This is a genomic window from Streptococcus sp. SCPM-O-B-15294 (M123) (assembly GCF_058200455.1).
The window spans coordinates 1-57671 of sequence record NZ_JBYQGU010000011.1; the positions used below are offsets into that span (position 1 = coordinate 1).

A 57671-nucleotide genomic window follows, 5' to 3' on the forward strand; every position below is an offset into this window, starting at 1 on the left:
TTTCTTTAATAATAAGCGGGTGTAGTTTAGTGGTAAAACTACAGCCTTCCAAGCTGTTGTCGCGAGTTCGATTCTCGTCACCCGCTTTGAACGTTTGTTCATTACCAAGTTTTTAACTTGGGCGCGTAGCTCAGGTGGTTAGAGCGCACGCCTGATAAGCGTGAGGTCGGTGGTTCGAGTCCACTCGTGCCCATTAGGAGAATTACTCAAGAGGCTGAAGAGGACGGTTTGCTAAATCGTTAGGTCGGGTAACCGGCGCGGGGGTTCGAATCCCCCATTCTCCGTATAGAATCAAGTTAGCTTTCTAGCTAACTTTTTTGTTACTTTGATACATCAATAGAAATAAAAATGTAACAAAGGCGTAACATAAAATCTTTCATTTTCTGTTATACTAGTTAGTGTCTTATATGAAGGAGTCTTTTATTTTATGAAGAAAAAATTATTAACGACCATTTTACTTAGTACAGTTGCTTTATCACAAGTAGGTACAGTTATTTCTGTAGGAGCTGATTCTACTGATGATAAAATTGCTGCACAAGATAGTAAGATTGCTGATTTGAGTTCAAAAGAACAAAGCGCACAAGCAGAAGTTGATCAAATTCAATCTCAAGTTTCTGAAATCAAAAAACAACAAGAAACGCTTAAAGCTGAAAATGATCGTTTGAACGAAGAGTCTGCTAAACTTTCAGCAGAGATTGAAGAGCTTTCTAAAAATATTGTTGCTCGTCAAGAATCATTGGCAAACCAAGCACGTAGTGCTCAAACAACAGGAACTGCTACTAGTTACATTAACGCTATTGTAAGTTCTGGTTCTTTGACTGAAGCTATTTCTCGTGTTTCTGCAATGAATGAAATTGCTAGCGCCAACAACAAGATGCTCGAAGAGCAAAAACGCGATAAAGAAGCAATTGATGCTAAACAAAAAGAAAACAATGAAGCAATCAACACTGTTATTGCCAACCAACAAAAATTAGATGAAGACGCGCAAGCGTTGACAACTAAAGAAGCTGAGTTAAAGGTTGCACAATTGAATTTGGCAGCTGAAAAATCAACTGCAGAAAATGAAAAGAATGCTTTGCTTGCAGAGAAAGCAGCAGCAGAGAAAGCGGCAGCTGAAGCAGCCGCAGCTGAAGCAGCTTACCGTGCACAACAAGAAGAGCAACGTAAGGCTGTAGAAGCATCTGCTAATACTAACTTGCAAGCACAAGTGCAAGCTGCTACTCAAACACCTGCAGCTGAAGCAGCACATCCTCAAGCAACTGTTGCAACTCCTGCTGCAGCACCAGTGGTTCAAACTCAAACTGTTGCTACACCTGCTGCAACTAGTCGTCCAACATACAGCACGTCTGCAAGTTCATATCCAGTAGGTGAATGTACTTGGGGTGTTAAAGTATTGGCACCTTGGGCTGGCGATTACTGGGGTAATGGAGCACAGTGGGCTGCAAGTGCCGCAGCAGCTGGATTCCGTACTGGTAGCCAACCACAAGTTGGAGCTATTGCATGTTGGAATGACGGTGGATATGGACACGTAGCAGTGGTTACAGCTGTTCAATCTACTACAAGTATCCAAGTATCTGAATCTAACTACTTAGGTATCCGTAGCATTGGGAACTACCGTGGATGGTTTAACCCAGTGAATGCACAAGGATCTGTTACTTATATCTATCCAAACTAAGAATTCAAAACACTCACTTTTCGTGGGTGTTTTTTACTATAGTTACTATTTTAATTTTTGGTGGATTATGGATTGAAAAATCATGTAAAAAGGGTTACAATGGGTAAAGAGAAGATTTGTACATTTGTACATTGTGGTTAAATTTATGTGGAGGAAATCATGTCGTTTTCGGATTTAATGCTGTTTGCTTTATCTTCTAACCAAGATTTGGCTGAACGTGTCTCTAAGGAGATGGGATTGCCACTTGGTAAGTCGACCGTACGTCAATTTTCAGATGGGGAAATCCAGGTCAATATTGAGGAGTCTATTCGTGGTAAAGAGGTGTATATTCTTCAATCTACGAGCTCTCCTGTAAATGATAATTTAATGGAAATTTTGATCATGGTAGACGCCTTAAAACGTGCTAGTGCTCAAACCATTAATGTAGTAATGCCCTATTATGGTTATGCTCGTCAAGACCGTAAAGCTCGTGCTCGTGAGCCAATTACATCCAAATTGGTTGCCAATATGTTAGAGATTGCTGGTGTGGATCGTCTCTTAACTATTGATTTGCATGCAGCTCAGATTCAAGGGTTCTTTGATATTCCAGTGGATCATTTGATGGGGGCTCCATTGATTGCAGACTACTTTGAACGTCGTGGCATGGTTGGTTCTGACTATGTGGTAGTAAGTCCGGACCACGGTGGTGTGACTCGTGCTCGTAAGCTAGCTGAATTTTTGAAAACACCGATTGCCATCATTGATAAACGTCGGAGTGTCGATAAAATGAACACCAGTGAAGTCATGAACATCATTGGGAACGTCGAAGGGAAAACTTGTATCCTGATCGATGATATGATCGATACTGCGGGAACAATTTGCCATGCTGCAGATGCACTTGCTGAAGCAGGAGCTGTAGAAGTCTATGCAAGTTGTACGCACCCTGTATTATCAGGTCCAGCTATGGACAATATTCAAAAATCAGCGATTAAGAAGTTGGTGGTGTTGGATACCATCTTCCTACCTGAAGACCGCTTAATCGATAAAATTGAACAAATCTCCATCGCAAAACTTTTGGCAGAAGCGATTATCCGCATCCATGAAAAACGTCCTTTGTCTCCTCTATTTGAAATTGGAAATGCGAAAAAATCTTAAAAAGTAGGAGGTTGGGAAATCCAACCTCTTTTCTTTTGATAAAAATTTGGATTGCTATGGGCAATACATGCTATCATTATTGAAGCAAATAGAGGTTGTTAGTAGAAAATAATGGTTTTAAATTCTAGAAATAGTTGTAAGAAGGGGGTGACGCCATGAAGACGATAAAGAATGAATCCAGTTCACGATTAAAGGGATTATTTTTGTTTATTCTCTTGTTGGTCGTTTTTGGATTGGCTGTTCTTTTTTTGATGCAGAATTTCTCTGAACGGAAGAACTCAAATCTTACTAGTTCAGTAAATAATCCGTCCGCAAGACAGGTCCAGTCAAAGCAAGAAACTCCATATGTTCCTAGTCAAGAAGAGAAAGATTACTTAAATAAGCGGTTTACGTCATTATTGAAGGTGAATCCAGAAACTGTAGCCTATATCTATGCTCCAGGTACGGAATTGGATGAGCCAGTCGTCCAAACAAGGGATAACGCCACTTATTTGGATAAGACTTTTGAAGGAGGTTTTGAACCTTTCTTAGGGACAGTCTTTATGGATATGGATAATCAGAAAGACTTCAGTGATCGGTTGACTTGGCTGTTTGGTCATGCTCGTGGTAGTTTACTTGGAGATCATCGTATGTTTAATGATGTTAATTACTACGACCGGCAGGAGTATTTTGATCAGCATCCTTATGTGGTCATCGAAACTCCTCAACGAAAGTATGTCTACCAAGCTTTTTGTCTTGTCATTGTTCCTGAAGAAACTCCTTTTTATCGCATTCATTTTAAAGATGATCGAGACTTCACTGATCAACTGGATCAAGTGTATCAGAATGCGAAAACAAAAAATCCAACAATGAAAGCGAAAGCTTCGGACCGCTATTTGGTCTTATCTACTTGTCGGGAAGAAGATAATAGCATCCGATCCAATCTCTATCTCCGTCAGATACCGGATTCAGAAATGACTGAGTTTTTAGCCAAACATGGAGATCAGTTGTCTTATGTTGCAACACGGGGACAAGAATAAAAAGGATTTTGTAAACATGATTCAATGAGAGGATTTAGCATTTGCTAAGTCCTTTTTTGATGAGAAAGGTCATTATTGTATCATTTTAGTGGGGACTAGCCCCTTTTTTGCGATGGTTTTCTATTTATAGTATAATGGTGATAGAACTTTTTTGGAGGTGGCTATGGATTTAACAAAACGGTTTAATCAAAATTTGAATCGAATCGAGATTTCTTTGATTCGTCAGTTTGACCAAGCCATTTCTTCTATTCCAGGTGTCTTACGCTTGACCTTGGGTGAGCCAGATTTTACGACACCGGATCATGTAAAGGAAGCGGCAAAAGCAGCTATTGATGCCAACCAGAGTCATTATACGGGAATGAGTGGTTTGCTAGCTCTACGTGAAGCTGCTAGTCAGTTTGTCGCTGAAAAATATAACCTACAGTATCGACCAGATGATGAAATTTTAGTTACGATTGGGGCAACGGAGGCCCTTTCTGCAACCTTGACGGCTATATTGGAACCGGGAGATGTGGTGCTCTTACCAGCACCTGCTTATCCTGGTTACGAACCTATTATTAAACTGATGGGGGCTAGTGTCGTCGAAATCGATACGACAGACAATCGCTTTATCCTCAGCCCAGAGGCTTTAGAAAAGGCCATAGAAGAGCAAGGAGATCGCGTCAAGGCGGTTATTCTCAACTACCCAGCTAATCCGACAGGTGTCACCTACTCTAAGGAGCAGATGCAGGATTTGGCTAGTGTCTTGAAGAAATATGAAGTCTTTGTCGTTTGTGACGAAGTTTATTCAGAGCTAACCTATACAGGTCAGCCTCACGTTTCCTTGGGATCCTATCTACGGGACCAAGCCATTATTATCAATGGTTTATCAAAGTCTCATGCTATGACAGGATGGAGACTCGGTTTTATCTTTGCGCCGGCTTCCTTGACAGCTCAATTAATTAAGAGTCATCAGTACTTGGTGACTGCAGCGGGGACCATGAATCAGTATGCAGCCATTGAAGCCTTAACAGTTGGTAAAGACGACGCAGAGCCGATGAAACGGGAATACATAGAGCGTCGAGATTATATCATCAAAGAAATGTCTGCCATGGGCTTTGATATTATCCGCCCGGATGGTGCCTTCTATATTTTTGCTAAGATCCCACAAGGATATAACCAAGACTCCTTCGATTTTTTGAAGCTTCTAGCCCAAGAAAAGGCTGTTGCCTTTATCCCAGGAATGGCTTTTGGACCATACGGCGAAGGATATGTGCGCTTGTCTTATGCAGCAAGTATGGAAGTAATCCAGGAAGCGATGAGTCGGTTGAAGGAGTTTATGAAAGAACATGCTGGAGAGCATTGAGAGTCGTGGCATCGTCCTCTACCATCGGGATTACCGAGAGGACGATAAGCTGGTTAAAATCTTTACAGAGCAAGCTGGCAAGCTCATGTTTTTCGTGAAACATGCCAATCGTTCTCGGTTGAATTCTATGATCCAACCTTTGACTTTAGCGGATATGTATCTGAAAATCAATGATGACGGACTCAGCTATATCGAAGATATTCATGAGGTTCAAAGTTTCCAAGGGATTAACCAAGATCTTTTTCGTCTTTCCTACGCAACCTATATACTGGCCTTGGCAGATGCTAGTATACAGGATCGTCAACCTGATCCAGCTTTATTTGCTTTTTTAGAGCAGACCTTGCAATTGATGGATCGGGGCTTGGATTATGAAATCTTGACCAATATTTTTGAAATGCAGATTTTATCCCGATTTGGTGTCGCCTTAAACGTCCATGAGTGTTGCGTCTGTCATCGAGTGGGGTTGCCTTTTGATTTTTCATTCCGCTTGGGTGGTGTCCTTTGCCCAGATCATTATGATCGTGACGAAAGACGAGCCCACTGGGATCCAAATGCCCTCTATTTGTTGGATCGTTTTCAAGCTGTGAAATTTAGTGAGTTAGAGACGATTTCCATCCATGATGCGATGAAGAAAGAGTTGAGAAAGTGCCTAGACCAACTCTATGATGAATATGTAGGCATTCATTTAAAAGCTAAGAAATTTATTGATTCCCTAGGAAGCTGGGGAGAGATCTTAAAAGATCAGTCTGGAGGTAAGAAATGAAAAAAATTGCAGTTGATGCAATGGGTGGAGATCATGCTCCACAGGCCCTGGTAGAAGGGGTCAATCAAGCCATACAAGAATTTAAGGATATCGAAGTCATTTTGTATGGGGATGAGGCTAAAATTAAGCAATACCTGACAGCAACTGAACGGGTATCCATCGTCCATACGGATGAGAAAATCAACTCAGATGATGAGCCGACTCGTGCGATTCGTCGGAAAAAGCAAGCCAGCATGGTCTTAGCAGCGCATGCAGTTAAGAATGGAGAAGCGGATGCGATGCTTTCAGCAGGAAATACAGGAGCTCTTCTTGCCTCTGGTTACTTCATCGTCGGTCGGATCAAGGTCATCGATCGTCCAGGTTTGATGTCGACTCTTCCTACCCTTGATGGGAAGGGCTATGATATGTTGGATTTGGGGGCAAATGCCGAAAATACGCCAACACACTTGCACCAATATGCGATTATGGGAGCCTATTATGCAGAGAATGTCCGTGGCATTAAGCGGCCTCGTATCGGTCTCTTAAATAACGGAACAGAGGAAAGTAAGGGGGATCCCCTACGCAAGGAGACCTATCAATTATTAGCAGCAGATCCTTCTCTTAATTTTGTAGGAAATGTGGAAGCGCGTGACTTGATGGATGGAGTTGCTGACGTCATTGTCACAGATGGATTTACAGGAAATGCTGTCCTTAAGACTATGGAAGGAACTGCTCTGGGCCTCTTTAAACAGTTGAAAACGGTCCTTAGTGGTGGCGGGTTGAAAGCCAAGATTGGAGCCTTCCTCTTGAAGAATGATCTACGAGGTTTGAAAAAGACCTTGGATTATTCAGATGTTGGAGGTGCGGTCTTGTTTGGCTTGAAAGCCCCTGTCGTGAAAACCCATGGTTCTAGTGATGCCAAGGCAGTCTATAGCACGATCCGCCAGATCCGGACCATGTTAGAAACAGATGTTATTCGTAAATCTGTGGTTGAATTATCAGAATTGGAGGAAGAGAAATGAGTCGTCATCAAGAAATTTTTAAACTAGTTGAAGGGTTGATTCAAGATCATAAGGGATCTGACTATGAGGTTACTTTGGATTTGGACTTACGAAAGGACTTGGAAGTAGATTCCGTTGATCTCATGGAATACATTATTTATTTGGAAGAAGCCTACCAAATTGATATCCCAGATAAAGACATTGATGCCATGGCAACTGTTGGAGATATGGTAGACTACGTTTTGAAGAAAACAAGCAAATAAAGTTCGGTTTTTACGAACGAATAAGCATCTAAAAATAAGAGGTTGAATCTTTTTGATTCAATCTCTTATTATTTTTGTGTTACAAGCGAACAAGATACGGATTTAACTTGAAAAAACAACATCTCTGTGATACACTGAAAGGGATAAAAGATGAAAGGCGAATAATAAAATGTCCAGTAAACTTATTTATACGGGAAAAGCTAAAGATATCTATACTACAGAAGACGAAAATGTGATTAAGTCCGTTTATAAGGATCAGGCAACCATGCTGAATGGAGCTCGCAAAGAGACCATCGAGGGAAAAGGTGTGCTGAATAATCAGATTTCGTCTCTTATTTTTGAAAAATTGAATGCTGCGGGTGTGGCTACTCACTTTATCGAACGTATCTCCGATACAGAACAACTCAACAAGAAAGTTACAATCATTCCTTTGGAGGTTGTGCTTCGTAACGTGACTGCGGGTTCTTTCTCAAAACGTTTCGGTGTTGAAGAAGGTTTGGACTTGAAAACTCCAATCGTTGAATTTTACTACAAAAACGATGATTTGGATGATCCATTTATCAATGATGAGCATGTGAAGTTTTTGGATATTGCCAACGATGAGCAAATTGCTTATATCAAGGAAGAAACGCGTCGTATCAATGAATTGCTGAAAGATTGGTTTGAGCAAATTGGTCTGCGTTTGATTGACTTCAAATTGGAATTTGGTTTTGATAAGGATGGCAAGATTATCTTGGCAGACGAATTTTCACCAGACAACTGCCGTCTTTGGGATGCAGAAGGGCACCATATGGACAAGGATGTTTTCCGTAGGGATCTCGGTAGCTTGACAGATGTTTATAAGGTTGTCTTGGAGAAATTGCAGGGCTTGAAGTAGCCTGTTTGAAACGGAAAACCGTCGTCTTCAAGAACATGTTTGAATAGAAATAAAGGAAATAAAATGGATAAACGTATTTTCGTTGAGAAAAAAGCTGATTTTCGTGTGAAATCTGACTCTTTAGTAAAGGAACTACAGCATAATATTCAGTTAAAAACCTTGAAGGACCTTCGTATTGTACAGGTTTACGATGTCTTTAATTTGGCAGAGGATTTGTTTGCGCGTGCGGAAAAACACATCTTCTCTGAGCAAGTGACAGATACTGTTTTGGATGAAGCTACGATCAAGGCAGATCTTGAGAAGGTTGCTTTCTTTGCTATCGAAAGCTTGCCTGGTCAATTTGATCAACGTGCAGCATCTTCACAAGAAGCTTTGCTGTTGCTGGGTAGCTCAAGTGATGTAACGGTTAATACTGCTCAATTGTACTTGGTTAACAAGGATATTGATGCGAATGAATTGGAAGCTGTTAAAAACTACCTCTTGAACCCAGTGGACTCTCGTTTCAAAGATATCACTCTTGACATTGCCAAACAAGATTTCTCTGAGTCCGACAAGACCATTCCAAACTTGGATTTCTTTGAAACTTATACAGCGGAAGATTTTGCTCGGTATAAGGCAGAGCAAGGATTGGCCATGGAAGTGGATGACCTTCTCTTCATCCAAGATTACTTCAAGTCCATTGGACGTGTGCCAACTGAGACTGAGCTTAAGGTTTTGGATACTTACTGGTCTGACCACTGCCGTCACACAACTTTCGAGACTGAGTTGAAGAATATCGACTTCTCAGCTTCTAAATTCCAAAAACAATTGCAAGCGACTTACGACAAGTATATTGCCATGCGTGATGAGTTGGGACGTACAGAAAAACCTCAAACCTTGATGGATATGGCGACTATTTTTGGTCGTTATGAGCGTACTAATGGTCGTTTGGATGACATGGAAGTGTCTGATGAAATCAATGCCTGCTCTGTTGAAATTGAAGTAGATGTCGATGGTGTCAAAGAACCATGGCTTCTCATGTTCAAAAATGAAACTCATAACCACCCAACTGAAATTGAACCATTTGGTGGAGCGGCTACTTGTATCGGTGGTGCCATTCGTGACCCATTGTCAGGGCGTTCATACGTATACCAAGCTATGCGTATCTCAGGTGCTGGTGATATTACAACACCAATTGCTGAAACTCGCGCTGGTAAATTGCCACAACAAGTGATTTCTAAAACAGCAGCTCACGGTTATTCTTCATACGGGAACCAAATTGGTCTTGCAACAACCTATGTTCGTGAATACTTCCACCCAGGTTTCGTTGCTAAGCGTATGGAGCTAGGTGCTGTTGTCGGTGCAGCTCCTAAGGAAAATGTAGTTCGTGAAAAACCTGAAGCAGGTGATGTGATTATCTTGCTCGGTGGTAAGACTGGACGTGACGGTGTCGGTGGTGCGACAGGTTCTTCTAAAGTTCAAACGGTTGAATCGGTTGAAACAGCTGGTGCTGAGGTTCAAAAAGGGAATGCCATAGAAGAACGTAAGATTCAACGTCTTTTCCGTAATGGTGATGTGACACGTCTTATCAAAAAATCCAATGATTTTGGAGCTGGTGGTGTCTGTGTGGCTATTGGTGAATTGGCAGATGGTCTTGAAATTGATCTAGATAAAGTGCCTCTTAAATATCAAGGCTTGAATGGTACAGAAATTGCTATCTCTGAATCTCAAGAACGGATGGCCGTGGTAGTTCGTCCAGAAGATGTAGATGCCTTCATAGCAGAATGTAACAAAGAAAATATTGACGCGGTTGTCGTTGCGACAGTGACTGAAAAACCAAATCTTGTTATGCACTGGAATGGCCAAACCATCGTTGATTTGGAACGTCGTTTCCTTGATACAAACGGAGTACGGGTAGTTGTAGATGCTAAGGTGGTTGACAAGGATGTCAAGCTTCCAGAAGAACGTCAAACATCTGCTGAAACCCTTGAAGCTGATACTCTTGAAGTCTTAGCTGACCTTAACCATGCAAGTCAAAAAGGTTTACAAACCATTTTTGATAGCTCAGTTGGTCGTTCAACAGTCAATCACCCACTCGGTGGTCGCTACCAAATTACACCAACGGAAGCTTCTGTACAGAAATTGCCAGTCCAACATGGCGTGACAACAACTGCTTCTGTTATGGCGCAAGGGTTTAACCCTTATATCGCCGAATGGTCTCCATATCATGGTGCTGCTTATGCGGTCATCGAAGCAACTGCTCGTTTGGTTGCTGCTGGTGCCAACTGGTCTAAGGCTCGGTTCTCTTATCAAGAATACTTCGAGCGGATGGATAAACAAGCAGAGCGTTTTGGTCAACCAGTAGCAGCTCTTCTTGGATCCATCGAGGCTCAGATTCAACTTGGTTTGCCATCTATCGGTGGGAAAGACTCGATGTCTGGTACCTTTGAAGAATTAACCGTACCACCAACCTTGGTTGCTTTTGGGGTCACAACTGCAGATAGCCGTAAGGTTCTTTCTCCAGAATTCAAAGCTGCTGGTGAAAATATTTACTACATTCCTGGTCAAGCTTTGGCACAAGAAATTGACTTCGATCTTATTAAATCTAACTTTACTCAATTTGAAGCTATCCAAGCTGACCACAAAGTGACAGCAGCATCCGCTGTCAAATATGGTGGTGTCCTTGAAGCTCTTGCCCTTGCAACATTTGGGAACCATATCGGAGCAAACGTCGAATTAGCTGACCTTGACACTAGCTTGACAGCCCAATTGGGTGGATTCGTCTTCACATCGCCTGAAGAAATTGCAGGTGTTGCTAAGATCGGACAAACAGTAGCTGACTTTACACTTGCTGTCAATGGTGTAACGCTTGATGGACACAAACTTGACAGTGCTTTCCAAGGTAAATTGGAAGAAGTTTACCCAACGGAATTTGCACAGGCAACTGAGTTGGAAGAAGTACCAGCTGTGGCATCAGATGCTGTGATCAAAGCTAAAGAAACAGTTGAGACACCAGTGGTTTACATCCCAGTATTCCCAGGTACCAACTCTGAGTACGATTCAGCTAAGGCCTTTGAAAAAGAAGGTGCAAAAGTTAACTTGGTACCATTTGTCACACTGAATGAAGAGGCGATTGTCAAGTCTGTTGACACCATGGTTGACAACATCGAAAAAGCTAATATTATCTTCTTTGCAGGTGGCTTCTCAGCAGCGGATGAACCAGATGGATCAGCTAAATTCATCGTAAACATCTTGCTCAATGAAAAAGTGCGTGCAGCTATCGATGGTTTCATCGAACGCGGCGGCTTGATCATCGGTATCTGTAACGGATTCCAAGCTCTTGTCAAATCAGGTCTCCTTCCATATGGTAACTTTGAAGATGCAAGTAGCACGAGTCCAACCCTCTTCTACAATGATGCCAACCAACACGTGGCTAAGATGGTGGAAACACGGATTGCTAATACGAACTCACCATGGCTTGCCGGAGTAGAAGTTGGAGACATCCACGCCATCCCAGTATCACACGGTGAAGGGAAGTTTGTCGTGACAGCTGAGGAATTCGCAGAGCTTCGTGACAATGGTCAAATCTTTAGCCAATATGTTGACTTCGAAGGGAAACCAAGCATGGATTCTAAATACAATCCAAATGGTTCTGTCCATGCGATTGAAGGGATTACCAGCAAGAACGGTCAAATCATCGGGAAGATGGGTCACTCAGAACGTTTCGAAGATGGTCTCTTTCAAAATATTCCAGGAAATAAAGATCAACACCTCTTTGCATCAGCGGTTCAATATTTTACTGGGAAATAAAAGGTATACAACATGACATACGAAGTAAAATCTCTTAATGAAGAGTGTGGAGTCTTTGGGATTTGGGGACATCCAGACGCAGCAAAACTCACCTATTTTGGTCTTCACAGTCTCCAACACCGGGGACAAGAGGGGGCAGGCATCTTGGCCAATGATCAAGGAACCTTGAGACGCCATAGGGATACAGGTCTGCTTTCAGAAGTCTTTCGGAATCCTTTAAATCTAGAAAAATTGACAGGATCTTCTGCTATTGGACATGTTCGCTATGCGACAGCGGGGGAAGCGTCTGTGGATAACATCCAACCCTTCCTTTTCCGCTTTCACGATACGCAGTTTGGTCTGGCCCATAATGGGAATTTGACCAATGCCCAATCGCTCAAATCGGAATTAGAAAAAAATGGAGCCATCTTTAGCTCGACCTCTGACTCAGAAATTCTGGCTCACTTGATTCGTCGGAGCCACAACCCTTCCTTTATGGGCAAAATCAAGGAAGCGCTCAATACGGTCAAAGGTGGGTTTGCTTATCTGATGCTGTTTGAAGATAAGCTGATCGCAGCGCTAGACCCAAATGGCTTCCGTCCTCTTTCCATCGGGAAAATGGCAAATGGTGCCTTGGTTGTTTCTTCGGAAACCTGTGCCTTTGAGGTGATTGGGGCAGAATGGATCCGAGATGTGCATCCTGGTGAGCTCGTGATCTTTGATGAAAATGGCATTACCTATGATCGCTATACGGATGATACTCAACTAGCAATTTGTTCTATGGAGTATATCTATTTTGCTCGACCTGACTCCAATATCCAAGGGGTCAACGTCCATACAGCTCGCAAGCGGATGGGCGCTCAGTTAGCACGAGAATTTAAGAACCAAGCAGATATTGTGGTGGGGGTTCCCAATTCCTCTCTCAGTGCGGCCATGGGCTTTGCGGAAGAATCTGGCTTGCCAAACGAAATGGGCTTGATCAAGAATCAGTATGTCCAACGGACCTTTATCCAACCGACTCAGGAATTGCGGGAACAAGGAGTGCGAATGAAGCTCTCTGCCGTATCTGGTGTCGTGAAAGGCAAACGGGTTGTCATGATTGATGATTCCATCGTGCGTGGGACAACCTCTCGTCGGATTGTGAAATTGTTGAAAGAAGCAGGGGCTACAGAAGTCCATGTGGCAATTGCTAGCCCAGCTCTGGCTTATCCATGTTTCTACGGAATTGATATTCAGAGCCGCGAAGAGCTGATCGCAGCCAACCATACAGTAGAGGAAACTTGTGAGATTATTGGTGCGGATAGCTTGACTTATTTATCTGTTGATGGCTTGATTGATTCTATTGGCATTGATACTGATGCACCAAACGGTGGTCTTTGTGTGGCTTACTTCGATGGGAAATACCCAACGCCTTTGTATGACTACGAAGAACGCTATTTGGAAAGCTTGAATGAGCAGACATCCTTTTATTAGGAATGTTTGCAAGTGAATCTGATCGATCATCAGTAGGATCTAGGAAGAGAAAAAGGAATAAACAAATGACAAACAAAAATGCTTACGCGCCACGTCTCACTACTGACTAAAAGCTAAAGCATTTGTCAGTAGACGCTTTGTCCTATGGGACCAAAGCTAGAGACCTGACTAGTATTTTTAGATAAAATAATTGTTTATCTAAAAATACGTCGCACTCTTTCTCAAAAAAAGAAAAGGATTAAAAAATGACAAATAAGAATGCATATGCTCAATCGGGTGTGGACGTTGAAGCGGGTTATGAAGTTGTTGAACGGATCAAAAAACACGTAGCACGTACAGAACGTGCGGGTGTTATGGGAGCTCTTGGTGGTTTCGGTGGCATGTTTGACCTTTCAAAAACAGGTGTCAAAGAGCCTGTTTTGATCTCAGGAACAGATGGTGTTGGAACCAAGCTGATGCTAGCTATCAAGTACGACAAACATGATACGATTGGTCAAGACTGTGTGGCTATGTGTGTCAATGATATCATCGCTGCAGGTGCAGAGCCCCTATACTTCTTGGACTACGTAGCAACTGGTAAAAATGAACCAGCTAAATTGGAGCAGGTCGTTGCTGGTGTTGCTGAAGGTTGTGTGCAAGCTGGTGCAGCCCTTATCGGTGGTGAAACGGCTGAAATGCCTGGTATGTATGGTGAAGACGACTATGATTTGGCAGGTTTCGCGGTAGGTATCGCAGAAAAATCTCAAATCATCGACGGCTCAAAAGTAGCTGAAGGTGACGTGCTTCTTGGACTTGCTTCAAGTGGTATCCACTCAAATGGTTACTCACTTGTCCGTCGTGTCTTTGCGGATTACACAGGTGAAGAAGTTCTCCCTGAATTGGAAGGGAAGAAACTTAAAGACGTTCTTTTGGAACCAACTCGTATCTACGTCAAAGCAGCTTTGCCACTCATCAAAGAAGAATTGGTCAACGGGATTGCCCACATCACAGGTGGTGGTTTCATCGAAAATGTGCCACGAATGTTCGCGAAAGACTTGGCTGCTGAAATTGACGAAAGCAAAGTACCAGTTCTTCCAATTTTCAAAGCCCTTGAAAAATATGGTGAGATCAAACATGAAGAAATGTTTGAAATCTTCAACATGGGTATTGGTCTCATGCTTGCGGTTAAACCAGAAAATGTGGAACGTGTCAAAGAACTTCTTGATGAACCTGTTTATGAAATCGGTCGAATTGTGAAGAAAGATGGCGCAAGTGTGGTGATTAAATAATGACTAAAATGATTGCTGTTTTTGCCTCTGGTAACGGCTCAAACTTTCAGGTGATTGCGGAACAATTTCCAGTAGAATTTGTTTTTTCAGATCACCGTGATGCCTATGTCTTAGAACGTGCCAAGACCCTTGGTGTGGCTAGCCATGCTTTTGAACTCAAGGAATTTGACAATAAAGCAGCTTATGAAGAAGCTATCGTCAAACTCTTGGATGAAAACCAAATTGATTTGGTTTGTTTGGCCGGTTATATGAAAATCGTCGGCCCAACCTTGCTAGCAGCTTACGAAGGTCGTATCATCAATATTCACCCGGCTTATCTCCCCGAGTTTCCAGGGGCTCATGGTATTGAGGATGCTTGGAATGCAGGCGTTGCTGAGAGCGGCGTGACTATTCACTGGGTGGACTCTGGCGTTGATACTGGCAAGGTCATCAAACAAGTCCGTGTGCCACGGCTTGAAGGTGATACCCTTGATACTTTCGAGACGCGCATCCACGAAACAGAGTACAAGCTCTATCCAGAAGTATTGGAACATTTGGGAGTTGCACGAAAATAAGGAAGCCCTAGAGCTGAAAAAACATTTTTGACTCTAGCAGATGAAGAACTTTTTTAAAAAAGGAAAAGAAAGAAAATGACTAAACGCGCACTAATTAGTGTTTCAGACAAAGCGGGCATTGTTGAATTTGCCCAAGAACTCAAGAAACTTGGTTGGGACATTATCTCAACAGGTGGGACTAAAGTTGCCCTTGATAATGCTGGGGTGGACACTATCGCCATCGATGATGTGACTGGTTTCCCAGAAATGATGGACGGTCGTGTCAAGACCCTCCACCCAAATATCCACGGAGGTCTCCTCGCTCGTCGTGACCTTGATAGTCACCTAGAGGCTGCTAAGGATAATCAGATTGAGCTCATCGACCTTGTTGTGGTCAACCTTTACCCATTTAAGGAAACCATCCTGAAACCAGATGTGACTTACGCTGACGCGGTGGAGAACATTGATATCGGTGGACCATCCATGCTTCGTTCAGCAGCGAAAAACCACGCTAGTGTAACGGTTGTGGTAGACCCTGCTGACTATGCTGTGGTTTTGGACGAATTGGCAGCAAACGGCGAAACAAGTTACGAAACTCGTCAACGGTTGGCAGCTAAAGTATTCCGCCATACGGCAGCCTATGATGCTTTGATCGCAGAATACTTCACAGCTCAAGTGGGTGAAAGAAAACCTGAGAAACTCACTTTGACTTATGACCTCAAGCAACCAATGCGTTATGGTGAAAACCCTCAACAAGATGCTGACTTCTACCAAAAAGCTTTGCCAACGGATTACTCTATTGCATCCGCTAAACAGCTCAACGGGAAAGAACTGTCTTTCAATAATATTCGTGACGCGGATGCAGCGATCCGGATCATCCGTGATTTCAAAGACCGTCCAACCGTTGTGGCTCTCAAACACATGAACCCATGTGGGATCGGCCAAGCTGACGATATCGAAACTGCTTGGGACTATGCTTATGAGTCTGACCCAGTTTCTATCTTCGGTGGTATTGTCGTTCTAAACCGTGAAGTAGACGCTGCGACAGCTCAAAAAATGCACGGTGTCTTCCTTGAAATCATCATTGCACCAAGCTATACGGACGAAGCGCTTGAAATCTTGACAACCAAGAAGAAAAACTTGCGAATCCTTGAATTGCCATTTGACGCTCAAGATGCCAGCGAAGTGGAAGCAGAATACACTGGTGTTGTTGGTGGACTCCTCGTTCAAAACCAAGACGTGGTGAAAGAAAGTCCAGCTGACTGGCAAGTGGTAACCAAACGCCAACCAACGGAGACAGAAGCGACAGCTCTTGAGTTTGCTTGGAAAGCGATCAAGTACGTCAAATCAAACGGTATTATCGTGACCAACGACCACATGACACTTGGTGTTGGCCCTGGTCAAACCAACCGTGTGGCATCTGTCCGCATCGCTATTGACCAAGCTAAAGACCGTCTTAACGGTGCTGTGCTTGCTTCAGATGCCTTCTTCCCATTTGCGGATAATGTAGAAGAAATCGCTAAAGCAGGTATCAAGGCCATCATCCAACCGGGTGGTTCTGTCCGTGACCAAGAGTCTATCGAAGCGGCTGACAAGTATGGATTGACCATGATCTTTACAGGTGTTCGTCACTTCAGACATTAACCTAAAAAGGCACTCATCGATGGATGAGCGCCTTTTTTCTGGTTAGGAATTCCTTAATTTGGATAGATATAGCTGACTGTTCCCCAGACAACATTCGTGGGGTCAAACCAGCCACGGAAATTGTTGATGGTCCGATTTCCATTGTAATTTGCTTCCTTCACTTGGATCTTTTGATCATGTTCGACCTCCGTCACGACTGCAACGTGGCCATAGCCTCCATTATCCCAACAGGCGATAGCACCGACCTCTGGGGTATTTCCTGTCCGGAAGCCCGCAGCGCGTGCACTAGCTGCCCACGTACCACCGTTACCCCACCAGTTTTGTGACCAAGGAGTCAGCTCTTTGGCTGCCCAGGTACATTCACCGACGGGATAGTAATTATCCGATTGGGTGACCATTGGAGTAGGTTTAGCCCGCTCGACCTGAAATTCAGTGGCAAGTAAACCTTTTAAGTGCCCCTTGTCTTTTTGGTAGACGTGGAGATGAAAGGTTCCTTTCCCTGTATGTTTCTCGGCATTGAAGGATAATTGGTAGCGACCAGGTGCCGTCTTTTTTGCGGGATACCAGATCAAGTCGTCTTGGCCATCTTGTTCAGACCAGATGGGAAAGAAGACCTCCTCCACATCTTCAAAAAGCTGGAGTTGGATCTCAAATAGCTGTGCAGTGCTAGGTCGGACGGTAATCTTGGGTTGGGAAGAAGTCAGGTCTTTTTTTTCAACGATTGTCTGTAGAGGAAACAGTCCTTCAAGGTTTCCGTAAGAATTGATGCCGTAGACATGGATATGATAAAGTCCAGCTTGATCCAAATGATTGGTCAGAGGCACTTGCAAATCAAATCCATTTTCACCTCGTTGGACAGGATACCAAATGAGGTCGTCCTGTCCATTTTGCTCGGACCAAATGGGGACGCTAACACTTTGGAAGCGGTCTGGAACGGTCCCGAGGTGGACAACTAATTGTCCTTTTTCCTTGTAGATATAATTGACGTTTTGCTCTGCTCTTGCAACTTGTGAAGCTCCTGCCCAGAAAAGACAAGCTGCCAAGAGTAGTTTCTTTATTCTCTGCATAAAACTCCTTTTTTAAAAAATATTAGAGGTCTCAATTATAATATTCGTAAAAAGGAGCAGAAATTTAAAAAATAATGAAAAAAGTTTGTTTTCTAATGAAAATCATCGGATATTCCTTGAAATATTAGAATAAAACGAACGATTATGATATAATTTAATAAAATAATTCGCAAAAGAGGTTCGAGATGAAACTTTTGATTGTTGGATCTGGCGGTCGTGAGCATGCGATTGCCAAGAAATTGTTGGAGTCTAAAGACGTTGAGCAGGTTTTTGTGGCTCCTGGTAATGACGGGATGCGATTAGATGGTCTGGATTTGATCAATATCGGAATTTCCGAACATTCTAAGCTGATTGACTTCGCAAAAGTCAATGATGTTGCTTGGACCTTTGTCGGTCCAGATGATGCCCTTGCAGCTGGTATCGTGGATGACTTCAATGCAGCTGGACTCAAAGCTTTTGGTCCGACTAAATTTGCAGCTGAGTTAGAGTGGTCCAAGGATTTCGCTAAGGAAATCATGGTCAAATACGACGTTCCGACAGCGGCCTATGGGACCTTTTCAGATTTCGAGGAAGCCAAGTCCTACATCGAAGAAAAAGGTGCTCCAATCGTCGTCAAGGCGGACGGTTTGGCCCTTGGGAAAGGTGTCGTCGTTGCGGAGACAGTTGAGCAAGCTGTTGAAGCGGCTCACGAGATGCTGTTGGACAATAAATTCGGTGATTCAGGTGCGCGTGTGGTCATCGAGGAATTCCTTGATGGAGAAGAGTTCTCTCTCTTTGCCTTTGTCAATGGGGACAAGTTCTACATCATGCCAACAGCTCAGGACCACAAACGTGCTTATGATGGCGACAAGGGTCCTAACACTGGTGGGATGGGGGCCTATGCGCCAGTTCCTCACTTGCCACAGAGTGTGGTTGACACAGCGGTTGACACTATTGTCAAGCCAGTCCTTGAAGGTATGATCAAAGAAGGACGTCCTTATCTTGGTGTCCTTTACGCGGGGCTTATCTTGACAGCTGACGGTCCGAAAGTCATCGAGTTCAACGCTCGTTTTGGAGATCCTGAAACGCAAATCATCTTGCCTCGTTTGACATCTGACTTTGCGCAAAATATCACTGACATTTTGGATGGCAAAGAGCCAGACATCACTTGGACGGACAAGGGTGTGACACTTGGTGTGGTTGTAGCCTCAAACGGCTATCCACTCGCTTATGAGAAGGGTGTCAAGCTTCCAGCCAAGACAGATGGTGACATCATCACTTACTATGCCGGTGCCAAATTCGCTGAAAATGGCCAAGACCTTCTTTCAAACGGCGGACGTGTCTACATGCTGGTCACCACAGCAGATACCGTCAAAGACGGCCAAAACATCATCTACAAGGAACTCGATAAACAAAACACAGAAGGCCTGTTCTACCGAAATGACATTGGTAGTAAGGCCATAAAAGATTAACAGATATTATAGTTGTCAATGGCGAGCGAAAGTGAGCTAATGGGAGACAATCACCACTGTTGTGAAAAAACGATTGGCTTTTTAGCCAATCGTTTAAGGAAATCGGAAGACTTAAGGCTTCCGATTTAGGCATGAGACACCTTTGGTGGCTGCTGCCGTCCCTCACAACCTAAGGTGATTGTCAAAAAAGGAAGAAAAAGGATAAAAAATGAAACCAGTAATTTCCATTATCATGGGCTCAAAATCCGACTGGGCAACCATGCAAAAAGCTGCCGAAGTCCTCGACAACTTCGGCGTCGCTTACGAAAAGAAAGTTGTTTCCGCCCATCGGACGCCTGACCTCATGTTCAAACATGCCGAAGAAGCACGTAGCCGTGGCATCAAGGTCATCATCGCAGGTGCGGGTGGCGCAGCTCACTTGCCAGGGATGGTTGCTGCTAAAACCACCCTTCCAGTTATCGGGGTACCCGTCAAGTCTCGTGCCCTTAGTGGCGTGGACTCGCTCTATTCCATCGTTCAGATGCCAGGTGGTGTGCCAGTCGCAACCATGGCGATCGGTGAGGCAGGTGCGACTAACGCAGCCCTCTTTGCCCTTCGTCTTCTTTCAGTAGAGGACCAGGCTATTGCGACAGCTTTGGCGGATTTCGCTGAAGAACAAGGAAAAATTGCAGAGGAGTCTACAAATGAGCTCAACTAAAACCATTGGGATCATCGGTGGTGGCCAGCTGGGTCAGATGATGGCGATCTCAGCTATCTACATGGGGCACAAGGTTATCGCGTTGGACCCAGCAGCTGATTGTCCAGCTTCTCGTGTGGCAGAAATCATCGTGGCCCCTTACAACGATGTGGAAGCTCTTCGTCAGTTGGCAGATCGCTGTGATGTTCTCACTTATGAATTTGAAAATGTCGACGCTGACGGTTTGGATGCCGTTATCAAAGAAGGCCAGCTTCCTCAAGGGACCGACCTACTTCGTATCTCCCAAAACCGGATTTTTGAGAAGGACTTTCTTTCCAACAAGGCCCAAGTAACAGTAGCTCCTTATAAGGTTGTGACTTCTAGCAAAGACTTGTCAGATATCGACCTGTCGAAAAACTATGTCCTCAAGACTGCAACCGGTGGTTACGATGGCCATGGGCAAAAGGTTATTCGTTCAGAAGCAGACTTGGAAGAAGCATACACTTTAGCCGATTCAGCAGACTGTGTTTTAGAAGAGTTTGTCAACTTTGATCTTGAGATTTCAGTCATCGTGTCAGGTAACGGCAAGGATGTGACAGTCTTCCCCGTTCAGGAAAATATCCACCGCAACAACATTCTTTCAAAAACCATTGTGCCCGCTCGCATTTCTGACAGTCTAGCTGAAAAAGCCAAGGCCATGGCAGTGCGAATTGCAGAACAACTCAACCTTTCTGGAACGCTTTGCGTAGAAATGTTTGCGACAGCAGATGACATCATTGTCAACGAAATTGCGCCACGTCCACACAATTCAGGGCACTACTCAATCGAAGCCTGCGACTTCTCCCAGTTTGACACGCACATCTTGGGCATTCTCGGAGCGCCACTCCCAATAATCCACCTCCATGCACCAGCTGTCATGCTCAATGTTCTCGGCCAACACGTCGAGGCTGCTGAAACATATGTGACAGAAAATCCAAGCGCTCACCTCCACTTATATGGTAAACTAGAAGCAAAGCACAACCGCAAAATGGGACATGTGACCTTGTTTAGTGATATGCCGGATAAGGTTGAGGAATTTGGGAAAGGTACATAATTTGATATGGAAGATAAAATTGAGAAAGTGATAAATGAAGAGATCGCACGTGAAGTTACTAAGAAATATTTGCTAGAGGTAGTTGACAACATCAGGAAAGGATATTATAGGTCTGCGATAGTCGTTCTATATACAACTATGTTATATGATATCCTAAAACAACTGGAAATTTTGAGAGACTTTTATGCAAACAGTAATGCGAATGCGATTATAACAAAGGTGGAGGCACAAAAGAAAAATAATCCTAAAAGTCCATCTTGGGAGGGAGTGTTAATTGAGGAGTTAAAGAATAGAGGTTTCATAACAAATATTGAATTCCTTGATTTAGAAGAAATCCAAAGATTTAGAAATTATGGAGCCCATCCGATAGTTGAAATGGAGAAAGATAAGATTGAAATATCACTTAGGGATATCCAAAGAGAAGAGGTCGAATTGGCTCTGACCAATGCATTAAAAATAATCTTTTTAAATCAACTTGGATTAGGTAGTAAGTATGCAGAGCAAGTCTTTCAATATGCTGCAGATTATGTTGAAGAGCATGGTTATAATGAGGAGTTTGATAATCAATTTATTGATAAATATTTAAAAAGGTTAAATAAATCTGCATATAAAAATGTCTTCAAAATTTTCTTTAAAGAAATTTTTAAAGAAAGTTCATCACTTGAAAATAATAGATCGAATATAATTAATGTTCTCAAAGTAGTTTATAAATTCAATCCAGATTATTGTCAAGAATCGATATCAGATGATTCTTTTAAACTAGTGAATGTTTTACCTGATGATATTGTCACATCTAATCATTATCAAAAGTTTCAGTCAAAAATATATAATTTGATGGAATATTTTCAGTTTTGCCCTGGACTTTGGGAAATACTGCCTAAAGATAAAAAAGATATCATATTAGGATTTTCAAAAAGAATGTTTATCCAGAACGATCCTGTTGCAACTGGTATAAGTAATGTTTCATCTGATGATAGAGGACGATTTGTTGAGAAAGCTAAATTTTTATCAAGCTTGTTGTATTTAGTTGATAACAAAGAAGTGCATTTAAAAGAAACTATATTTAAAATAAGAAAAAATATAAGCACATACAGAACAGGTTGGGTTGATATTCCTAATATTGATTTTTTAACGGAAAGAGAAGTATCTGGATTATATGCTCAGTGTGTGTATTATAGCTTACTACCTCAATTAAAATGTTTTTTATTTGAGTATGTATCAGATTCAGGGAGTTATGATGGAGCCAAAAATAACTTGATTATGTTATTGAAATTGAATTTAGTTCAAGATGAAGAAGATGTTAGAAAACTTCTAAGTATTATGAATTCAAATCCCCAATTTTATGGTGCAACTAGGTCCATACGTGATAACTTAGATGAAGTTAAGAAATATTTAAATGCTAGATTGGATATTGATTTTGAAAATTTATTAAGTGAGTATCAAAATCTAAATAAATGAAGTGGGAATAGGGATAGTTCAAGTATATAAACTTGGGCTAAAAGTGTCCTTATTCCTGTAAAAATATAATAGAAAGGGGAAAGGGAGCTCGTATCAGCTTAACTGAATACTACGGGTTTTACCATTACTATGATTCAACTCATCGTCGACGCATTTGTCGAAAAAGACAAGACTGGAGCAGTAGTCGAAGTCTTGTATGCGAGTAGCAATCACGAAAAAGTGAAAGCTAAGTATGAAGAGCTGACTGCTCAATATCCTGAAAACTATTTAGCTATCTATGATCTGCCGCTGGATACGGATTTGAATACACTGGATCATTATCCATCCGTGTGGATTGGGAAAGAAGAGTTTGAGTAACATAATAGGTAATATTTAGGAGGACATTTTATAATGACAATTGATTTAAGAGAAGAGGTTGGATTAGCGGATGAAGCCTTAGCTTTAGACTGGTATAAAGATAATGGCTATACAAATATCGGAGAAGCTATATGCGCCATAAAATATGGATACATAAAAAATAATTCTCTTACATGTAGTCAAGTTCAGCACAAAATCAATTATTTGGTGGAACAGTTAAAAATTTATGTTGACAATTGTGACATTATTCTTCCTGTACCTAGTTTTAATCCCTATCATAAAGATAATCCAGATGGGAACTTAAAAATTATGTACATTGTAGCTGAGCGTCTAAGTGAGGTTAGTGGGAAAAAAGTTGATTTTTCTGTACTCGAAAAACTAACGTCAGAACAAGCTAAAGATTCTCAAATTAGTGCTGGTAGTTATGTATCGAAAAATTTACCTAGTAATATCAAAAATGTATTATTAATTGATGATTTATTTGGTGAAGGTAACACAGCAAATTACACTGTATCGGCGTTAAAACGGAAAAATCCAAATATTTTTATTAGATTTATTAGCCTTACAAAAAATAAATATGGAGGCATTCCTAAAAAATATAAATGTAGAATTTCAAAATATAGTAAATCATCTGTTAACAATGAAAGTGAGTCTATAGATTTATATTTTTATAGAGATGACAAACCTGAACATGTAAAAATTTGGGAAGAACACCATTTATTCGGAGTGGTTAAACAAGCATTAGAAAAAAAAGATTTTACAAGAGTTTTTGATTTATCTATATATCGAAACTCTAATGGATATTGGACTGTGAGTAAAAATGCTGACGAACAGTTTGATGAAGAATAACTTGAGGTGTTTCATATGAGAAAAATATTCATAAGTGGTAGTATTTCAAGTAAAGAAATTCCTAAAGATGTTATTAAGTCGGTTGATGATTGTCGAAAAAGAAATTATACCATTTTGATTGGTGATGCTCCAGGAATTGATAAAAATATACAGGATATGCTTAAAGCGGATAATTATAAGAATGTAGAAGTTTATCATGTGGGTCCTAGTCCTAGGAATTTTTCGTATAAGGAATGGGTTAATAAACGTATTCCTGTAGATATTGAAAATAAAAAGTTATATAGAAATGGGAAGTATACTAGGGAAGGACAAATGATCAAAGATAGAGCTATGGCTGATGAAGCAGATTTTGGTTTGGTCGTTTGGAAAGATACGAGAAAAAATCGTTTCGGAAAAGTTGAAGTAAGCAAAGGATCTCTAAATAATATATATAATTTATTGATTCAAAATAAATATGTCGGCCTCTATTATTATCCTACTCCCGAGAATGGTATTATGAAGTTTAAAAATATTCTTGAATTTGAAAACAAAGTAATTGAAAAATTAGTACAAGATGAAACAAAAAAATATTACTATGAAATGAAGGAACTAAGAGTTTCCAGTAAAGAAAAACAACATGTTGTAAATGATTCAGGGGAGCAACTTTCTCTATTTGGTTGATTTGTTAAAAAATGATAAAAGAGAAAGGAACAATGGATCTCGTATTTATAAAAACTGAATACGGGCTACGGACTTCCTAATTGTAAACAAAGAAAGGGAATGGGCATCTAGTCTGTAGAACTGAACCCGGGCAGAAAGCTCGGAATTTAGATAAACCGCCTAGGACGTAAACGTCCGTTGTTAGTTTCCTAAAATTCAGTCACTTTCTAGTCGCCCTTGGTATCTTAAACATGATCGAACGTTACTCTCGCCCAGAAATGGCGAATATTTGGACTGAAGAAAATAAATACCGTGCTTGGCTTGAGGTGGAAATCTTGGCTGACGAAGCCTGGGCTGAATTGGGAGAAATTCCCAAGGAAGATGTGGCTTTGATCCGTGAAAAAGCGGACTTTGACATCGACCGTATTTTGGAAATCGAGCAGGAGACTCGCCACGATGTGGTTGCCTTCACACGTGCGGTTTCTGAGACTCTTGGTGAAGAGCGTAAGTGGGTTCACTATGGTTTGACTTCTACTGACGTTGTAGATACGGCCTATGGTTACCTCTACAAGCAGGCCAACGACATTATTCGTCGTGACCTTGAAAACTTCCTCAACATCATCGCTGACAAAGCGAAAGAGCACAAGTTCACTATCATGATGGGTAGGACCCACGGTGTGCACGCTGAGCCTACAACTTTTGGTTTGAAATTGGCAACTTGGTACAGCGAAATGAAACGGAACATCGAGCGTTTTGAGCACGCGGCTGCTGGTGTGGAAGCTGGTAAGATTTCTGGTGCGGTTGGTAACTTTGCCAACATCCCACCATTCGTTGAAAAATATGTCTGCGATAAATTGGGTATCCGTGCTCAAGAAATCTCTACACAAGTCCTTCCTCGTGACCTTCACGCTGAGTACTTTGCGGTTCTTGCCAGCATCGCAACTTCTATCGAGCGTATGGCAACTGAAATTCGTGGTCTTCAAAAATCAGAACAACGTGAAGTGGAAGAGTTCTTTGCCAAAGGTCAAAAAGGGTCATCAGCAATGCCACACAAACGTAACCCTATCGGTTCTGAAAACATGACAGGTCTTGCACGTGTCATCCGTGGTCATATGGTAACAGCTTATGAAAATGTAGCCCTTTGGCATGAACGGGATATTTCTCACTCATCAGCTGAGCGCATCATTGCACCAGACACAACTATCTTGATTGACTACATGCTCAACCGTTTTGGAAACATCGTCAAGAACTTGACAGTCTTCCCAGAAAACATGATCCGCAACATGAACTCTACATTTGGTTTGATCTTCAGCCAACGTGCCATGCTAACTTTGATTGAAAAAGGCATGACGCGTGAGCAAGCTTACGACCTTGTTCAACCGAAGACTGCCCAATCATGGGATAACCAAGTAGACTTTAAACCACTTCTTGAAGCAGATCCAGAAGTGACATCACGCCTCACTCAAGAAGAAATCGACGAAATCTTCAACCCAACCTACTATACAAAACGTGTGGATGAAATCTTCGAACGCATCGGTTTGGGTGACTAATCCCCCTCATAGATTTGATCAAAAAAGAGGCTGGGACAAAAGTCCTAGTCTCTTAATTGTTTTTGGATTGTCGAGCAAGACGCAGTGGTTGAGTGGGCTCTACTACGCTGATTTCATCAGCTTTTACAGCCCTACTCAACTGTGCGGAGGTGGGACGACGAAATCGAATTCTAACGAATTACCGATTTCTGTCCCACTCTCTTTTTCTTTGACTATATTAGGTGCTCTAGACACGGAATTTATCATAATAAATTTTGACTGATTAAACTATTTATAGGAAGTCTATCACTAATTATAGATTATTCGTTTTACATGTTTTAGGAACTATTTTTTCATGCTATAATTTGTATCATAAAAGTCTGAGGCCAGACCCCAGACTTTGAATGATCAATGATCACGATCACAAGAGATAAATTTGATTTTATAGTAGTCGCCGCGTTTATAGGTTTCGCTATATTCGAGAATTTGACCGGTCGCTTCCAATTTTGTCGTCTTCACTTGACGGACAGTTGGGAAGTTTTCATCGATATTCAACACAGAAGCGATTTTGCTTGGTGTTGGAAATACAATATCATTGATTTCTTCAAAGTGTTCATCATTCATATGGATATGATAATCTTCTTTAAAGCGATCATAAATCGAACTATAGTAATCTAAGCTCGGATAATTTGGGTTAATATATTGCTCTGGGACATAAGTCTGGTGGTAGATATAGGTATCTTCACCGATATGACGGGTCCGATCAATCTTGTAATAGAATTGAGTTGGAGCAAGTCCTAGTTTATCCAAGATGTTCAGTGCGTTGCCACGCTTGATAGAGAGAACTTTTACAGTCGCTTTTTGGATAGGGAAGGTTTCAACGTCTGAAAACTCAACTAGTTTGTGTTTTCTAGCGCGCGAAACAAAGGTTCCTTTTCCTTGTTGGCGGACGATGTATCCATCGCTAGCCAAATCGTTCAAAGCACGAACAACAGTAATCGAGCTAACATTATAAATCTTAATCAACTCGGCTTCTGTGTAAAATTTATCTCCATTTTCGAATTTGCCTGAGATAATTTGTTGCTTCAAATCATCTTTGATGTGTTGGTATTTTGGGATTGCCATGTACTTCACCTCTTCTTTCGATATCCCTTGTTAATATTATTTTAACATATTTTTTTAAAAGTTGTTGACATTTTTTTATTAATATATTATATTAATAAATGAAAAGGGTTTCTTAGAAGGAGGTTCTCAGTATGGGGGCATTTGAAATCCGTGAAGATTTTTATTTAAATGATCAACCTTTTAAGATTTTATCTGGTGCAATTCATTATTTTCGGATCGATCGTGAGGATTGGTATCATTCCTTATATAACCTAAAAGCTCTAGGTTTTAATACTGTTGAAACCTATGTTCCATGGAATGCTCATGAGCCACAAAGAGGCCACTTTCGCTTTGAAGGGAATTTGGACCTGGAGCACTTTATCCAAGTAGCTCAAGAGTTGGATCTGTATGTGATCCTCCGTCCATCACCGTTTATTTGTTCGGAGTGGGAATTTGGGGGCTTGCCAGCCTGGTTAATTGAAAAAGACCTTCGGATTCGCTCATCGGATCCGGCCTTTCTAAAGGAAGTGGCTCGCTATTACGACGAGCTCCTGCCACGTGTGGCCAAGTACCAATTGGATCGTGGGGGCAATATCCTCATGATGCAGGTGGAAAACGAATACGGCTCTTATGGCGAAGACAAAGCCTATCTTCGGGCGATCAGAGATCTAATGATCGAGCGGTACATTACCTGTCCACTCTTTACTTCTGATGGACCTTGGAGGGCGACTCTTCGAGCAGGGACTTTGATTGAGGATGGACTCTTTGTAACCGGTAATTTTGGTTCGCGAGCAAATTACAACTTCTCTCAGATGAAAGAGTTCTTTGCGGAGCATGACAAAGAGTGGCCGCTCATGTGTATGGAATTTTGGGATGGCTGGTTCAATCGTTGGAAAGAACCGATCATCAAGCGAGATCCAGAAGAGTTGGCAGAAGCAGTCCATGAGGTCTTGCAGGAAGGCTCAATTAATCTCTACATGTTTCATGGTGGGACCAACTTCGGATTTATGAACGGTTGCTCAGCACGAGGAACCGTGGATCTCCCACAGGTGACATCCTATGACTATGACGCTCTCTTAGATGAGCAGGGCAACCCGACTCCTAAGTACGATGCAGTCAAGCAGATGATGGCGACCTACTATCCAGAGTATCCACAGATGGATCCGCTTGTGAAGTCGAGTTTGTCTGAACGAACATTGGAGTTGACCCAAAAGACTAGTTTGTTCGGCAATTTAAACGAGATTGCTCAGGTCACCGAAAGTCTTTACCCACAGACCATGGAAGAAATCGACCACCCATTAGGCTATCTGCTCTATGAGACAGAAGTGGAAATGGATGCGGAAGAAGAGCGCTTGCGTATCATCGATGCGCGTGATCGGGTACAGGTTTATGCCAATGATCAGTTGATTGCCACTCAATACCAAGAAGAAATCGGTCAAGATCTTTTTTTAAACGGAAAAAAGAAAACGATTACAAACTTAAAACTCTTGATCGAAAACATGGGAAGAGTCAATTATGGGCACAAACTCTTAGCGGATACCCAACGAAAAGGAATCCGAACTGGGGTTTGTATCGATCTTCATTTCAAGCTTCATTGGAAACAATATGCGCTTGATTTTAGCCAGCTGGATCGCTTGGATTTTTCGAAAGAATGGCAAGAAGGTCAACCAGCTTTTTATCAATTTGCTTTTCATCTAGATCAGGTTGAGGATACCTTCCTTGATATGACTGGATTTGGAAAAGGGATCGTTCTAGTAAATGGCCACCATATCGGTCGTTTCTGGGAAGTCGGTCCAACACTCTCCCTCTACATCCCTCATGGTTTTCTCAAAGATGGGGAAAATGAGATCCTCGTCTTTGAGACAGAGGGCACTTGGAAGGAGACCTTAAAACTTGTTTCACAACCTACATTCAAAGAAGTAAAGGGGGAAAACTTATGACTATTGTAGGATGCCGTATCGATGGACGTTTGATCCACGGGCAGGTAGCCAACCTTTGGACTACCAAACTAAATATTTCACGTATCATGGTGATCGATGATGAAGTCGCTCAAAATGATATCGAAAAAAGTGGCTTGAAATTAGCGACACCACCTGGTGTCAAGCTCAGTATCTTGCCAGTAGCAAAGGCTGCAGAAAATATCTTGGCTGGAAAATATGACAGTCAACGTCTCTTCATCGTAGCTCGCAAACCAGACCGCTTCCTCGGTTTGGTAGAAGCAGGGGTGCCACTTGAAACCTTGAACGTAGGGAACATGTCTCAATCAGACGAGACTCGTCCCGTTACTCGTTCGATCAACGTGGTGGATGCCGATGTGGAAGCTTTCCACAAGCTAGCTGAAAAAGGAGTTAAGCTAACTGCTCAAATGGTTCCAAATGATCCAGTTGAAGACTTCTTGAAGTTGCTCAAATAGTTTATAAATAAAAAAGAAAAATTTTAGGAGGAAATTGTCATGATACAATGGTGGCAAATTTTACTACTTACTTTGTACTCAGCTTATCAAATCTGTGATGAGTTGACGATTGTTTCATCAGCAGGATCACCAGTCTTTGCTGGTTTCATTACAGGACTTGTCATGGGAGATTTAGGGACAGGTCTCTATATCGGAGCTGCTCTTCAATTGACAGTACTCGGTGTTGGTACTTTCGGTGGAGCTTCTCGTATTGACGCGACTTCTGGTGCCGTCCTTGCGACTGCTTTCTCAGTAGCACAAGGAATCAAACCAGAAATTGCGATTTCAACCATTGCCGTTCCGGTAGCAGGTCTCTTGACTTATGCAGATATCCTTGGTCGGATGAGTACAACTGCCTTTGCACACCGTATTGATGCGGCGATTGAACGCTTTGACTACAAAGGAATTGAACGCAACTACCTTCTCGGTGCTCTTCCTTGGGCTCTTTCTCGTGCCCTTCCAGTCTTCTTAGCTCTTAAGTTCGGTGGGTCTTATGTTCAATCTATTGTAGACTTTGTTGAACAATATAAATGGATTGCGAATGGTTTGACACTTGCAGGACGTATGCTTCCAGGTCTTGGATTTGCCATCTTGCTTCGCTACTTGCCTGTGAAACGTCACCTTCACTATCTTGCCCTTGGTTTTGGCTTGACAGCAATGTTGACAGTGCTTTACGGCAATGTCCAAAGTGTTGGTAATGCCGTTTCAGCAATGCTTGGAACAGATGCTTTTGCAAAACTTCCAAAAGAACAAATGGTTGCTTTCACAAATAACTTCAAATCTGTATCTATGATCGGGGTTGCCATCATTGGTATCTTCCTTGCAGTGCAACACTTTAAAAACAGCCAACGTACGGTTGTAGCTGCTCCAGCAAGCAATGTAGAAAGCGGGGAAATTGAAGATGACGAATTCTAAGAACTACAAACTCACTAAAGAGGATTTCAAACAAATCAACAAACGTAGCCTCTTCACCTTCCAATTGGGTTGGAACTACGAACGGATGCAGGCTTCTGGTTACCTTTACATGCTTCTTCCACAATTGCGCAAAATGTATGGAGACGGTACACCTGAATTGAAAGAAATGATGAAATTGCATACGCAATTCTTCAATACTTCACCATTCTTCCACACCATCATCACTGGTTTTGATTTGGCCTTGGAAGAAAAAGATGGTGTGAAATCGAAAGATGCGGTTAACGGGATCAAGACAGGTCTCATGGGACCATTTGCCCCTCTTGGAGACTCTATCTTTGGATCTTTGGTTCCAGCCATTATGGGATCTATCGCAGCAACAATCGCGTCACAAGGTCAACCATGGGGTATTTTCCTTTGGATCGCGGTAGCAGTAGTCTATGATATCTTCCGTTGGAAACAGTTGGAATTTGCCTATAAAGAAGGTACCAACCTAATCAACAACATGCAAAGTACCTTGACAGCTTTGATCGAAGCTGCTTCTGTACTTGGTATCTTCATGGTCGGTGCCTTGATCGCGTCTATGATCAATGTCGATGTATCATGGATGCCACACATCGGTAAAAAAGCGATCGATATTCAAGACATGCTTAACTTGGTCTTCCCACGTTTGGTACCAGCTATCATCACAGGTGCGATCTATTGGTTGCTTGGACGTAAGGGTATGAACTCAACCAAAGCTATCTTGTTGATTATCGTCGCAGCTATTTCCTTCTCTGCCTTTGGTCATTTCTTCTTTGGAATGGAATAATGGAGTAAGGTATGGCAAAACACCTAGTATTGGTCAGTCATGGTCGCTTCTGTGAAGAGCTCAAGGCCAGCACAGAAATGATTATGGGACCACAAGACAACATTCATGCCGTGGCCCTCTTGCCAGAGGAAGGTCCTGAGGAGTTTACAGCCAAGTTTGAAGCTTGTGTTGCAGACTTCGATGCCTACATCGTCTTTGCGGATCTTTTGGGAGGCACTCCTTGTAATACGGTTAGCCGCTTGATTCTTGAAGGGCGCGCCATTGACCTCTATGCAGGGATGAACTTGCCAATGGTAATTGAATTTATTAATAACAGCCTGGTCGGAGGAGAAGAAGCTTATCCAGCGCGTGCACAAGAAAGCATCGTGAAGGTTAATGATCTCTTATCCAACTTTGATGACGACGAGGATGAGTAAGATACGATAGCGAAAACCGCTTGAACATTCGGAATGGGGCTGGGACAATTGTCTCGGCCTCTTACCGCTTATAAGGCGAGTAGAAAAGAGGAGAAGCATGCTAGATTATACAAAAGAAGAACTGCTGGAACTGGGGGCTGAGATTACGACGCGCGAAATTTATCAGCAACCGGAAGTCTGGATAGAAACCTATCGTCTCTATCAAGAGAAAGCAAAAGAAATCCAAGAGTTTTTGGAGGCTATTGGGAAGCGTCATGGCTACATCAAGGTTATCTTGACAGGGGCAGGGACCTCAGCCTATGTGGGGGACACCTTGGTTCCTTATCTGCAGGAAGTGCACGATGAACGGCATTGGAATTTCCAATCCATTGCGACGACGGATATCGTAGCTCATCCACAAACCTATCTCAAAAAAGAAGTGGCGACTGTCTTGGTTTCCTTCGCACGAAGTGGCAACTCTCCAGAGAGTGTCGCAACCGTGCAACTGGCCCAAGACTTGGTTGATGAACTTTATCAGATCACCATTACTTGTGCAGCAGAAGGAAAACTGGCCCAGCAAGCCCACGGAGATGAGCGCAATCTCTTGCTCTTACAGCCGAAAGAAACCAACGACGCCGGCTTTGCCATGACCTCCAGCTTCACCTCTATGCTCCTGACAGCCCTCTTGGTCTTTGATTCAAGTGAGGAAGAAATCAAGGCAAAACGAGTAGAAGAATTGATTCACCTGTCAGAGCAAGTCTTGGAGAAAGACCGTGAGGTCAAGGAAGTTGTAGATTTAGATTTCGAACGCGTCATTTATCTGGGGGCAGGACCTTTCTTTGGGCTAGCTCATGAAGCCCAACTCAAGATTTTGGAATTGACTGCCGGTAAAATCGCGACCATGTACGAGAGTCCTGTCGGCTTCCGTCACGGACCGAAATCTCTTATCAATGACCAAACTCTCGTCTTGGTATTTGGCTCCATTGATCCTTATACGCGTCAGTATGATCTAGATTTGGTTGGAGAAGTAGCAGGGGATCAGATTGCCCGTCAGGTCGTCCTCTTGACGGACCAAGCTGCTGGGATTGAGCATGTACGAGAAGTGTTGGTAGCATCTTCAGCAGACTCACTGGATATCTACCGTGCCTTCCCTTACATTATCTACGGTCAATTGATTTCTCTCTTGACTTCTCTCAAGGTTCAAAATCGCCCAGACACACCATCACCAACTGGAACAGTCAACCGTGTTGTACAAGGAGTGGTGATTCACCCTTTTCACTAGAATGAATGATCTTGGAGGAGACAACTTGTGAAACACTATCAAAAATATCTATTTGGTCAATTGGACGGCCAAGATGTAGAAGCTTATCGCCTCGAAAATGACCTAGGTTATCAATTGTCTGTCATGACCTATGGGGCGACGATTATAGAGTATGTGACGCCTGACAAACAGGATCAATTCGCTAATATTGTATTGGGTTTTGACAATTTTGATGCCTATGTCGGCAATAGCCCCAAGTACGGAGCCAGCATTGGTCCAGTTGCTGGCCGGATTGCAGGGGCCAGCTTTGAGCTCAATGGTCAAACCTATCACTTAGAAGCCAATAATGGCGCCAACTGCAATCACAGTGGACCGACGGGCTGGGACAGCGACTTGTTTAGCGTGGAATCCGTGACAGACCAAGAAATCACCCTGTACACAGAGCGTGCAGATGGTATCGGTGGTTTCCCTGGAAATCTCAAGATCTGGGTGACCTATGGCTTGACGGAAGCAGGGGAGTTGGAAATCAGCTATCGAGTAGAAACGGACCAAGATACTCTAGTTAATCCGACCAACCACAGCTATTTCAACCTATCAGGCAACTTCACTCAGCCGATTAATGACCATGTCTTTCAGATCAACCATCAAGGGCTTTACCCTATCCATCCCGACGGTATCCCTCTTCACACTGTGGACAAAGAAAGTCCGATCGTTCAGCATCTCTACCAAGCTATGCTCTTAGAGGATCTCTTTAAGGATTCGGATCCGCAAATCCGCCTGGTAGAAGGCTTAGACCATCCTTTCGCTCTGCCAGAAGGGCATGAAAATGCTGGCTTTCTTTACCATCAGCCGTCTGGACGCTTTTTGACCTTCAAGTCAGAAGCTCCCGCCTTGGTGGTGTATTCAGCTAACTTTGTGGATGATACTGTTTATCTGGAAGGGCAACCAATGGTTCAGCACAATGGTCTAGCCTTGGAATTCCAAACCGTACCAGATGCCATTCATAGCGACCAAGCTGAAAAGGTTATCTTGAGAGCAGGTCAAGTCTTCACCAGCAAGACCAGCTACCATGCCATCGCTAAGAAATAGATAAGAAAGAGAAGGTGACAAACAAGGATGGGAAATCTTTGCTTGAAACCTCTCTTTTTTTGAAAAAAATTTTTAAAAATGACTATAAGGAAACTTTAAGCTTCCCGTCGTATACTAATACCATCATCAAAGACCTCCTAACTTTGAATGATAAAACTCCTAAAACTTTTTCATAATAATCTCCCTATAAGAGCCACCAAAACCGGTGGCTTTTTTTCTGGGAGTGAGACAGAACAATTTTTTAAAATTGCTTCGCTTCCTTATTTTTTGTCTCAGGTTGAAAAGGTTCCCCAAACCTTTTTAATTGTCTCACCCCCGCACAGGTCAAACAGTCTGGGAGACTGTTTGAGGTTGCGGATATAGGAAACCTCGTTTCCTCATTAGTAGGTAATCTTTGGAGCTATAAGAGCGAACAAAGATACCAATCAACCACTGCGTTATGTAATTATTACTAAACCTATTTCATCTAACCAAGCCTGATAGGGACGTAGACGAGCTTAGGTACGTTCCTTATTTTTTACGAGCATCAACGTTCCTTATTATAATGTTGAAGGCAGTCCAATAGGGTCGCAGACGGACTACGTTCCTTAAAAAGAAACAAGGTAGTTTAAGAGGGGAATCGATTCCCAGCGCCTAACAATCAATAATTAGTGATATATTGAATAGAATATGATTTTAAATCATCAGAGGCATCATTTTTTGCTATAATAGACTGTATGAGTAGAATTTTAGACAATGAAATCATGGGCGATGAAGAGGCTGTTGAACGGACGCTGCGCCCGCAATATTTACATGAATATATTGGTCAAGATAAGGTCAAGGACCAGCTGAAAATCTTTATTGAGGCGGCTAAGCTTCGGGATGAAGCGCTGGATCATGTCCTTCTTTTTGGCCCTCCGGGACTGGGGAAGACTACGATGGCCTTTGTCATTGCCAATGAACTGGGTGTTAATCTCAAGCAGACTTCCGGTCCTGTCATTGAAAAGGCTGGTGACTTGGTAGCTATCCTCAATGATCTAGAGCCGGGCGATGTCCTCTTTATCGATGAGATCCACCGTCTTCCTATGTCAGTCGAAGAAGTGCTTTACAGCGCCATGGAAGATTTTTACATCGACATTATGATTGGTGCTGGCGAGACCAGCCGGAGTGTCCATCTGGACCTTCCTCCTTTCACTCTGATTGGGGCGACGACTCGAGCTGGGATGCTGTCCAATCCCTTGCGCGCTCGCTTTGGGATTACGGGGCACATGGAATACTACGAGCAAGATGATCTGACAGAGATTGTCGAGCGGACTGCCGAGATCTTTGAGATGGAGATTACCCACGAGGCTGCAGAAGAGCTTTCTCTTCGTAGTCGGGGGACTCCTCGGATTGCCAACCGGTTGCTCAAACGGGTGCGCGATTTTGCCCAGATCATGGGCGATGGCTTGATTGACGATACTATTACAGACAAGGCCCTCTCCATGCTAGATGTGGACCATGAAGGGCTGGACTATGTCGATCAAAAGATCCTGCGCACCATGATTGAAATGTACGGCGGTGGCCCGGTCGGGCTTGGGACTCTATCGGTCAATATTGCCGAAGAGCGCGAGACCGTAGAAGATATGTATGAGCCTTACTTGATTCAGAAAGGCTTTATCATGCGGACCCGGACAGGGCGCGTGGCGACCCGCAAGGCCTATGAACACCTGGGTTATCCCTACAATGGAGACTAGAAGAAGATGCTGACGGATGAAGCAATCGTAGAACAGATCCAAGCGGATCCGGAGATGATGACAGTCTTGGCTATTATTCGGGATTTCAACCTGGCAGACGCTTGGTTAGCAGCAGGGGCGGTGCGCAATTTCATCTGGAACCAGCTCTCTGGAAGACCAGGATTTGACGCGTCGACAGATCTGGATCTGGTCTTTTATGACCCTGCGATTAGCTATGAGGAGACTCTGCAGATCGAGCAAGAATTAAAGAAGACCTATCCCCAGTACGCTTGGGAAGTCAAAAACCAAGTCTACATGCACCAGCATAGCCCGGGGACAGCTCCTTATCGCAATGCCTGTGATGCGGTTTCCAAATACCCCGAGCAGTGTACAGCTCTTGCAGTTTGCTTAAGGAATGATGGTCAGCTAGAGCTCTTTCTCCCCTATGGGACAAGGGATATCGAAGACTTCATCGTTCAGCCGACTCCACATTTTTTAGCTAGTCCCGAGCGTTTGGCAGTTTATACAGAGCGTATGCGGAAGAAAGATTGGAAACGAAAATGGCCAGCCCTTCAGATCATCCTGCCTGAATAAAAAAAGAAAGTCAGCCCACTTCAACGGTGGACAGGCTTTTTTCGTCTTGCCTCAAAATTATAATTTTAGCAGATTATATTTTTCTTACATTCTGTTATAATAGAAAGGAGGTGCTGTCATGAAAAAAATCGTATTTGTGTGTTTAGGAAATATTTGTCGGAGCCCCATGGCGGAGTTTGTCATGAAGGATTTGACCAACCAGTATGAGATTGAAAGTCGTGCTACCTCCAACTGGGAGCACGGGAACCCTATTCACCAAGGGACTCAAAAGATTTTTCGCAGTCATGGTGTGCCCTATGATACGTCTAAAACATCCCTTCAAATCAGTGACCAAGATTTTCATACCTTTGATCTGATCTTAGGGATGGATGAAAACAATGTGGCTGACCTCAAACGAATGGCACCGCCTGGAACAGAGCACAAGATTCATCTCTTTGCAGGAGAAAGTGTCCCAGATCCATGGTACACAGGAGATTTCGAAGAGACCTATCGCCGTGTCCTAGCTGGTTGTCAAGAGTGGTTGGACCGATTAGAAGATTAGTTTCGGACTGGCTCCTTAAAGGACTAACCGGCTGAAGATAAAAAGAATGAACAGAGTATGGAAAAAATAAAAGAATTATATGAGACCTATAAGGTCTATGTTACGAGAGAGAATATTGAACGCTTGTCCTTGGGGATTATTGTTCTGTCTGCTTTGTGGGTTTTTCTTTCCTCCATTCCTTTCGGAGGTGTGTTGACCCTCGATAAGGGAGCTATTCGCTACGACGGAAGTGTCGTCCGAGGCAAGATGAATGGCCAAGGGACGGTGACCTTTGAGAACGGGGACACCTACAAGGGCAATTTTGTCAATGGGACCTTTAGCGGTTATGGAACCTTTACAGCCAAGGCTGGCTGGAAATATGAAGGTGAATTTGTCAATGGCCAACCAGAAGGCCAGGGAACCTTGACGACAGAACAAAATGTCGTTTATAAGGGAACGTTTAAACAAGGAATTTATCAAAATGCGAATTAAATGGTTTTCATTGGTACGGATAACGGGACTTCTTCTCGTTCTTCTCTACCATTTCTTTCAAAAAGTTTTTCCTGGTGGATTTATTGGAGTCGATATCTTCTTTACTTTCTCAGGATTTTTGATCACGGCTCTTCTGATCGATGAGTTTGCCCGTCATCAAAAAATTGATCTCAAGGGCTTCCTTCGCCGACGCTTCTACCGGATTGTCCCTCCTTTAGTCTTTATGGTCTTGCTGGTCATGCCTTTTACCTTCTTGGTCAGACGAGACTTTATTGCTGGGATTGGGACACAGATTGCAGCCGTCTTTGGCTTTGTGACCAACTTCTATGAGATGTTAAGTGGCGGAAGTTACGAAAGTCAGTTCATCCCCCATCTGTTCATTCATACTTGGAGTTTGGCTCTTGAAGTTCATTACTATGTCCTCTGGGCGCTCTTGGCTTGGTTTTTGGGTAAAAAAGCTAAATCAGTTGGCCAATATAGAGGCTATATCTTCCTATCTTCGACAGGTCTCTTTTTGGTGACTTTCCTGACCTTCTTTGTCGGAGCGCTGGTCACCAAGAATTTGTCCAATGTCTACTTTTCTAGTATCGCTCACGTCTTTCCTTTCTTTGTGGGGAGTGCTTTAGCGACAGTGACAGGGATTACAACGACCAGCCCAAATCTTACTCAATTAGTGAAGAAGCTATCTCTACAGAAGACGTTAGCGATTTTAGCGGGTGCTTTTCTAGTTTTGTTGGTCTTGACCTTTATCCTTCCCTTTGATAGTGTTTGGACCTATTTATTTGGCTTTTTAGTAGCAACTTTTGCTGCATCTGTGATGATTGTGATGACGCGTGTCCTTCATGAAAAGACACCGAATCAGAAAGAACCAGCAGTAATTACCTTTATAGCAGATACCAGTTATGGGGTTTATCTCTTCCACTGGCCATTTTACATCATCTTTTCTCCATTAATGACCAATGGCTGGGCTTCTCTATTAACAGCGCTTGTATCCTTTAGTCTTGCTGCCTTGAGTTTCTATATTATTGAACCAACCTTGGCTGGGCGTGAACCGAAGATTTTCGGGATCTCGATGGATCTCAGAAGTTTCACGAAACCACTTTTTTACAGCGCGATTCCCTTGACCTTGCTCATGTTTGGAATTGCACTCTTTGCGCCACGCGTCGGAGCCTTTGATGAAAACTTGATTACCGAAGGGCTTCGTCAATCCGACAGCAAGATGCAGATCACGCGTGCCCAAGTTGACAATGCTTCAGCGACTTCCTACAATGTGTCAGATGGCGTGACCATGATCGGAGATTCTGTAAACCTCCGGGCATCAGATTATCTGAAACAAGTTCTGCCAGATATCCAATTAGATGCTTTGGTGAGCCGCAATCTGGACTCGGGCTTAAAAGTATATGAAACGGATATTGCCAATAGAGTCTTGCTCAAGAACGTGGTAATCGCTCTTGGAACCAACTCTTCTAATAATTATCAAGAATTGTTGGATAAGTTTGTTCAAGAACTACCAAAAGGACATCGCTTAATCTTTGTGACCCCATATGATGGGCGTGAAGCCAATGATAGCAATAGCGTTACCGTTCAGACTCGACAGTATCAGCTGGAGTTGGCTAAAAAATATGACTATGTCTATGTAGCAGACTGGTACCAAGTTGCTATCGATAATCCAGAGATTTGGGCTGGAACGGATAGTGTCCACTTTGGTTTAGAATCAGATGGTTCCATCGATGTCGGAGGAAACTTGTATGCCAACGTCGTGAAAGAAGCAGTTGATCAAGCTAATCAGGGACCGGTTAAACCCTAAAATTTACTATATAATTTAAGCAATTTTCGCTTGAAGAAAATTGCTTTTTTTAGTAAAATTAAGAAAACGCTTACAAAAATTGCGTGAAAATATTTGTTTGTGAAATTGAAGTGCGTTCTCAAAAAAATCCTTCAATTTTTTCTTGAAAATACTCCTGTATAGAAGGAGAAGGAGGGTTCATGGAAAAAAGTTAAAAAAATCTTTGTGAAACTATTTACAAATTTTCTAAAATAGAGTACAATAATATTGTGAAAAAATTAACAAATCGAAATTTCTTACACTATTCTTGAAAGTTTCTGAAAACAGGAAAAAGTTCCGGAAAAGGATAAGGGTTTCAAACATTGGAGGAAAGCATCAAATGGCTGATAAAAAAACTCTCTCACCTGAAGAAAAGAAACTCGCTGCTGAAAAACACGTAGACGAGTTGGTGCAAAAAGCGCTCGTAGCGCTTGAAGAAATGCGCAAATTGGATCAGGAGCAAGTCGACTACATTGTGGCGAAAGCATCTGTAGCAGCTCTTGACGCACACGGTGAGCTCGCTCTTCATGCCTATGAAGAAACTGGTCGTGGAGTCTTTGAAGACAAGGCGACTAAGAACTTGTTCGCTTGTGAACACGTAGTAAATAACATGCGTCATACGAAAACAGTTGGTGTCATTTCAGAAGATGACGTCACTGGTTTGACCCTTATTGCTGAGCCAGTCGGAGTTGTCTGCGGGATCACTCCTACAACCAACCCTACTTCAACAGCAATCTTTAAAGCTTTGATTTCCTTGAAGACACGGAACCCTATCGTCTTTGCCTTCCACCCATCAGCTCAAGAATCATCAGCTCATGCGGCACAAATCGTCCGCGATGCAGCGATTAAAGCAGGAGCTCCTGAAAACTGTGTGCAATGGATTACGCAACCATCTATGGAAGCAACCAGTGCCCTGATGAACCACGAAGGAGTTGCGACTATCCTTGCGACCGGTGGTAACGCCATGGTTAAAGCAGCATACTCATGTGGGAAGCCAGCTCTTGGGGTTGGTGCCGGAAACGTACCTGCTTATGTTGAAAAATCAGCCAATATCCGCCAAGCAGCACACGATATCGTTATGTCTAAATCATTTGACAATGGTATGGTCTGTGCGTCTGAACAAGCGGTCATCATCGATAAAGAAATCTACGATGAGTTTGTTGAAGAATTCAAATCTTACCACACTTACTTTGTTAACAAAAAAGAAAAAGCCCTTCTTGAAGAGTTCTGCTTCGGTGTGAAAGCCAACAGCAAGAACTGTGCGGGTGCGAAATTGAATGCGGACATCGTTGGGAAACCAGCAGCATGGATCGCTGAACAAGCTGGCTTCTCAGTTCCAGAAGGAACCAATATCCTTGCGGCAGAATGTAAAGAAGTTGGTGAAAAAGAGCCTTTGACTCGTGAAAAATTGTCACCAGTCATCGCTGTCTTGAAATCTGAAAGCCGTGAAGACGGAATTAACAAAGCTCGCCAAATGGTTGAATTCAACGGTCTTGGTCACTCAGCTGCCATCCATACAGCTGACGAAGAATTGACCAAAGAATTTGGTAAAGCAGTTAAAGCCATTCGTGTGATCTGCAACTCTCCTTCGACTTTCGGTGGTATCGGGGATGTTTACAATGCCTTCTTGCCATCATTGACACTTGGATGTGGTTCTTACGGACGCAACTCTGTTGGGGACAACGTTAGTGCCATCAACCTCTTGAATATCAAAAAAGTCGGACGCCGGAGAAATAACATGCAATGGATGAAACTTCCTTCAAAAACATACTTTGAACGTGATTCAATTGAATACTTACAAAAATGTCGTGACGTTGAACGTGTCATGATCGTTACAGACCACGCTATGGTAGAGCTTGGTTTCCTTGATCGTATCATCGAACAGCTTGACCTTCGTCGCAATAAGGTAGTTTACCAAATCTTTGCTGATGTAGAACCAGATCCAGATATCACTACAGTTGAACGTGGTACTGAGATTATGCGTTCCTTCAAACCAGATACAATCATCGCTCTTGGTGGTGGATCACCAATGGATGCTGCCAAAGTTATGTGGCTCTTCTACGAGCAACCAGAAGTGGATTTCCGTGACCTTGTACAAAAATTCATGGATATCCGTAAACGTGCCTTCAAATTCCCATTGCTTGGTAAGAAGACTAAATTCATTGCGATCCCAACTACATCTGGTACAGGATCTGAAGTAACGCCATTTGCCGTTATCTCTGATAAAGCAAACAACCGTAAATACCCAATCGCTGACTACTCATTGACACCAACTGTGGCAATCGTAGACCCTGCTTTGGTATTGACAATTCCAGGATCTGTTGCAGCGGACACTGGTATGGACGTCTTGACTCATGCGACTGAAGCTTACGTATCTCAAATGGCCAGTGACTACACAGATGGTCTTGCGCTTCAAGCCATCAAACTTGTCTTCGAAAACTTGGAAAGCTCAGTGAAGAACGCGGACTTCCACTCACGCGAAAAGATGCACAATGCGTCAACCATCGCAGGTATGGCCTTTGCGAATGCCTTCTTAGGTATTTCTCACTCAATGGCCCACAAGATTGGTGCGCAATTCCACACCATTCACGGACGGACCAATGCGATCTTGCTTCCATACGTTATCCGCTACAACGGTACACGCCCAGCTAAGACAGCAACATGGCCTAAGTACAACTACTACCGTGCAGATGAGAAGTATCAAGACATCGCTCGTATGCTAGGACTTCCATGCTCTACACCAGAAGAAGCAGTTGAAGCTTATGCAAAAGCTGTATACGAACTTGGTGAGCGCGTAGGTATCGAAATGAACTTCAAAGCACAAGGAATCGACGAAAAAGAATGGAAGAAACATTCTCGTGAATTGGCCTTCCTTGCTTACGAAGATCAATGTTCACCAGCTAACCCACGTCTTCCAATGGTAGACCACATGCAAGAAATCATCGAAGATGCATACTATGGTTACAAAGAACGTCCAGGACGTCGTAAATAAGACACTAGAGAACAACTGATGTTTATCAGCTATCCCTCGCTCAAAAGAGCGGGGGATTTTTCTTTGTTTTAATGCTAAAATTGGTTTTTGTGATCTGAAAATGATCTTTTAAAGAAATCTAATAAATATGTTGCAAGCGCTTACTTTATATGTTATAATATTCACAAAGTAAAAACTGTAATAAAATGGTTTGATGAAACCAACAAAAAAGGAGTCGCTTATGAAAGCAGCAACATATGTATCCGCAGGAAATCTTCAGTTGATTGATCAACCAAAACCAGTGATCAAGAAACCAACTGATGCGATTGTTCGTTTAGTGAAAACGACTATTTGTGGAACAGACCTCCATATTTTGGGTGGTGATGTTCCAGCTTGTAAAGAAGGGACCATTCTGGGTCACGAAGGAATTGGGATTGTCGAAGAAGTCGGCGAAGCGGTTACGAACTTTAAGGTAGGAGACAAGGTTATCATCTCTTGCGTAACAGCTTGTAACACTTGCTACTACTGTAAACGTGGCTTGCCTTCCCACTGTGAAGATGGGGGCTGGATCCTTGGCCACTTGATCAACGGTACCCAAGCAGAGTATGTCCATATCCCTCACGCAGACGGCAGTCTCTATCATGCACCAGCTTCTGTAGATGACGAAGCCTTGGTTATGCTCTCAGACATTCTTCCGACTTCCTATGAAATTGGTGTTCTTCCTTCTCACGTGAAACCTGGAGACAACGTTTGTATCGTTGGTGCAGGGCCGATCGGTTTGGCAGCTCTCTTAACTGTACAATTCTTCTCACCAGCTACCATTATCATGGTAGACTTGTCAGGGTCACGTCTCGAAGCCTCTAAGAAGTTTGGAGCTACTCATACCATCTGTTCAAGTGATATTGATGAAATCAAGGCCTTTATCAATGAAGTGACTGATGGTCGTGGTGTTGATATCTCCATGGAATGTGTGGGATATCCAGCTACCTTTGATGTCTGTCAAAATATTATCTCTGTCGGCGGTCATATTGCCAACGTCGGAGTGCATGGTAAACCAGTTAGCTTCAATCTTGATGACCTTTGGATCAAGAACATTACGCTCAATACCGGTTTGGTTAATGCCAATACAACTGAAATGCTTCTTAACGTCTTGAAATCTGGTAAGATTGATGCAACGAAGTTGGTGACCCATCATTTCAAACTGTCAGAAGCAGAAAAGGCATACGAAATTTTCAAACATGCTGGCGAAAACAATGCCTTGAAAGTCATTATTGATAACGACCTCAGCTAAGAAGTTGGATAGATCCATCACCTAAATAAGATAGAAAAATGAGAGTGGGACAGAAATCGGTAATTCGTTAGAATTCGATTTCGTCGTCCCACCTCCGCACAGTTGAGTAGGGCTGTAAAAGCTGATGAAATCAGCGTAGTAGAGCCCACTCAACCACTGCGTCTTGCTCGACAATCAAAAAATAATTGAGAGGCTAGGACTTTTGTCCCAGCCTCATTTTTTTGCTTAAAAAGATCGTTTAAACAATAGAACATCCCAGCTATAGAATGATAGCTGGGATGTTTGTACTGTTAAGTGAGATGATAAAGAAGTGTTACTATTTGCCTCGTTTGCGAGCGTATTCGTCAAAGGCGCCAGCGAAGGTTCCCATGAGAAGGGGAGTAGCGATTAGTCCAACAGTGATCCAGACGGATCCACCATCTACATGGCTGAGTTCCTGCTCGGACAAGCTTCTAAAACGTGTTTCTTCGAGTTTCATGCTTGCTCCTTTCTAGTGCACGATGCCATTGATGATACTACGGCCAAAATCACGTCCAGAATTGTATAGAATATTCCATGTTTGAACGATGAATTTTGCCGAGTCAAAGACGGAGGCTCCTCCATCAATGGTCGCCAGTTCAGCTTCTGTTAGGCAAGTATAATGGATGCTTGTATCCATAGATGTCCTCCTTAATGTAAGATCGTGTAGAGTAAATCAATTGCCTCGTTCAGAATGGTGAAAGTGACCATGAAGGCAATAGCAAATTTAGGAAAGTACCCTTCTACTTGTTTGGGTGCTTTTTTATCAAGAATGCAGTATCCTGTCAAAAGGATGAGGGTGATAAATACCAGACTCATAGGTCTCCTCCTTTACCATTTTCGTGTCATATTACTATGAAATGCATCGATCAGTTTTGTTGTCCCGATATAAGCAGAAGAAAAACCGTAAGCGAAAACTAACAGAAAAGGGAGTCCTCCACCATTAACATCACTTAATTCTTCATGCGTGAGATCTTTAAATTGTACTTGGTCTATCATTGCTTTTCTCCTTCAAATTAATTATTTAAATGCTCCCCAAATGGCAGTTCCGACAGCTGTTACACCACCAGCAATAGTGCCAGATAGATAGGGATGAGCAAGGATCCAAGCAACCAATGGGATAGCTCCCCCATCGACTTGTGTTAATTCTTCTTCTGTTAAGGGTGTGAATTTTTGGGTGAATTCTGTTGTCATTTAATTTTCCTCTTTCTTTTTTGTTTGTCGCCATCTAGCATCAACTGCTAGATAGATTGTAGCCGCTATGGCTAAATTAATTTTTGGTTGAAACGCAATCAGATGTGCATCATGTAAAACAGTTAATGCGATGATGATTGCAAAAATCATAGTGTGGATAGGCCATCTCATATCTTAATACTCCTAATTTTTGTTGAATGCAAAGCTAGGGTAATTTTCCAATAGAGCTAGCTTGTATGTGGTTGACTTTTGTTCATTTTGTGTCAGCTGAGCTGATTAGATGAAGCAAGGATAAGGTCAATAGCCAATGCTGTGTTTTTCTTACGTTTCAAGGTTTTAGTTTAAAACAAGATCAATGAAAGCAAGATTAATAGAACAAAAGCTTTGGTATTCTTTTTCATGTTTGGCATTCCCTTTCCTTATTTATTTACGGAAGAAGTAATACAAAAACCATGGGATGATAATGGGAGTATAGTACATCTATGGTCCTCCTTTCTTTTTATTTGGTCACTTATACTATTCGTATAAAAATCTGGAAATGGAAAAAATTTCTTTAAAAATTTTAGAATGTTTGCATCTCTGAAACTAGTATCAATAGACAAAAACATGAAACATAAAAACCATGAAGGATGGGAGAAGCCCCAACCTTCATGGTTTTTTAAAATAGGGAGACCATATTAAGATTTTCGAGAACGTTGACTAGAGAGTTTTTTGTTTTCCCAGTAGCTATCAAAGACAACTTCTTTTTGTTCTCGGTTTTTATTGAGGAAATGGGCATAGACCAAATCCACAACGATGAGTAGAGGGAAAATGGCAGAAATTCGATCGATGTAGGTGTTGCTAGGAAGGGCTACAGCAGGCAATACCTCTGTATATCCTTGGTGGATGGCAACAGGGTTAGAAGTTATAAGAATCGTCTTGGCCCCTTTTTCCTTGGCATTTAGTAGACTGTCTGTAATAGAGATCGTACTTCCTGATAGTGAGAAGCCAATGACCAGACAAGAGGAATCGAGAATGCTAGTCGCCCAAGCAAAGCCATCTTGATCTGTCAGAGCCTCACATACGACACCTAATCGCATCAAGCGCAATTTCATTTCTCTAGCTACTAAACCAGAACTACCGATCCCAAAGAAGTAGACCCGGTCCGCTTGGTCGATCAGTTCAGCCACTCGATCCAATTGTGAATCTTTGATCAGGCCTTCAGTGACATTACTGATATGGTGGTAGCGCTGCAAAACACTGAGAGTCAGTTCGTCATGATCTTGCACTTGTTTTTGATTCTTGGTTTCTTCGTTAAAATGGTAGACAAATTCCCGATAGCCAGTAAACCCGCATTTTTGAGAAAAACGGGTTAAAGCGGCTTTTGAGACATGTAGCAATTTGGTCACGCGAGATGAGGATAGGGAATGCTGTCGTGCTTCGGATGATAGAAAATAGTGGGCAATGTCGCGTTCCATATCTGTCAATTCCGTTTCATGACTTGCGATAATCATGCGTAAATCTTGATCTTGTTTCACAGCAGTCCTCCTTTCTCGCGAAATGAAATAACAGGACAATCCTATAATATATTACAAATTATAACATGGGGAGACCATTTTATTCAAGTAAAAGCAAGTGAAAACCATTGAAACTAGTAACAGGATTTAAGGGGAAAACGAATGATGTTAAAAGTAGTCCCAGGAGTAAATTTACTTTCAGAACGAGAAGGCCAAAAAGTGGATAGGTTAAATAGCAGTTATGAGAAATAAATAAGGAAGTAAATGAATGGTGGGAGAGAAGATCCTCTCAATAGTTGATAAAAAAGGACTTAAAAAAATAACGTAAAATATTTGTATATGAAATAAAATAGGCATACAATAAAAATATAGGAAATCTGAGATTTTTTAGAAAGTACTTTCTAATTATAGAAAAAGTATTGAAAATACATATTTAAAGTATTATGATTAATGATGTAAGAGCTTACAATTCAAAAAAGAAACAGGTGATTAAATCATGGAAGAGTTACGGCATAAGCTGATTGTATCGTGTCAAGCTCTACCAGACGAACCATTGCATAGTGATTTTATTATGGCTCGTATGGCAGTGGCTGCCAAGGAAGGAGGAGCATCTGGAATCCGCGCCAATTCGGTTGTTGATATTGCAGCGATTCAAAAAGCAGTAGATTTGCCGATCATTGGGATTATCAAACGAGATTACGAAGGTGCAGATGTTTATATCACGGCAACTATGAAAGAGGTAGATGAACTCATGACGGTTCGTCCGGATATCATTGCGATAGATGCCACAACCTCTACACGACCAAATGGCGAAAGCTTAGAAGATTTTTTCCAAAAAGTAAAGAAAAAATATCCGGATCAATTGTGGATGGCAGATTGTTCTACTATTGATGAAATGCTTACGGCTGACCAATTAGGTTTTGATTATATTGGGACAACATTGGTAGGCTATACCAAGCAAAGTAAGGGCGATAAAATCGAATCAAATGACTTTGAAATTATTCGCAAAGCTCTTAGTAAACTATCTCATCCATTAATTGCAGAAGGTAACATAGATACCCCTGATAAAGTCCATAGGGTATTGGAGTTAGGTGCCTATAGTGTTGTCGTAGGTTCAGCTATTACACGTCCACAATTAATTACAAAAAAATTTGTAGAAGCAACAAAATAAAGAAAGAGGTTTCCAAATGACAAATACAAATTTGAAGAAATATGAAGGTGTTATTCCAGCGTTTTATGCTTGCTATGATGAAAATGGTGAAGTGAGCCCAGAAAGAGTACGTGCTTTGGCTCAATACCATATTGATAAAGGAGTACAAGGGGTTTATGTCAACGGATCTTCTGGAGAATGTATTTATCTTAGTGTTGAAGATCGTAAGCTGATTTTAGAGAATGTAATGGCGGTCGCTAAAGGAAAACTAACTGTTATTGCCCACGTCGCATGTAACAATACCAAAGATAGCGTTGAACTTGCAAAGCATGCTGAAAGTCTTGGAGTAGATGCTATTGCTGCTATCCCACCTATTTACTTCCGTCTTCCTGCCTATTCGATTGCTCGCTATTGGAATGACATGAGCAAGGCTGCACCAAATACAGATTTTATCATTTATAATATTCCGCAACTGTCTGGTACCACCCTCACACGCGACCTGTATGCTGAAATGCGCAAGAATCCACGGGTGATCGGGGTGAAAAATTCATCTATGCCAACACAAGATATTCAAATGTTTGTAGCTGATGGAGGAGATGACCATATTGTCTTTAATGGACCAGATGAACAGTTCATTAGTGGCCGCGTTATTGGTGCAAAAGCTGGAATTGGTGGTACTTACGGGGTGATGCCTGATTTGTTCTTAAAATTAAATGAGTTGATCAAAGAATCCGATTTTGAAACAGCTAAAGAATTGCAATATGCGATCAATGATGTCATTTATAAGATGGTCAGTGGTCGAGCAAATCTTTATGCAGTGATCAAAGAAATTCTCCGTCTAAATGAAAAATTAGATCTTGGTTCTGTAAGAGCCCCACTCGAACCCTTGCATGAAGAAGATCTGGCAATTGCAAAAGAAGCAGCAGAACTTATTCAACAAGCACGAAAAGAATTTTTATAATAAATAAAATCAATATGGAGATATGTTATGGGCACAACAGGATTTACAATAATTGACTTAATTATCTTGATTGTTTATTTACTTGTGGTATTGGTTGCAGGTATCTATTTCTCTAAAAAAGAGATGAAAGGAAAAGAGTTCTTTAAAGGAGATGGTTCGGTTCCTTGGTATGTTACTTCGGTATCCATTTTTGCCACAATGCTCAGTCCGATTTCCTTCTTGGGACTCGCTGGTAACTCTTATGCAGGTAGCTGGATTTTATGGTTTGCTCAATTAGGGATGGTTGTAGCTGTTCCACTGACAATTCGTTTTATCTTACCTATCTTTGCACGGATAGACATCGATACGGCATATGATTACTTGGATAAACGTTTTAATTCTAAAGCACTTCGTATTATTTCAGCACTCTTGTTTATTATTTATCAATTGGGACGTATGTCTATCATTATGTACCTCCCATCAGCTGGTTTATCAGTATTGACAGGAATTGACATCAATATTTTGATTATTTTGATGGGTGCAATTGCAATTGTTTATTCTTATACTGGTGGTCTAAAATCCGTATTATGGACAGACTTTATTCAAGGTGTGGTTCTGATTAGTGGTGTCGTTGTAGCTTTATTTGTACTGATGGCTAATATTAAAGGTGGCTTTGGTGCAGTAGCAGAAACATTAGCAAACGGGAAATTCCTTGCTGCAAATGAAAAACTTTTCGATCCTAACTTGCTTTCAAACTCCATCTTCTTAATTGTGATGGGTTCAGGCTTTACAATCTTGTCTTCCTATGCTTCATCTCAAGATTTGGTTCAACGTTTTACTACAACACAAAATATTAAGAAACTTAATAAAATGTTGTTCACAAATGGTGTCTTGTCACTTGCAACTGCAACAGTCTTTTACTTGATCGGTACAGGCTTGTACGTATTCTATCAAGTACAAAATGCAGGTAGTGCAGCTAGCAATATCCCTCAAGACCAAATCTTTATGTACTTTATTGCATACCAGTTACCAGTAGGTGTCACAGGTTTGATCTTGGCAGCGATTTATGCAGCAGCTCAATCAACTATTTCAACAGGTTTGAACTCTGTTGCAACTTCATGGACATTGGATATTCAAGATGTCATTTCTAAAAATATGTCAGACGATCGTCGTACGAAAATTGCACAATTCGTATCTCTAGCAGTAGGTTTATTCTCAATTGTTGTTTCCATTATCATGGCTCATTCAGATATTAAATCTGCATACGAATGGTTCAATAGTTTCATGGGACTTGTACTTGGTCTACTTGGTGGTGTATTCATTCTTGGTTTTGTTTCTAAAAAAGCAAATAAACAAGGTGCTTATGCAGCGCTGATTGTATCAACCATCGTTATGGTATTTATTAAATACTTCCTTCCTCCAACAGCTGTTAGCTACTGGGCATATTCATTGATTTCAATTTCTGTATCAGTAGTTTCAGGTTATATTGTATCTGTTCTTACTGAAAATAAAGTATCTGCACCTAAATATACAACGATTTATGATATTTCAGAAATTAAAGCGGATTCAAGTTGGGAAGTTCGTCACTAGTCACTAATAGAAAAGAGAAAATAATATGATTATTTCTGAACAATCTGATTTTAGACGATATGCTTCTGTCAATAAACATTTTTCAAAAGTCTGTGATTTTTTAGAAAATACAAATTTGACAGATTTAGTTGATGGAAAAATTGATATTGATGGGGAAAATGTTTTTGCAAATTGTATGACTTATCTAGCTGATGGAGTCCCAGGAGATATTTTTGAAACTCATAAGAAATATTTAGATATTCATATTGTTGTTGAAAATACAGAAAAAATGGCAGTAACTTCCCCAGTTCGTGCTCAGTCACGTGTACCTTTTAGCGAAGAGAAGGATATTGCTTTTTACGATAGCAAAGACTATCAAATTGTTGAATTGCTTCCAGGGAATATGTTGGTGACTTTTGAAGAAGATCTTCACCAACCAAAGATTCATTGCAATGATGAAACTGTTAAAAAACTTGTTATCAAAGTTTTAAACGAGGAAAAATAAAATGAAAAAAATATTAAACAATATGTAACCTTAGGTACTGTATTGGATTGATGTTTGAAAAATTTGATTCATGGTATCGTAATGAACTTCATATGAAAAATGTTGTACCATATATAACATTTAAGATTGAAGATTTGAAAAAGAATTAAAGCTGAAATTTAAAAATATATAGAAAGAGGATAAAAATTATGGTAAATTACGGTATTGTTGGAGCTGGATATTTTGGAGCTGATTTGGCTCGCTCAATGAACAAAATTGAAGATGCAAAAGTGGTTGCGGTATTTGACCCAAATCATGGAGAAGAAGTTGCTCAAGAGTTGGGATCAGATGTTTGTGCAAGTTTAGATGAACTTGTAGCACGTGAAGATATTGATTGTGTGATCGTAGCTTCACCTAGCTACCTTCACCGTGAACCTGTTGTGAAAGCTGCTCAACATGGCAAACACGTATTTTGTGAAAAGCCAATTGCATTGTCTTATGAAGATTGTAAAGTCATGGTTGACGCATGTAAAGAAAATAATGTTATCTTTATGGCTGGTCACATCATGAACTTCTTTAATGGTGTACACCATGCTAAAGAATTGATTACTCAAGGTAAAATCGGTAAAGTTCTTTATTGCCATGCCGCTCGTACAGGTTGGGAAGAACAACAACCAACTGTATCATGGAAGAAACTTCGTTCTCAATCTGGAGGACATTTGTACCACCATATTCATGAATTAGATTGCATTCAGTTCATCATGGGGGGACTTCCTGAAAAAGCGACAATGGTAGGAGGCAATGTATATCATAAAGGTGAAAACTTTGGTGATGAAGATGATATGCTCATTGTAAACCTAGAATACTCTGATGATCGTTATGCTGTTTTGGAATATGGTAATGCTTTCCGTTGGGGTGAACACTACGTCTTGATTCAAGGAACTGAAGGAGCTATCAAACTTGACTTGTTCAATACTGGAGGTACTCTTCGTGTTAAAGGTGAAGGAGAATCACACTTCTTAGTACATGAAACTCAAGAGGAAGATGATGACCGTACAGCTATCTATACCGGTCGTGGTATGGATGGAGCAATTGCGTACGGTAAACCAGGAGTACGTTGCCCATTATGGTTACAAACATGTATTGATAAAGAAATGGAATATCTACATGACATCATTAAAGGTGGAGAAATTACAGAAGAATACGAAAAACTTCTCAATGGTGTAGCTGCTTTAGAATCAATCGCTACCGCTGATGCATGTACTTTATCAGTTAAAGAAGATCGAAAAGTAAGTCTTTCAGAAATCACAAATGCTTAACTATTGTAAAACAGAATAGTAAATTCTTGTCATTTTATAGGCTATTGATACGATAAGAAAATAAGGCCCTATTTCAATGAATAAGAGCAATCAGAAGATGTTGCTTGCTATTTCTAAGAAGCCCAGGTTGAATTCGAAAGGAGTTCCAGTATGGAATTAGTACAATATAAAGATGCAGTGATTGCACGGGACATTCAACACCCTGCACTCAAGAAAGTTGTAGATTATTTAAAAACACATGATGTCAGTCAAGATGAAAAGGGGACACATTCAGTCTCTGATGATTTCTTTTACAATGTGATTGAAATGGAAACAACGGATGAAGAACATCGTGTGTGGGAAAGTCACCGAGACTACTATGACGTTCATGTTCTATTCGAAGGTAAAGAACGAATCTTATATAATTTTCTGTCCAATATGAACTTGGAAGATTATGTGAAAGAAGAGGATTGGCAACAAATGTCTGGCCATTCGATGTTTGATATTCATTTCACACCTGGTGCCATTTTATTATTAGATCCAAATGATGCGCATAAGACAGGTTTGAAAGTGGATCAGGCTCAAGATATTCGCAAGATAGTATTTAAAGTGCGGTTATAGCGTGCATTATTCATTCTTTTCATTCCGAACGGGAGTAATAGAACAATTTTTGAGAGAAGGATCTTGTTATCTAGTTACTGATTTCTCTCATTGAGTGGATCGAAAGGTCTTATAAGATGATGGATGTTCTCATGAATTGTTAATGGAGGTTGGAGACTATTCCCAGCCTCTTTCCCCGTTTTTAGAAGATGTTGTCAGAGTGGAGGAGAAATGGTTACATTAGAAAAAAGTATACAACCTGTTATTGAGTCAGTCTATGAAAGCTTAACAGATTTAGAAAAGAAAATAGCTGACTATTTTTTATCTGATCATGTCATGCAAGATGATTTATCTGCGAAATCAGTGGCTAAACGATTGTATGTTTCCCTCTCTTCTTTGACAAGATTTGCTAAAAAGTGTGGGTTTACAGGCTACCGGCAATTTGTCTATGAATTTGAAGGCTCCAATCAGGATATTCAAAACCTTAGTCGTCATATTACAAAAAGCGTCTTATCTGATTATGGAGAGTTGCTAAATAAGACATTTTCTTTGATTGATGAAGAACAGTTCTTGCGTGTCAGCCGGATGTTAGACAAGGCTAAACGGGTCTATATATATGGGATGGGTAGTTCCGGTCTTGTGGCGCGTGAAATGGAATTTCGTTTCATGAGGTTGGGAATGATTTGTAAGGCGATTACAGATGACCACATGATCAGAGTCAATGAGGTCATGTTGGATGAGGAATGTCTGGTGATTGGAATTTCGTTATCAGGTGAGACCAAAGAAATTCTAGATGCTGTATTTCAGGCAAAACAGAGAGGTTCTAGGACGGTGCTGATAACATCCCAAACAAGTGCGTTTTTAAAAGAGCGCTGTGAGGAACTGGTATCTGTGGCTGTAAAGGAAACCTTGCCTCAAGGTACGCTGATCTCTCCACAATTTCCAGTCTTGGTCGTAGTTGATATTTTTTATGCCTATTATGTGGATTTGGATAGAGAAAAAAGAAATCATATCTTTACCAATACACTTTCGGCCCTCAATATGCATAAAAAGGAGGATAAAAAATGAATGTTTTAGGAATCGATATTGGAGGTACATCTATTAAAGCGGATGTATACGACGAAGATGGTCATGCTTTGGGACATTTTTCAGAACAGAATACCGAGATATGCCATGAAAACCAAACCAATGGTATCCTGGAGCAAATTTGTGACCTTATTGCCAGCTATCAATCTAGTCTTGATTTAGATGGGGTTGCTATTTCGACAGCAGGTGTGGTCGACAACCAATCAGGGAAAATCGTATATGCAGGTTACACCATTCCATCTTATAGCGGGACTGATTTTTCCAGCGAGATTCAGAAACGATTTTCTATCCCTGTCACAGTAGAAAATGATGTCAATTGCGCCTTGTTAGGTGAAATGTGGAAAGGTGCAGCCAGAAATAGCCATTCTACTGTTATGATTACGGTTGGGACGGGTATCGGTGGTGGTATTTTCACCAATGAACAAATCTTGTCCGGTCATAATTTTACGGCAGGTGAAATCGGATATTTACCGATTGGGAATGCCGATTGGCAATCCTTAGCGTCTGCATCGGCCCTCGTTCAGGCGTATGAGGAAGCATCCGGATTACACTATCAAACTGGTAAAACGTTTTTTGCGGCAGTAGATAAGGGTGATCCAGTTGCTTTAAAGGTCTTAGAAACATACGTTCATCACCTGGCACAAGGATTGGTCACTCTTTCTTATGTCTTAAATCCAGAGAAAATGATTTTAGGAGGTGGCATATTTGCTCGCTCTGATATTTTGCTACCCCTATTGCAAAATGAGTTGTATCATGCGGTTCAGGACCAACGATTCTTACCGAGAGAAATTGTAACTGCTACATTAGGAAATGAAGCAGGAAGATTGGGAGCGGTAGCCAAATTTTTAATGGAACAGGGGAAAACTTGTCTTAAAAAATAGTCATTTTAGGATCGATCTGTCCCTAATTCCCCGAACAAAACTATGTAAAATATGGTATAATCTAAGACAATTATGCTGTTGTTTGAATAATGATAGTTGAATAAGGAGGTGTGACGATGTCGAATGCAACACTTGAAATGATGCAAGAGATCGAGCAGGCTGCTCAAGGAGTGATTGCCAGCTATGAAGATCAAGTCGAGCAAATTCAAAAAGAATCCCGCGATTGGCTTGCAACAGTGGCACAGCATTATGATGAGGAAACCAAGCAGTTGGTCGCAGAGGCTGAAACCAATGTCCAAGAAAAACTTGTCGCTTTAGCCAAAGACCTAGACGAAACGATCGCGAGAAATGATGCCAAGGTGCAGCAAGCCATGACAGATAAGCGCGTAGCTTTGGTAGACGAAATTGTAGAAAAGGTGGTAGCAACCTATGGCAATTAGTCCAATGCAACACCTTTCTCTGGTTTTGCCCACAAATCTAATGGACGAGCTTCTCTTGTCGCTCCAGTCAGAGGAGTCGGTCCAAATTTATGATTTGAGCGAGCAAGAGGATTGGCAAGTTGCCTTTCAGACGAGTGATGGGTCCAAAGGATCAGCTCTAAGAATGGATGAACTAAGACGTCGGGAAGAGCAGTTAGAAAAGGCTATTCAGGCCCTGGAGCCTTTTATTCCTCAGAAGAAGGGATTAGAAAAACTAAAAGAAGCTCCCTTGTCCTTGTCTTTTCACGATTTAGAGTCTCATGGGGTCATCCGTGATGAGCAACGTCTTTTACAGTCCGTACAAAAACAATTGGCTGTCTTAGCAAAGGCTCGGGATCGCATCCAGCAAGCCCAAGAGGAAATCGCCTCTTTAGAAAAATGGGCTGCCTTGACGACAACACCTGACCAGCTCAAGCGTTTCCGTTATGTCCGGGGCTTAATCGGTACCATTCCGAATAGTGAACAGGATCAGGCGCGTCAAGCCTTGCTAGCACACCCAGATGTAGAGGTCGATATGGTCTTTAGCTCGGAAACGGAGCATGGGGTGGTAGTCTTGTATAAGTCTGGGGATTTAACAGACCTTCAAGATACGCTGACCAGTTCGCATTTCAAAGAGTTTGATTACCAAGGAGAAACGCTACCAAAAGAACGTTTGGAGCAACTCAAGAGAGAGATCAAAGAACAAGGTGCTGTCGAAGCAGCTACTTTGGAAGCGCTCAGTCAAGCCAAGGAAGACCTCAACCAGCTCAAGTACCAACTCGATTATGTCTTGAGTTTAGGAGCTAGGGAAGAGGCCAAAGGATCTCTTGCCAGTACAGCTCATTTGGTTGCATTAGAGGGATGGATTGAAACTGCTCAACTCGATGCTTTAAAAGCCAAACTTCAAAAGGAGTTTGGGAACCAAGTCGTCTTGCAGACACGTGAAGTCGCTCAAGAAGAATGGGACCAGGTACCCATCAAACTGAAAAACAATGCCTTGGTAGAACCCTTTGAATTAGTCACAGAGATGTACGCCCTGCCCAAGTATTACGAGAAAGATCCGACCCCAATCGTCTCTCTCTTCTACTTTGTTTTCTTCGGCATGATGGTAGCAGATATCGGCTATGGTCTCTTGTTGACGTTGGCAACTGGCTTTGCTCTAAAGGCCTTCCAGCTTCAGCCGAGCGCAGCAAAAAACCTTCGCTTTTTCTGCCTCTTAGGAATCTCGGTGGCCCTTTGGGGAGTCGTCTACGGTTCCTTCTTCGGCTTTGAGATGCCCTTTGCTTTGATCAGTACGACGACCAATGCCATGACTATCTTGATCCTATCGGTCGTCTTTGGTTTCATCACCGTTTTGGTCGGTCTCTTCCTAGGAGGGATGAAAAATGTCCGCCTGAAAGACTACACCGAAGCCTACAACGCAGGCTTTGCCTGGGTCTTGATCTTGTTAGGCTTGATGCTCTTAGCAGTCGGAAATATCCTACCAGGTTTATCCTATCTAGTCCCTATCGGTCAGTGGCTATCTATTCTCAATGCACTTGGGATTCTAGTGGTATCCATTGTCAGAGCCAAGAAATTATCAGGACTTGCAGCAGGTCTCTTCAATCTTTACAACGTCAGTGGCTATGTCGGAGACTTGGTCAGCTTTACTCGTTTGATGGCGCTTGGTTTATCAGGGGCCAGCATCGGTTCAGCCTTTAACCTGATTGTCAATCTCTTCCCAACCCTGGGACGATTCACCGTCGGCCTTGTCCTCTTTGTCCTCCTCCATGCCATCAACATGTTTCTGTCCTTTTTATCAGGCTATGTGCATGGAGCCCGTTTGATATTTGTGGAGTTCTTTGGTAAGTTCTACGAGGGTGGTGGCAAGCCCTTCCGACCTCTAAAACCGTCGGAACGCTATGTCAAAACAAAAAAATAATTCAGTAAATCAATCATAAAAAATTTTATAGGAGTATATTCATGGAATCTTTAGCTTCATATTTCTCAACCCATGGGGGTGCCTTCTTTGCAGCACTTGGTGTAGCCATTGCAGTGGCTCTTAGTGGAATGGGTTCAGCCCTCGGTGTTGGTAAGACCGGTCAGGCTGCTGCCGCACTCTTGAAAGAACAGCCAGAAAAATTTGCCCAAGCCTTGATCTTGCAATTGTTGCCAGGTACACAAGGCTTGTACGGTTTCGTTATCGGGATCTTGATCTGGTTGCAAATTAAGCCAGATATGGCTCTTGAAACAGGAGTTGCTTATTTCTTCACAGCCCTTCCAGTTGCGATTGTCGGCTATTTCTCAGCAAAACACCAAGGAAATGTCGCAACTGCTGGGATGCAAATCTTGGCAAAACGCCCTGAAGACATGATGAAAGGGGTTATCCTTGCGGCCATGGTTGAAACCTATGCCATCTTGGCCTTCGTTGTGTCCTTCCTTTTGACTCTTCGCGTCGGCTAATCTAGACACACCTCAGTCAAAGAAGAGGAATGTTCTCTTCGTCAATTATCGGTGGCGAAGAACTCCAAAGGAGGAAATAAAAACAATGACGGATTATTCCCAATTAAAGGATTCCATCCTTGAACAGGCCCATGAAAAAGGTCGGAAATTAGTAGCGGAAGCAACGGCTAAGGTTCAAGAAGAGTCCCAGTTGCAGGAAGCTCGTTTGGTAGAAGAAAAGTTACATCAACGGGCGGTTCAATTGCAAACCATTGAGCGCCGCTTGCAACGTGAAAGCCAACAAATAGAAAATCAAAAGCGCCAATCGACATTGGTCACCAAGCAACGGGTCTTAAAAGAGTTGTTTGCGGATGCCTACCAGAAAATGGCGACTTGGTCACGCCAAGAAGAGCTCGCATTTTTTCACCGCGTTCTTCCTCGCTATGCAGATCAAGCAATGGTCTTAACACTGGGTGCTGTGACGGCAGAAAAATTGACAGATCAAGATCGTCAGGATTTGATAGAGGCCTATCCACAGCTTCAATTAGCAAAAGAAACGCTTGCCCAAGAGGCTGGTTTTGTCCTTTCCTTTGGCAAAGTGGATGCCAGCTACCTCTACCGTGATTTGGTTGATGCTGTGCGGGAGGAGCAGAGCTTCCATATGGCAGCCAGCATTTTTAAAGAAGAGAAAAACTAGGAGGGGCTATGAGTGAACGGACGTATTCTCAAGTAAATACCGGGATTAGTGTACGTGAAGCTAGTTTTTTGAGCCCGGCTCAGTTTGATGCCCTTCTGAACAGCTCC

57 protein-coding genes, 3 tRNA genes and 1 pseudogene (1 of these 61 running past the window's edge) are annotated in these 57671 nt (G+C 42.0%); 52 read left to right on the forward strand and 9 right to left on the reverse strand.

Annotation, left to right across the window (positions count from 1 at the left end; all coding sequences use genetic code 11):
• Nucleotides 1-15: 15 nt before the first annotated feature.
• The 16 genes from AC3E8G_RS07555 to purH all read left to right on the forward strand — a co-directional run bounded on the left by AC3E8G_RS07555 (nt 16) and on the right by purH (nt 16742).
• Nucleotides 16-86 (forward strand) — tRNA-Gly (locus AC3E8G_RS07555).
• 33 nt (nt 87-119) lie between these two features.
• Nucleotides 120-193: transfer RNA gene (locus tag AC3E8G_RS07560), tRNA-Ile, on the forward strand.
• 3 nt (nt 194-196) lie between these two features.
• Nucleotides 197-284: transfer RNA gene (locus AC3E8G_RS07565), tRNA-Ser, on the forward strand.
• Between the two features lie 143 nt (nt 285-427).
• Complete coding sequence (gene pcsB / locus AC3E8G_RS07570) at nt 428-1675, forward strand: peptidoglycan hydrolase PcsB (RefSeq protein ID WP_490677405.1); 1248 nt, start codon at nt 428-430, stop codon at nt 1673-1675.
• 159 nt (nt 1676-1834) lie between these two features.
• Nucleotides 1835-2809, forward strand: coding sequence for a ribose-phosphate diphosphokinase (locus tag AC3E8G_RS07575; RefSeq protein WP_154859165.1), 975 nt, complete (start codon nt 1835-1837; stop codon nt 2807-2809).
• 155 nt (nt 2810-2964) lie between these two features.
• Complete coding sequence (gene srtB, locus AC3E8G_RS07580) at nt 2965-3828, forward strand: class B sortase, LPKTxAVK-specific (RefSeq protein WP_490677406.1); 864 nt, start codon at nt 2965-2967, stop codon at nt 3826-3828.
• Between the two features lie 163 nt (nt 3829-3991).
• The gene (locus tag AC3E8G_RS07585) at nt 3992-5173 is read left to right on the forward strand and encodes a pyridoxal phosphate-dependent aminotransferase (RefSeq protein ID WP_490677407.1); all 1182 of its coding nucleotides are present in this window, start codon (nt 3992-3994) and stop codon (nt 5171-5173) included.
• Nucleotides 5157-5936: a DNA repair protein RecO gene (recO, locus tag AC3E8G_RS07590; RefSeq protein ID WP_048789397.1), complete on the forward strand. Its 780-nt coding sequence runs from the start codon at nt 5157-5159 to the stop codon at nt 5934-5936. Before AC3E8G_RS07585 ends, recO begins: the two co-directional genes overlap by 17 nt.
• Nucleotides 5933-6937 (forward strand): phosphate acyltransferase PlsX, encoded by a 1005-nt coding sequence (gene plsX, locus AC3E8G_RS07595; protein ID WP_490677408.1) that lies wholly within the window; start codon nt 5933-5935, stop codon nt 6935-6937. Before recO ends, plsX begins: the two co-directional genes overlap by 4 nt.
• Nucleotides 6934-7179, forward strand: coding sequence for an acyl carrier protein (locus AC3E8G_RS07600; protein WP_023027448.1), 246 nt, complete (start codon nt 6934-6936; stop codon nt 7177-7179). The genes plsX and AC3E8G_RS07600 overlap by 4 nt, the downstream gene beginning before the upstream one ends.
• A 169-nt stretch (nt 7180-7348) precedes the next feature.
• Complete coding sequence (purC, locus tag AC3E8G_RS07605; RefSeq protein WP_490677409.1) at nt 7349-8056, forward strand: phosphoribosylaminoimidazolesuccinocarboxamide synthase; 708 nt, start codon at nt 7349-7351, stop codon at nt 8054-8056.
• Nucleotides 8057-8119: 63 nt separating this feature from the next.
• On the forward strand, nt 8120-11845 hold the full coding sequence (locus AC3E8G_RS07610; protein ID WP_490677410.1) for a phosphoribosylformylglycinamidine synthase: 3726 nt from the start codon (nt 8120-8122) through the stop codon (nt 11843-11845).
• Nucleotides 11846-11857: 12 nt separating this feature from the next.
• On the forward strand, nt 11858-13297 hold the full coding sequence (gene purF, locus AC3E8G_RS07615) for an amidophosphoribosyltransferase (protein ID WP_154859181.1): 1440 nt from the start codon (nt 11858-11860) through the stop codon (nt 13295-13297).
• Between the two features lie 245 nt (nt 13298-13542).
• Entirely contained in the window at nt 13543-14565 is a 1023-nt protein-coding gene (purM, locus tag AC3E8G_RS07620; protein ID WP_154859183.1) for a phosphoribosylformylglycinamidine cyclo-ligase, read from the forward strand.
• Complete coding sequence (purN, locus tag AC3E8G_RS07625) at nt 14565-15119, forward strand: phosphoribosylglycinamide formyltransferase (protein ID WP_154859185.1); 555 nt, start codon at nt 14565-14567, stop codon at nt 15117-15119. Before purM ends, purN begins: the two co-directional genes overlap by 1 nt.
• A gap of 75 nt (nt 15120-15194) precedes the next feature.
• The gene (gene purH / locus AC3E8G_RS07630) at nt 15195-16742 is read left to right on the forward strand and encodes a bifunctional phosphoribosylaminoimidazolecarboxamide formyltransferase/IMP cyclohydrolase (RefSeq protein ID WP_154859187.1); all 1548 of its coding nucleotides are present in this window, start codon (nt 15195-15197) and stop codon (nt 16740-16742) included.
• A gap of 53 nt (nt 16743-16795) precedes the next feature.
• On the opposite strand, the gene AC3E8G_RS07635 is transcribed toward purH, so the two are convergent.
• On the reverse strand, nt 16796-17809 hold the full coding sequence (locus AC3E8G_RS07635) for a GBS Bsp-like repeat-containing protein (protein WP_490677411.1): 1014 nt from the start codon (nt 17807-17809) through the stop codon (nt 16796-16798).
• A 185-nt stretch (nt 17810-17994) separates the two neighbouring features.
• Here AC3E8G_RS07635 and purD point away from each other — a divergent pair, with 185 nt between their 5' ends.
• From purD to purB, 9 genes and pseudogenes are all read left to right on the forward strand, one after another.
• Nucleotides 17995-19260 (forward strand): phosphoribosylamine--glycine ligase, encoded by a 1266-nt coding sequence (purD, locus tag AC3E8G_RS07640; protein WP_490677412.1) that lies wholly within the window; start codon nt 17995-17997, stop codon nt 19258-19260.
• A 115-nt stretch (nt 19261-19375) separates the two neighbouring features.
• Nucleotides 19376-19438 (forward strand): annotated as a pseudogene (locus tag AC3E8G_RS07645) (phosphoribosylaminoimidazole carboxylase); the annotation flags it as partial.
• A 30-nt stretch (nt 19439-19468) separates the two neighbouring features.
• The gene (gene purE, locus AC3E8G_RS07650; RefSeq protein ID WP_003015335.1) at nt 19469-19957 is read left to right on the forward strand and encodes a 5-(carboxyamino)imidazole ribonucleotide mutase; all 489 of its coding nucleotides are present in this window, start codon (nt 19469-19471) and stop codon (nt 19955-19957) included.
• Nucleotides 19944-21029 (forward strand): 5-(carboxyamino)imidazole ribonucleotide synthase, encoded by a 1086-nt coding sequence (gene purK, locus AC3E8G_RS07655; protein ID WP_490677413.1) that lies wholly within the window; start codon nt 19944-19946, stop codon nt 21027-21029. Before purE ends, purK begins: the two co-directional genes overlap by 14 nt.
• A gap of 6 nt (nt 21030-21035) precedes the next feature.
• Nucleotides 21036-22487, forward strand: a complete 1452-nt coding sequence (locus AC3E8G_RS07660) for a hypothetical protein (RefSeq protein WP_490677414.1) — start codon at nt 21036-21038, stop codon at nt 22485-22487.
• Between the two features lie 129 nt (nt 22488-22616).
• A complete protein-coding gene (locus AC3E8G_RS07665) occupies nt 22617-22844 on the forward strand; it encodes a phosphoribosylaminoimidazole carboxylase (protein ID WP_490677415.1) in 228 nt (75 codons plus the stop codon).
• A gap of 33 nt (nt 22845-22877) precedes the next feature.
• Entirely contained in the window at nt 22878-23693 is an 816-nt protein-coding gene (locus AC3E8G_RS07670) for a phosphoribosyltransferase (RefSeq protein ID WP_490677416.1), read from the forward strand.
• A gap of 15 nt (nt 23694-23708) precedes the next feature.
• Nucleotides 23709-24353 (forward strand): hypothetical protein, encoded by a 645-nt coding sequence (locus AC3E8G_RS07675; protein WP_490677417.1) that lies wholly within the window; start codon nt 23709-23711, stop codon nt 24351-24353.
• A gap of 230 nt (nt 24354-24583) precedes the next feature.
• Nucleotides 24584-25882: an adenylosuccinate lyase gene (purB, locus tag AC3E8G_RS07680; RefSeq protein WP_195610958.1), complete on the forward strand. Its 1299-nt coding sequence runs from the start codon at nt 24584-24586 to the stop codon at nt 25880-25882.
• Nucleotides 25883-26269: 387 nt separating this feature from the next.
• Here the strand turns inward: purB and AC3E8G_RS07685 are convergent, their stop codons facing one another.
• Complete coding sequence (locus AC3E8G_RS07685) at nt 26270-26986, reverse strand: GntR family transcriptional regulator (RefSeq protein WP_006595289.1); 717 nt, start codon at nt 26984-26986, stop codon at nt 26270-26272.
• 131 nt (nt 26987-27117) lie between these two features.
• On the opposite strand from AC3E8G_RS07685, the gene AC3E8G_RS07690 reads away from it, so the two are divergent.
• The 14 genes from AC3E8G_RS07690 (at nt 27118) to AC3E8G_RS07755 (ending at nt 43272) form a co-directional block, all read left to right on the forward strand.
• Nucleotides 27118-28905, forward strand: a complete 1788-nt coding sequence (locus AC3E8G_RS07690; RefSeq protein ID WP_490677418.1) for a glycoside hydrolase family 35 protein — start codon at nt 27118-27120, stop codon at nt 28903-28905.
• A complete protein-coding gene (locus AC3E8G_RS07695; RefSeq protein ID WP_006595287.1) occupies nt 28902-29378 on the forward strand; it encodes a PTS sugar transporter subunit IIB in 477 nt (158 codons plus the stop codon). The genes AC3E8G_RS07690 and AC3E8G_RS07695 overlap by 4 nt, the downstream gene beginning before the upstream one ends.
• A gap of 39 nt (nt 29379-29417) precedes the next feature.
• Nucleotides 29418-30332 (forward strand): PTS mannose/fructose/sorbose/N-acetylgalactosamine transporter subunit IIC, encoded by a 915-nt coding sequence (locus tag AC3E8G_RS07700; RefSeq protein WP_154859213.1) that lies wholly within the window; start codon nt 29418-29420, stop codon nt 30330-30332.
• Complete coding sequence (locus AC3E8G_RS07705) at nt 30319-31140, forward strand: PTS system mannose/fructose/sorbose family transporter subunit IID (protein ID WP_154859215.1); 822 nt, start codon at nt 30319-30321, stop codon at nt 31138-31140. Before AC3E8G_RS07700 ends, AC3E8G_RS07705 begins: the two co-directional genes overlap by 14 nt.
• Before the next feature lie 11 nt (nt 31141-31151).
• A complete protein-coding gene (locus tag AC3E8G_RS07710; RefSeq protein ID WP_490677419.1) occupies nt 31152-31556 on the forward strand; it encodes a PTS sugar transporter subunit IIA in 405 nt (134 codons plus the stop codon).
• 97 nt (nt 31557-31653) lie between these two features.
• On the forward strand, nt 31654-32817 hold the full coding sequence (locus tag AC3E8G_RS07715; RefSeq protein ID WP_154859217.1) for an SIS domain-containing protein: 1164 nt from the start codon (nt 31654-31656) through the stop codon (nt 32815-32817).
• A gap of 27 nt (nt 32818-32844) precedes the next feature.
• The gene (locus AC3E8G_RS07720; protein ID WP_154859219.1) at nt 32845-33885 is read left to right on the forward strand and encodes an aldose epimerase family protein; all 1041 of its coding nucleotides are present in this window, start codon (nt 32845-32847) and stop codon (nt 33883-33885) included.
• 716 nt (nt 33886-34601) lie between these two features.
• Complete coding sequence (ruvB, locus tag AC3E8G_RS07725; protein ID WP_045760104.1) at nt 34602-35600, forward strand: Holliday junction branch migration DNA helicase RuvB; 999 nt, start codon at nt 34602-34604, stop codon at nt 35598-35600.
• 6 nt (nt 35601-35606) lie between these two features.
• Complete coding sequence (locus tag AC3E8G_RS07730; RefSeq protein WP_490677420.1) at nt 35607-36173, forward strand: nucleotidyltransferase family protein; 567 nt, start codon at nt 35607-35609, stop codon at nt 36171-36173.
• A 118-nt stretch (nt 36174-36291) separates the two neighbouring features.
• Nucleotides 36292-36714, forward strand: a complete 423-nt coding sequence (locus tag AC3E8G_RS07735) for a low molecular weight protein-tyrosine-phosphatase (protein ID WP_490677421.1) — start codon at nt 36292-36294, stop codon at nt 36712-36714.
• 57 nt (nt 36715-36771) lie between these two features.
• Nucleotides 36772-37185, forward strand: coding sequence for an MORN repeat-containing protein (locus AC3E8G_RS07740; protein ID WP_129270555.1), 414 nt, complete (start codon nt 36772-36774; stop codon nt 37183-37185).
• Nucleotides 37175-38992 carry an acyltransferase family protein gene (locus AC3E8G_RS07745; RefSeq protein ID WP_490677422.1) on the forward strand — a complete coding sequence of 606 codons (1818 nt, stop codon included), beginning with the start codon at nt 37175-37177 and terminating at the stop codon, nt 38990-38992. The genes AC3E8G_RS07740 and AC3E8G_RS07745 overlap by 11 nt, the downstream gene beginning before the upstream one ends.
• Before the next feature lie 358 nt (nt 38993-39350).
• A complete protein-coding gene (gene adhE, locus AC3E8G_RS07750) occupies nt 39351-42002 on the forward strand; it encodes a bifunctional acetaldehyde-CoA/alcohol dehydrogenase (RefSeq protein ID WP_490677423.1) in 2652 nt (883 codons plus the stop codon).
• 220 nt (nt 42003-42222) lie between these two features.
• Nucleotides 42223-43272, forward strand: coding sequence for a zinc-dependent alcohol dehydrogenase family protein (locus AC3E8G_RS07755; RefSeq protein ID WP_490677424.1), 1050 nt, complete (start codon nt 42223-42225; stop codon nt 43270-43272).
• Between the two features lie 316 nt (nt 43273-43588).
• Here AC3E8G_RS07755 and AC3E8G_RS07760 read toward each other — a convergent pair whose 3' ends face one another.
• The 7 genes from AC3E8G_RS07760 to AC3E8G_RS07790 all read right to left on the reverse strand — a co-directional run bounded on the left by AC3E8G_RS07760 (nt 43589) and on the right by AC3E8G_RS07790 (nt 46001).
• Entirely contained in the window at nt 43589-43750 is a 162-nt protein-coding gene (locus AC3E8G_RS07760; RefSeq protein WP_006595272.1) for a hypothetical protein, read from the reverse strand.
• Nucleotides 43751-43762: 12 nt separating this feature from the next.
• Nucleotides 43763-43930, reverse strand: coding sequence for an alcohol dehydrogenase (locus AC3E8G_RS07765; protein ID WP_490677425.1), 168 nt, complete (start codon nt 43928-43930; stop codon nt 43763-43765).
• An 11-nt stretch (nt 43931-43941) separates the two neighbouring features.
• Nucleotides 43942-44109: a hypothetical protein gene (locus tag AC3E8G_RS07770; protein WP_006595270.1), complete on the reverse strand. Its 168-nt coding sequence runs from the start codon at nt 44107-44109 to the stop codon at nt 43942-43944.
• A 12-nt stretch (nt 44110-44121) separates the two neighbouring features.
• Entirely contained in the window at nt 44122-44289 is a 168-nt protein-coding gene (locus tag AC3E8G_RS07775) for a class IIb bacteriocin, lactobin A/cerein 7B family (protein WP_490677426.1), read from the reverse strand.
• Nucleotides 44290-44310: 21 nt separating this feature from the next.
• Entirely contained in the window at nt 44311-44484 is a 174-nt protein-coding gene (locus tag AC3E8G_RS07780; protein ID WP_006595268.1) for a Blp family class II bacteriocin, read from the reverse strand.
• The gene (locus AC3E8G_RS07785; protein WP_490677427.1) at nt 44485-44655 is read right to left on the reverse strand and encodes a hypothetical protein; all 171 of its coding nucleotides are present in this window, start codon (nt 44653-44655) and stop codon (nt 44485-44487) included. It lies immediately after the preceding gene.
• 506 nt (nt 44656-45161) lie between these two features.
• Entirely contained in the window at nt 45162-46001 is an 840-nt protein-coding gene (locus tag AC3E8G_RS07790) for a MurR/RpiR family transcriptional regulator (protein WP_490677428.1), read from the reverse strand.
• Nucleotides 46002-46476: 475 nt separating this feature from the next.
• On the opposite strand from AC3E8G_RS07790, the gene AC3E8G_RS07795 reads away from it, so the two are divergent.
• The 13 genes from AC3E8G_RS07795 to AC3E8G_RS07855 form a co-directional block, all read left to right on the forward strand.
• Complete coding sequence (locus tag AC3E8G_RS07795) at nt 46477-47151, forward strand: N-acetylmannosamine-6-phosphate 2-epimerase (RefSeq protein ID WP_490677429.1); 675 nt, start codon at nt 46477-46479, stop codon at nt 47149-47151.
• Nucleotides 47152-47167: 16 nt separating this feature from the next.
• Nucleotides 47168-48091 (forward strand): dihydrodipicolinate synthase family protein, encoded by a 924-nt coding sequence (locus AC3E8G_RS07800; protein WP_049483959.1) that lies wholly within the window; start codon nt 47168-47170, stop codon nt 48089-48091.
• A gap of 27 nt (nt 48092-48118) precedes the next feature.
• Complete coding sequence (locus AC3E8G_RS07805) at nt 48119-49660, forward strand: sodium:solute symporter family protein (protein WP_049483958.1); 1542 nt, start codon at nt 48119-48121, stop codon at nt 49658-49660.
• 25 nt (nt 49661-49685) lie between these two features.
• On the forward strand, nt 49686-50144 hold the full coding sequence (locus AC3E8G_RS07810) for a NanQ anomerase/TabA/YiaL family protein (RefSeq protein ID WP_000587140.1): 459 nt from the start codon (nt 49686-49688) through the stop codon (nt 50142-50144).
• Between the two features lie 188 nt (nt 50145-50332).
• Complete coding sequence (locus AC3E8G_RS07815) at nt 50333-51442, forward strand: Gfo/Idh/MocA family protein (protein ID WP_070449211.1); 1110 nt, start codon at nt 50333-50335, stop codon at nt 51440-51442.
• A 150-nt stretch (nt 51443-51592) separates the two neighbouring features.
• On the forward strand, nt 51593-52042 hold the full coding sequence (locus tag AC3E8G_RS07820) for a NanQ anomerase/TabA/YiaL family protein (protein WP_490677430.1): 450 nt from the start codon (nt 51593-51595) through the stop codon (nt 52040-52042).
• 210 nt (nt 52043-52252) lie between these two features.
• Nucleotides 52253-53089, forward strand: coding sequence for a MurR/RpiR family transcriptional regulator (locus AC3E8G_RS07825; RefSeq protein ID WP_490677431.1), 837 nt, complete (start codon nt 52253-52255; stop codon nt 53087-53089).
• Complete coding sequence (locus AC3E8G_RS07830) at nt 53086-53988, forward strand: ROK family protein (RefSeq protein WP_490677432.1); 903 nt, start codon at nt 53086-53088, stop codon at nt 53986-53988. Before AC3E8G_RS07825 ends, AC3E8G_RS07830 begins: the two co-directional genes overlap by 4 nt.
• 116 nt (nt 53989-54104) lie before the next feature.
• Nucleotides 54105-54428 carry a ribosome-recycling factor gene (locus AC3E8G_RS07835; protein WP_490677433.1) on the forward strand — a complete coding sequence of 108 codons (324 nt, stop codon included), beginning with the start codon at nt 54105-54107 and terminating at the stop codon, nt 54426-54428.
• Entirely contained in the window at nt 54418-56367 is a 1950-nt protein-coding gene (locus AC3E8G_RS07840; RefSeq protein ID WP_490677434.1) for a V-type ATP synthase subunit I, read from the forward strand. The genes AC3E8G_RS07835 and AC3E8G_RS07840 overlap by 11 nt, the downstream gene beginning before the upstream one ends.
• Before the next feature lie 41 nt (nt 56368-56408).
• Entirely contained in the window at nt 56409-56888 is a 480-nt protein-coding gene (locus AC3E8G_RS07845; protein WP_023024938.1) for a V-type ATP synthase subunit K, read from the forward strand.
• A gap of 85 nt (nt 56889-56973) precedes the next feature.
• Entirely contained in the window at nt 56974-57564 is a 591-nt protein-coding gene (locus tag AC3E8G_RS07850; protein ID WP_490677435.1) for a hypothetical protein, read from the forward strand.
• Between the two features lie 8 nt (nt 57565-57572).
• Nucleotides 57573-57671: the beginning of a V-type ATPase subunit gene (locus AC3E8G_RS07855; protein WP_490677436.1), read on the forward strand. Its footprint extends 912 nt past the window's final position; the window shows 99 of its 1011 coding nt (coding positions 1-99); the start codon lies at nt 57573-57575; its stop codon lies off the right edge, out of view.

What these genes read in the sequence shown, in the direction of transcription:
- AC3E8G_RS07810 (WP_000587140.1), top strand. Translation starts at nt 49,686, where the DNA reads ATGATTATTTCTGAACAATCTGATTTTAGACGATATGCTTCTGTCAAT.
- purN (WP_154859185.1), top strand. Translation starts at nt 14,565, where the DNA reads ATGACTAAAATGATTGCTGTTTTTGCCTCTGGTAACGGCTCAAACTTT.
- AC3E8G_RS07695 (WP_006595287.1), top strand. Translation starts at nt 28,902, where the DNA reads ATGACTATTGTAGGATGCCGTATCGATGGACGTTTGATCCACGGGCAG.
- plsX (WP_490677408.1), top strand. Translation starts at nt 5,933, where the DNA reads ATGAAAAAAATTGCAGTTGATGCAATGGGTGGAGATCATGCTCCACAG.
- AC3E8G_RS07755 (WP_490677424.1), top strand. Translation starts at nt 42,223, where the DNA reads ATGAAAGCAGCAACATATGTATCCGCAGGAAATCTTCAGTTGATTGAT.
- AC3E8G_RS07710 (WP_490677419.1), top strand. Translation starts at nt 31,152, where the DNA reads ATGGCAAAACACCTAGTATTGGTCAGTCATGGTCGCTTCTGTGAAGAG.
- AC3E8G_RS07825 (WP_490677431.1), top strand. Translation starts at nt 52,253, where the DNA reads ATGGTTACATTAGAAAAAAGTATACAACCTGTTATTGAGTCAGTCTAT.
- AC3E8G_RS07675 (WP_490677417.1), top strand. Translation starts at nt 23,709, where the DNA reads ATGAGAAAAATATTCATAAGTGGTAGTATTTCAAGTAAAGAAATTCCT.
- AC3E8G_RS07705 (WP_154859215.1), top strand. Translation starts at nt 30,319, where the DNA reads ATGACGAATTCTAAGAACTACAAACTCACTAAAGAGGATTTCAAACAA.
- AC3E8G_RS07665 (WP_490677415.1), top strand. Translation starts at nt 22,617, where the DNA reads ATGATTCAACTCATCGTCGACGCATTTGTCGAAAAAGACAAGACTGGA.
- AC3E8G_RS07700 (WP_154859213.1), top strand. Translation starts at nt 29,418, where the DNA reads ATGATACAATGGTGGCAAATTTTACTACTTACTTTGTACTCAGCTTAT.
- AC3E8G_RS07735 (WP_490677421.1), top strand. Translation starts at nt 36,292, where the DNA reads ATGAAAAAAATCGTATTTGTGTGTTTAGGAAATATTTGTCGGAGCCCC.
- AC3E8G_RS07805 (WP_049483958.1), top strand. Translation starts at nt 48,119, where the DNA reads ATGGGCACAACAGGATTTACAATAATTGACTTAATTATCTTGATTGTT.
- AC3E8G_RS07795 (WP_490677429.1), top strand. Translation starts at nt 46,477, where the DNA reads ATGGAAGAGTTACGGCATAAGCTGATTGTATCGTGTCAAGCTCTACCA.
- AC3E8G_RS07830 (WP_490677432.1), top strand. Translation starts at nt 53,086, where the DNA reads ATGAATGTTTTAGGAATCGATATTGGAGGTACATCTATTAAAGCGGAT.
- AC3E8G_RS07730 (WP_490677420.1), top strand. Translation starts at nt 35,607, where the DNA reads ATGCTGACGGATGAAGCAATCGTAGAACAGATCCAAGCGGATCCGGAG.
- purH (WP_154859187.1), top strand. Translation starts at nt 15,195, where the DNA reads ATGACTAAACGCGCACTAATTAGTGTTTCAGACAAAGCGGGCATTGTT.
- AC3E8G_RS07845 (WP_023024938.1), top strand. Translation starts at nt 56,409, where the DNA reads ATGGAATCTTTAGCTTCATATTTCTCAACCCATGGGGGTGCCTTCTTT.
- AC3E8G_RS07610 (WP_490677410.1), top strand. Translation starts at nt 8,120, where the DNA reads ATGGATAAACGTATTTTCGTTGAGAAAAAAGCTGATTTTCGTGTGAAA.
- AC3E8G_RS07575 (WP_154859165.1), top strand. Translation starts at nt 1,835, where the DNA reads ATGTCGTTTTCGGATTTAATGCTGTTTGCTTTATCTTCTAACCAAGAT.
- AC3E8G_RS07775 (WP_490677426.1), bottom strand. Translation starts at nt 44,289, where the DNA reads ATGATAGACCAAGTACAATTTAAAGATCTCACGCATGAAGAATTAAGT.
- purF (WP_154859181.1), top strand. Translation starts at nt 11,858, where the DNA reads ATGACATACGAAGTAAAATCTCTTAATGAAGAGTGTGGAGTCTTTGGG.
- purM (WP_154859183.1), top strand. Translation starts at nt 13,543, where the DNA reads ATGACAAATAAGAATGCATATGCTCAATCGGGTGTGGACGTTGAAGCG.
- purB (WP_195610958.1), top strand. Translation starts at nt 24,584, where the DNA reads ATGATCGAACGTTACTCTCGCCCAGAAATGGCGAATATTTGGACTGAA.
- AC3E8G_RS07600 (WP_023027448.1), top strand. Translation starts at nt 6,934, where the DNA reads ATGAGTCGTCATCAAGAAATTTTTAAACTAGTTGAAGGGTTGATTCAA.
- AC3E8G_RS07770 (WP_006595270.1), bottom strand. Translation starts at nt 44,109, where the DNA reads ATGAGTCTGGTATTTATCACCCTCATCCTTTTGACAGGATACTGCATT.
- purD (WP_490677412.1), top strand. Translation starts at nt 17,995, where the DNA reads ATGAAACTTTTGATTGTTGGATCTGGCGGTCGTGAGCATGCGATTGCC.
- AC3E8G_RS07785 (WP_490677427.1), bottom strand. Translation starts at nt 44,655, where the DNA reads ATGAGATGGCCTATCCACACTATGATTTTTGCAATCATCATCGCATTA.
- AC3E8G_RS07740 (WP_129270555.1), top strand. Translation starts at nt 36,772, where the DNA reads ATGGAAAAAATAAAAGAATTATATGAGACCTATAAGGTCTATGTTACG.
- purE (WP_003015335.1), top strand. Translation starts at nt 19,469, where the DNA reads ATGAAACCAGTAATTTCCATTATCATGGGCTCAAAATCCGACTGGGCA.
- ruvB (WP_045760104.1), top strand. Translation starts at nt 34,602, where the DNA reads ATGAGTAGAATTTTAGACAATGAAATCATGGGCGATGAAGAGGCTGTT.
- AC3E8G_RS07765 (WP_490677425.1), bottom strand. Translation starts at nt 43,930, where the DNA reads ATGGATACAAGCATCCATTATACTTGCCTAACAGAAGCTGAACTGGCG.
- AC3E8G_RS07685 (WP_006595289.1), bottom strand. Translation starts at nt 26,986, where the DNA reads ATGGCAATCCCAAAATACCAACACATCAAAGATGATTTGAAGCAACAA.
- AC3E8G_RS07780 (WP_006595268.1), bottom strand. Translation starts at nt 44,484, where the DNA reads ATGACAACAGAATTCACCCAAAAATTCACACCCTTAACAGAAGAAGAA.
- AC3E8G_RS07585 (WP_490677407.1), top strand. Translation starts at nt 3,992, where the DNA reads ATGGATTTAACAAAACGGTTTAATCAAAATTTGAATCGAATCGAGATT.
- AC3E8G_RS07690 (WP_490677418.1), top strand. Translation starts at nt 27,118, where the DNA reads ATGGGGGCATTTGAAATCCGTGAAGATTTTTATTTAAATGATCAACCT.
- AC3E8G_RS07760 (WP_006595272.1), bottom strand. Translation starts at nt 43,750, where the DNA reads ATGAAACTCGAAGAAACACGTTTTAGAAGCTTGTCCGAGCAGGAACTC.
- AC3E8G_RS07800 (WP_049483959.1), top strand. Translation starts at nt 47,168, where the DNA reads ATGACAAATACAAATTTGAAGAAATATGAAGGTGTTATTCCAGCGTTT.
- AC3E8G_RS07835 (WP_490677433.1), top strand. Translation starts at nt 54,105, where the DNA reads ATGTCGAATGCAACACTTGAAATGATGCAAGAGATCGAGCAGGCTGCT.
- purK (WP_490677413.1), top strand. Translation starts at nt 19,944, where the DNA reads ATGAGCTCAACTAAAACCATTGGGATCATCGGTGGTGGCCAGCTGGGT.
- AC3E8G_RS07660 (WP_490677414.1), top strand. Translation starts at nt 21,036, where the DNA reads ATGGAAGATAAAATTGAGAAAGTGATAAATGAAGAGATCGCACGTGAA.
- recO (WP_048789397.1), top strand. Translation starts at nt 5,157, where the DNA reads ATGCTGGAGAGCATTGAGAGTCGTGGCATCGTCCTCTACCATCGGGAT.
- pcsB (WP_490677405.1), top strand. Translation starts at nt 428, where the DNA reads ATGAAGAAAAAATTATTAACGACCATTTTACTTAGTACAGTTGCTTTA.
- purC (WP_490677409.1), top strand. Translation starts at nt 7,349, where the DNA reads ATGTCCAGTAAACTTATTTATACGGGAAAAGCTAAAGATATCTATACT.
- AC3E8G_RS07815 (WP_070449211.1), top strand. Translation starts at nt 50,333, where the DNA reads ATGGTAAATTACGGTATTGTTGGAGCTGGATATTTTGGAGCTGATTTG.
- srtB (WP_490677406.1), top strand. Translation starts at nt 2,965, where the DNA reads ATGAAGACGATAAAGAATGAATCCAGTTCACGATTAAAGGGATTATTT.
- AC3E8G_RS07745 (WP_490677422.1), top strand. Translation starts at nt 37,175, where the DNA reads ATGCGAATTAAATGGTTTTCATTGGTACGGATAACGGGACTTCTTCTC.
- AC3E8G_RS07635 (WP_490677411.1), bottom strand. Translation starts at nt 17,809, where the DNA reads ATGCAGAGAATAAAGAAACTACTCTTGGCAGCTTGTCTTTTCTGGGCA.
- AC3E8G_RS07670 (WP_490677416.1), top strand. Translation starts at nt 22,878, where the DNA reads ATGACAATTGATTTAAGAGAAGAGGTTGGATTAGCGGATGAAGCCTTA.
- AC3E8G_RS07840 (WP_490677434.1), top strand. Translation starts at nt 54,418, where the DNA reads ATGGCAATTAGTCCAATGCAACACCTTTCTCTGGTTTTGCCCACAAAT.
- AC3E8G_RS07820 (WP_490677430.1), top strand. Translation starts at nt 51,593, where the DNA reads ATGGAATTAGTACAATATAAAGATGCAGTGATTGCACGGGACATTCAA.
- AC3E8G_RS07715 (WP_154859217.1), top strand. Translation starts at nt 31,654, where the DNA reads ATGCTAGATTATACAAAAGAAGAACTGCTGGAACTGGGGGCTGAGATT.
- adhE (WP_490677423.1), top strand. Translation starts at nt 39,351, where the DNA reads ATGGCTGATAAAAAAACTCTCTCACCTGAAGAAAAGAAACTCGCTGCT.
- AC3E8G_RS07850 (WP_490677435.1), top strand. Translation starts at nt 56,974, where the DNA reads ATGACGGATTATTCCCAATTAAAGGATTCCATCCTTGAACAGGCCCAT.